The sequence below is a fragment of the Plantibacter sp. AC185 genome, from assembly GCF_979258065.1.
Genome location: NZ_OZ409831.1, coordinates 2,480,377 through 2,536,214, shown reverse-complemented (window position 1 = coordinate 2,536,214; position 55,838 = coordinate 2,480,377). Strand labels below are relative to the sequence as shown.

The 55,838-nt window shown below is 67.3% G+C and carries 56 protein-coding genes and 1 riboswitch (2 of these 57 only partly in view); of the genes, 29 read left to right on the top strand and 27 right to left on the bottom strand.

Going from position 1 to position 55,838, the window contains the following annotated elements:
• Together ACZZZB_RS12090 and ACZZZB_RS12085 are read right to left on the bottom strand one after the other, a co-directional pair.
• On the bottom strand, positions 1-265 hold the start of the coding sequence (locus ACZZZB_RS12090) for a heparan-alpha-glucosaminide N-acetyltransferase domain-containing protein (protein WP_463529784.1). It extends 1,085 nt beyond the left edge of the window; the window shows 265 of its 1,350 coding nt (coding positions 1-265); it begins with the start codon at positions 263-265; its stop codon lies off the left edge, out of view.
• Between the two features lie 197 nt (positions 266-462).
• A complete protein-coding gene (locus ACZZZB_RS12085; protein WP_463529783.1) occupies positions 463-1,236 on the bottom strand; it encodes a DUF998 domain-containing protein in 774 nt (257 codons plus the stop codon).
• A gap of 535 nt (positions 1,237-1,771) precedes the next feature.
• Here ACZZZB_RS12085 and ACZZZB_RS12080 point away from each other — a divergent pair.
• Positions 1,772-2,461 carry a GntR family transcriptional regulator gene (locus tag ACZZZB_RS12080; protein ID WP_463529782.1) on the top strand — a complete coding sequence of 230 codons (690 nt, stop codon included), beginning with the start codon at positions 1,772-1,774 and terminating at the stop codon, positions 2,459-2,461.
• Positions 2,462-3,188: 727 nt separating this feature from the next.
• Positions 3,189-3,506, top strand: coding sequence for a DUF7882 family protein (locus tag ACZZZB_RS12075; RefSeq protein ID WP_463529781.1), 318 nt, complete (start codon positions 3,189-3,191; stop codon positions 3,504-3,506).
• A gap of 156 nt (positions 3,507-3,662) precedes the next feature.
• Here ACZZZB_RS12075 and ACZZZB_RS12070 read toward each other — a convergent pair whose 3' ends face one another.
• The 5 genes from ACZZZB_RS12070 to ACZZZB_RS12050 all read right to left on the bottom strand — a co-directional run bounded on the left by ACZZZB_RS12070 (position 3,663) and on the right by ACZZZB_RS12050 (position 13,043).
• Positions 3,663-4,301, bottom strand: a complete 639-nt coding sequence (locus tag ACZZZB_RS12070) for a GntR family transcriptional regulator (RefSeq protein ID WP_463529780.1) — start codon at positions 4,299-4,301, stop codon at positions 3,663-3,665.
• A gap of 103 nt (positions 4,302-4,404) precedes the next feature.
• The gene (locus tag ACZZZB_RS12065; protein WP_463529779.1) at positions 4,405-5,106 is read right to left on the bottom strand and encodes an MgtC/SapB family protein; all 702 of its coding nucleotides are present in this window, start codon (positions 5,104-5,106) and stop codon (positions 4,405-4,407) included.
• A 98-nt stretch (positions 5,107-5,204) separates the two neighbouring features.
• Positions 5,205-8,006 carry a magnesium-translocating P-type ATPase gene (mgtA, locus tag ACZZZB_RS12060; RefSeq protein ID WP_463529778.1) on the bottom strand — a complete coding sequence of 934 codons (2,802 nt, stop codon included), beginning with the start codon at positions 8,004-8,006 and terminating at the stop codon, positions 5,205-5,207.
• 328 nt (positions 8,007-8,334) lie between these two features.
• Positions 8,335-8,511, bottom strand: a riboswitch (M-box (ykoK) riboswitch).
• Between the two features lie 306 nt (positions 8,512-8,817).
• Positions 8,818-10,551: an RCC1 domain-containing protein gene (locus tag ACZZZB_RS12055; RefSeq protein ID WP_463529777.1), complete on the bottom strand. Its 1,734-nt coding sequence runs from the start codon at positions 10,549-10,551 to the stop codon at positions 8,818-8,820.
• A 185-nt stretch (positions 10,552-10,736) separates the two neighbouring features.
• Positions 10,737-13,043, bottom strand: coding sequence for an RCC1 domain-containing protein (locus ACZZZB_RS12050; RefSeq protein ID WP_463529776.1), 2,307 nt, complete (start codon positions 13,041-13,043; stop codon positions 10,737-10,739).
• 546 nt (positions 13,044-13,589) lie between these two features.
• Between ACZZZB_RS12050 and ACZZZB_RS12045 the strand changes: the two genes are divergently transcribed.
• The 4 genes from ACZZZB_RS12045 to ACZZZB_RS12030 all read left to right on the top strand — a co-directional run bounded on the left by ACZZZB_RS12045 (position 13,590) and on the right by ACZZZB_RS12030 (position 16,631).
• Complete coding sequence (locus ACZZZB_RS12045) at positions 13,590-13,856, top strand: hypothetical protein (RefSeq protein WP_463529775.1); 267 nt, start codon at positions 13,590-13,592, stop codon at positions 13,854-13,856.
• Between the two features lie 159 nt (positions 13,857-14,015).
• Positions 14,016-14,633 (top strand): LysE family translocator, encoded by a 618-nt coding sequence (locus tag ACZZZB_RS12040; protein ID WP_463529774.1) that lies wholly within the window; start codon positions 14,016-14,018, stop codon positions 14,631-14,633.
• Positions 14,634-14,680: 47 nt separating this feature from the next.
• Entirely contained in the window at positions 14,681-15,715 is a 1,035-nt protein-coding gene (locus ACZZZB_RS12035) for an agmatine deiminase family protein (RefSeq protein ID WP_463529773.1), read from the top strand.
• A 685-nt stretch (positions 15,716-16,400) separates the two neighbouring features.
• The gene (locus ACZZZB_RS12030) at positions 16,401-16,631 is read left to right on the top strand and encodes a hypothetical protein (protein ID WP_463529772.1); all 231 of its coding nucleotides are present in this window, start codon (positions 16,401-16,403) and stop codon (positions 16,629-16,631) included.
• A gap of 672 nt (positions 16,632-17,303) precedes the next feature.
• Here the strand turns inward: ACZZZB_RS12030 and ACZZZB_RS12025 are convergent.
• The 3 genes from ACZZZB_RS12025 to ACZZZB_RS12015 form a co-directional block, all read right to left on the bottom strand.
• Complete coding sequence (locus ACZZZB_RS12025) at positions 17,304-17,759, bottom strand: hypothetical protein (protein WP_463529771.1); 456 nt, start codon at positions 17,757-17,759, stop codon at positions 17,304-17,306.
• A complete protein-coding gene (locus tag ACZZZB_RS12020; protein WP_463529770.1) occupies positions 17,756-18,208 on the bottom strand; it encodes a hypothetical protein in 453 nt (150 codons plus the stop codon). Before ACZZZB_RS12020 ends, ACZZZB_RS12025 begins: the two co-directional genes overlap by 4 nt.
• A gap of 188 nt (positions 18,209-18,396) precedes the next feature.
• On the bottom strand, positions 18,397-18,648 hold the full coding sequence (locus tag ACZZZB_RS12015; protein ID WP_463529769.1) for a HEPN domain-containing protein: 252 nt from the start codon (positions 18,646-18,648) through the stop codon (positions 18,397-18,399).
• Positions 18,649-19,047: 399 nt separating this feature from the next.
• Between ACZZZB_RS12015 and ACZZZB_RS12010 the strand changes: the two genes are divergently transcribed.
• The 5 genes from ACZZZB_RS12010 (at position 19,048) to ACZZZB_RS11990 (ending at position 23,311) form a co-directional block, all read left to right on the top strand.
• Complete coding sequence (locus ACZZZB_RS12010; protein WP_463529768.1) at positions 19,048-19,245, top strand: hypothetical protein; 198 nt, start codon at positions 19,048-19,050, stop codon at positions 19,243-19,245.
• Between the two features lie 413 nt (positions 19,246-19,658).
• Complete coding sequence (locus tag ACZZZB_RS12005) at positions 19,659-20,573, top strand: hypothetical protein (protein WP_463529767.1); 915 nt, start codon at positions 19,659-19,661, stop codon at positions 20,571-20,573.
• A 54-nt stretch (positions 20,574-20,627) separates the two neighbouring features.
• The gene (locus ACZZZB_RS12000; RefSeq protein ID WP_463529766.1) at positions 20,628-20,999 is read left to right on the top strand and encodes a hypothetical protein; all 372 of its coding nucleotides are present in this window, start codon (positions 20,628-20,630) and stop codon (positions 20,997-20,999) included.
• Positions 21,000-21,269: 270 nt separating this feature from the next.
• Positions 21,270-21,977, top strand: a complete 708-nt coding sequence (locus tag ACZZZB_RS11995; protein WP_463529765.1) for a helix-turn-helix transcriptional regulator — start codon at positions 21,270-21,272, stop codon at positions 21,975-21,977.
• 38 nt (positions 21,978-22,015) lie between these two features.
• The gene (locus tag ACZZZB_RS11990) at positions 22,016-23,311 is read left to right on the top strand and encodes an HNH endonuclease signature motif containing protein (RefSeq protein ID WP_229939453.1); all 1,296 of its coding nucleotides are present in this window, start codon (positions 22,016-22,018) and stop codon (positions 23,309-23,311) included.
• A 22-nt stretch (positions 23,312-23,333) separates the two neighbouring features.
• On the opposite strand, the gene ACZZZB_RS11985 is transcribed toward ACZZZB_RS11990, so the two are convergent.
• The 6 genes from ACZZZB_RS11985 to ACZZZB_RS11960 form a co-directional block, all read right to left on the bottom strand.
• Positions 23,334-23,849: a hypothetical protein gene (locus ACZZZB_RS11985; protein ID WP_213014223.1), complete on the bottom strand. Its 516-nt coding sequence runs from the start codon at positions 23,847-23,849 to the stop codon at positions 23,334-23,336.
• A 135-nt stretch (positions 23,850-23,984) separates the two neighbouring features.
• On the bottom strand, positions 23,985-24,848 hold the full coding sequence (locus ACZZZB_RS11980; protein ID WP_463529764.1) for an NAD-dependent epimerase/dehydratase family protein: 864 nt from the start codon (positions 24,846-24,848) through the stop codon (positions 23,985-23,987).
• A gap of 10 nt (positions 24,849-24,858) precedes the next feature.
• Positions 24,859-25,254, bottom strand: coding sequence for an AraC family ligand binding domain-containing protein (locus ACZZZB_RS11975; protein ID WP_137244167.1), 396 nt, complete (start codon positions 25,252-25,254; stop codon positions 24,859-24,861).
• Positions 25,254-25,694, bottom strand: a complete 441-nt coding sequence (locus ACZZZB_RS11970) for a cupin domain-containing protein (protein WP_138945501.1) — start codon at positions 25,692-25,694, stop codon at positions 25,254-25,256. The genes ACZZZB_RS11975 and ACZZZB_RS11970 overlap by 1 nt, the downstream gene beginning before the upstream one ends.
• 54 nt (positions 25,695-25,748) lie before the next feature.
• Positions 25,749-26,573: a phosphoenolpyruvate hydrolase family protein gene (locus tag ACZZZB_RS11965; protein WP_463529763.1), complete on the bottom strand. Its 825-nt coding sequence runs from the start codon at positions 26,571-26,573 to the stop codon at positions 25,749-25,751.
• 2 nt (positions 26,574-26,575) lie between these two features.
• Positions 26,576-27,871: a Tm-1-like ATP-binding domain-containing protein gene (locus tag ACZZZB_RS11960; RefSeq protein WP_463529762.1), complete on the bottom strand. Its 1,296-nt coding sequence runs from the start codon at positions 27,869-27,871 to the stop codon at positions 26,576-26,578.
• Between the two features lie 247 nt (positions 27,872-28,118).
• Here ACZZZB_RS11960 and ACZZZB_RS11955 point away from each other — a divergent pair, with 247 nt between their 5' ends.
• From ACZZZB_RS11955 to ACZZZB_RS11940, 4 genes are all read left to right on the top strand, one after another.
• Positions 28,119-30,773: a family 78 glycoside hydrolase catalytic domain gene (locus ACZZZB_RS11955; protein WP_463529761.1), complete on the top strand. Its 2,655-nt coding sequence runs from the start codon at positions 28,119-28,121 to the stop codon at positions 30,771-30,773.
• Positions 30,774-30,830: 57 nt separating this feature from the next.
• On the top strand, positions 30,831-31,844 hold the full coding sequence (locus ACZZZB_RS11950; protein WP_137244175.1) for an LLM class flavin-dependent oxidoreductase: 1,014 nt from the start codon (positions 30,831-30,833) through the stop codon (positions 31,842-31,844).
• A gap of 63 nt (positions 31,845-31,907) precedes the next feature.
• Positions 31,908-32,159 (top strand): type II toxin-antitoxin system Phd/YefM family antitoxin, encoded by a 252-nt coding sequence (locus ACZZZB_RS11945; RefSeq protein WP_086475247.1) that lies wholly within the window; start codon positions 31,908-31,910, stop codon positions 32,157-32,159.
• On the top strand, positions 32,156-32,416 hold the full coding sequence (locus tag ACZZZB_RS11940; protein ID WP_463529760.1) for a Txe/YoeB family addiction module toxin: 261 nt from the start codon (positions 32,156-32,158) through the stop codon (positions 32,414-32,416). Before ACZZZB_RS11945 ends, ACZZZB_RS11940 begins: the two co-directional genes overlap by 4 nt.
• Here the strand turns inward: ACZZZB_RS11940 and ACZZZB_RS11935 are convergent.
• Both ACZZZB_RS11935 and ACZZZB_RS11930 read right to left on the bottom strand, forming a co-directional pair.
• Positions 32,410-32,646 carry a hypothetical protein gene (locus tag ACZZZB_RS11935; RefSeq protein WP_463529759.1) on the bottom strand — a complete coding sequence of 79 codons (237 nt, stop codon included), beginning with the start codon at positions 32,644-32,646 and terminating at the stop codon, positions 32,410-32,412. The genes ACZZZB_RS11940 and ACZZZB_RS11935 overlap by 7 nt on opposite strands.
• Positions 32,643-33,536: an SDR family oxidoreductase gene (locus ACZZZB_RS11930; RefSeq protein WP_463529758.1), complete on the bottom strand. Its 894-nt coding sequence runs from the start codon at positions 33,534-33,536 to the stop codon at positions 32,643-32,645. The genes ACZZZB_RS11935 and ACZZZB_RS11930 overlap by 4 nt, the downstream gene beginning before the upstream one ends.
• A gap of 77 nt (positions 33,537-33,613) precedes the next feature.
• Between ACZZZB_RS11930 and ACZZZB_RS11925 the strand changes: the two genes are divergently transcribed.
• A complete protein-coding gene (locus ACZZZB_RS11925) occupies positions 33,614-34,174 on the top strand; it encodes a TetR family transcriptional regulator (protein ID WP_463529757.1) in 561 nt (186 codons plus the stop codon).
• Positions 34,175-34,194: 20 nt separating this feature from the next.
• On the opposite strand, the gene ACZZZB_RS11920 is transcribed toward ACZZZB_RS11925, so the two are convergent.
• Entirely contained in the window at positions 34,195-34,548 is a 354-nt protein-coding gene (locus ACZZZB_RS11920; protein WP_463529756.1) for a DUF952 domain-containing protein, read from the bottom strand.
• Between the two features lie 44 nt (positions 34,549-34,592).
• Between ACZZZB_RS11920 and ACZZZB_RS11915 the strand changes: the two genes are divergently transcribed.
• Positions 34,593-35,153, top strand: coding sequence for a TetR/AcrR family transcriptional regulator (locus ACZZZB_RS11915; protein ID WP_463529755.1), 561 nt, complete (start codon positions 34,593-34,595; stop codon positions 35,151-35,153).
• 20 nt (positions 35,154-35,173) lie between these two features.
• Here ACZZZB_RS11915 and ACZZZB_RS11910 read toward each other — a convergent pair whose 3' ends face one another.
• Both ACZZZB_RS11910 and ACZZZB_RS11905 read right to left on the bottom strand, forming a co-directional pair.
• Positions 35,174-36,586 carry a carboxylesterase family protein gene (locus tag ACZZZB_RS11910; protein WP_463529754.1) on the bottom strand — a complete coding sequence of 471 codons (1,413 nt, stop codon included), beginning with the start codon at positions 36,584-36,586 and terminating at the stop codon, positions 35,174-35,176.
• Between the two features lie 134 nt (positions 36,587-36,720).
• Positions 36,721-37,641 carry a C40 family peptidase gene (locus ACZZZB_RS11905; protein WP_463529753.1) on the bottom strand — a complete coding sequence of 307 codons (921 nt, stop codon included), beginning with the start codon at positions 37,639-37,641 and terminating at the stop codon, positions 36,721-36,723.
• Between the two features lie 262 nt (positions 37,642-37,903).
• Here ACZZZB_RS11905 and ACZZZB_RS11900 point away from each other — a divergent pair, with 262 nt between their 5' ends.
• The gene (locus ACZZZB_RS11900) at positions 37,904-38,230 is read left to right on the top strand and encodes a FitA-like ribbon-helix-helix domain-containing protein (RefSeq protein ID WP_191942003.1); all 327 of its coding nucleotides are present in this window, start codon (positions 37,904-37,906) and stop codon (positions 38,228-38,230) included.
• Positions 38,227-38,658, top strand: coding sequence for a PIN domain-containing protein (locus tag ACZZZB_RS11895; RefSeq protein WP_463529752.1), 432 nt, complete (start codon positions 38,227-38,229; stop codon positions 38,656-38,658). Before ACZZZB_RS11900 ends, ACZZZB_RS11895 begins: the two co-directional genes overlap by 4 nt.
• 18 nt (positions 38,659-38,676) lie before the next feature.
• Here ACZZZB_RS11895 and ACZZZB_RS11890 read toward each other — a convergent pair whose 3' ends face one another.
• The 3 genes from ACZZZB_RS11890 to ACZZZB_RS11880 form a co-directional block, all read right to left on the bottom strand.
• Positions 38,677-39,708, bottom strand: a complete 1,032-nt coding sequence (locus tag ACZZZB_RS11890; protein ID WP_463529751.1) for a LacI family DNA-binding transcriptional regulator — start codon at positions 39,706-39,708, stop codon at positions 38,677-38,679.
• A 278-nt stretch (positions 39,709-39,986) separates the two neighbouring features.
• The gene (locus ACZZZB_RS11885; protein WP_463529750.1) at positions 39,987-41,420 is read right to left on the bottom strand and encodes a sensor histidine kinase; all 1,434 of its coding nucleotides are present in this window, start codon (positions 41,418-41,420) and stop codon (positions 39,987-39,989) included.
• Between the two features lie 4 nt (positions 41,421-41,424).
• Positions 41,425-42,129 (bottom strand): response regulator transcription factor, encoded by a 705-nt coding sequence (locus ACZZZB_RS11880; protein ID WP_079706411.1) that lies wholly within the window; start codon positions 42,127-42,129, stop codon positions 41,425-41,427.
• 197 nt (positions 42,130-42,326) lie between these two features.
• Here ACZZZB_RS11880 and ACZZZB_RS11875 point away from each other — a divergent pair, with 197 nt between their 5' ends.
• From ACZZZB_RS11875 to rhaS, 4 genes are all read left to right on the top strand, one after another.
• A complete protein-coding gene (locus ACZZZB_RS11875; protein ID WP_079706410.1) occupies positions 42,327-43,880 on the top strand; it encodes a sugar ABC transporter ATP-binding protein in 1,554 nt (517 codons plus the stop codon).
• The gene (locus ACZZZB_RS11870) at positions 43,877-44,929 is read left to right on the top strand and encodes an ABC transporter permease (RefSeq protein ID WP_463529749.1); all 1,053 of its coding nucleotides are present in this window, start codon (positions 43,877-43,879) and stop codon (positions 44,927-44,929) included. Before ACZZZB_RS11875 ends, ACZZZB_RS11870 begins: the two co-directional genes overlap by 4 nt.
• Complete coding sequence (locus tag ACZZZB_RS11865) at positions 44,922-46,022, top strand: ABC transporter permease (RefSeq protein ID WP_124767613.1); 1,101 nt, start codon at positions 44,922-44,924, stop codon at positions 46,020-46,022. The genes ACZZZB_RS11870 and ACZZZB_RS11865 overlap by 8 nt, the downstream gene beginning before the upstream one ends.
• A 70-nt stretch (positions 46,023-46,092) precedes the next feature.
• On the top strand, positions 46,093-47,154 hold the full coding sequence (gene rhaS / locus ACZZZB_RS11860) for a rhamnose ABC transporter substrate-binding protein (protein ID WP_085514253.1): 1,062 nt from the start codon (positions 46,093-46,095) through the stop codon (positions 47,152-47,154).
• Positions 47,155-47,244: 90 nt separating this feature from the next.
• Here the strand turns inward: rhaS and ACZZZB_RS11855 are convergent, their stop codons facing one another.
• The gene (locus ACZZZB_RS11855) at positions 47,245-47,673 is read right to left on the bottom strand and encodes a PLD nuclease N-terminal domain-containing protein (RefSeq protein WP_191942006.1); all 429 of its coding nucleotides are present in this window, start codon (positions 47,671-47,673) and stop codon (positions 47,245-47,247) included.
• A gap of 48 nt (positions 47,674-47,721) precedes the next feature.
• Between ACZZZB_RS11855 and ACZZZB_RS11850 the strand changes: the two genes are divergently transcribed.
• From ACZZZB_RS11850 to ACZZZB_RS11840, 3 genes are all read left to right on the top strand, one after another.
• Positions 47,722-48,651 carry an aldo/keto reductase gene (locus tag ACZZZB_RS11850; protein ID WP_430893499.1) on the top strand — a complete coding sequence of 310 codons (930 nt, stop codon included), beginning with the start codon at positions 47,722-47,724 and terminating at the stop codon, positions 48,649-48,651.
• Positions 48,652-48,780: 129 nt separating this feature from the next.
• The gene (locus ACZZZB_RS11845; protein WP_463529748.1) at positions 48,781-49,815 is read left to right on the top strand and encodes a LacI family DNA-binding transcriptional regulator; all 1,035 of its coding nucleotides are present in this window, start codon (positions 48,781-48,783) and stop codon (positions 49,813-49,815) included.
• 101 nt (positions 49,816-49,916) lie between these two features.
• A complete protein-coding gene (locus ACZZZB_RS11840; RefSeq protein WP_194644907.1) occupies positions 49,917-51,359 on the top strand; it encodes an L-fucose/L-arabinose isomerase family protein in 1,443 nt (480 codons plus the stop codon).
• A 253-nt stretch (positions 51,360-51,612) separates the two neighbouring features.
• Here ACZZZB_RS11840 and ACZZZB_RS11835 read toward each other — a convergent pair whose 3' ends face one another.
• Positions 51,613-52,221, bottom strand: coding sequence for a DNA alkylation repair protein (locus tag ACZZZB_RS11835; RefSeq protein WP_202938749.1), 609 nt, complete (start codon positions 52,219-52,221; stop codon positions 51,613-51,615).
• A 39-nt stretch (positions 52,222-52,260) separates the two neighbouring features.
• On the opposite strand from ACZZZB_RS11835, the gene ACZZZB_RS11830 reads away from it, so the two are divergent.
• A complete protein-coding gene (locus ACZZZB_RS11830; protein WP_463529747.1) occupies positions 52,261-53,130 on the top strand; it encodes an NAD-dependent epimerase/dehydratase family protein in 870 nt (289 codons plus the stop codon).
• Positions 53,131-53,148: 18 nt separating this feature from the next.
• On the opposite strand, the gene ACZZZB_RS11825 is transcribed toward ACZZZB_RS11830, so the two are convergent.
• Complete coding sequence (locus tag ACZZZB_RS11825; protein WP_463529746.1) at positions 53,149-54,441, bottom strand: MFS transporter; 1,293 nt, start codon at positions 54,439-54,441, stop codon at positions 53,149-53,151.
• Positions 54,442-54,658: 217 nt separating this feature from the next.
• Between ACZZZB_RS11825 and ACZZZB_RS11820 the strand changes: the two genes are divergently transcribed.
• Positions 54,659-55,018 (top strand): L-rhamnose mutarotase, encoded by a 360-nt coding sequence (locus ACZZZB_RS11820; RefSeq protein WP_164486874.1) that lies wholly within the window; start codon positions 54,659-54,661, stop codon positions 55,016-55,018.
• An 82-nt stretch (positions 55,019-55,100) separates the two neighbouring features.
• Positions 55,101-55,838, top strand: partial view of an L-rhamnose isomerase gene (gene rhaI / locus ACZZZB_RS11815; protein WP_208612358.1) — the 5' portion only. It continues 429 nt past the right edge of the window; the window shows 738 of its 1,167 coding nt (coding positions 1-738); it begins with the start codon at positions 55,101-55,103; its stop codon lies beyond the right edge, outside the window.

Genomic DNA, 55,838 nt, shown 5'->3' with positions numbered 1-55,838 from the left:
CCACGGCCTCTGAATTGGCGCCGGCCCGGGTGTAGCGCCGCGATGCCAGGATGATTCCGACACCGCCCAGCACTGCGAACAGCGTCGACGAGTTTCCGGCGGCTACTGCGCCGACAATCTCGGCCCACAGAGGTGTCTGCTCGCCGGAGATGAGGTAATTACCCCCCGCCAAGTGCACGTAGATCATCCCCACGATCGCCAGCAGGCGGGCAAGGTCGAACGTCAAGATCCGCGTCGATGATGCCGATTGGGTTTGGAGAGTCATACCGGGGTCCGTTCGTGTGAGTCGTTCAGTTCGCGCCCATTACGGGTATTCGTGCGAGGTGATGATGGGAGGCTGCAAGCGCTTCGCTGTTGGGCATGCCTTCAAGGGGTCGGAGGTGTCTTGCTGTGCGGTCTCGCGCTGTCACCCACCGTGCTGATGTGATGGCGAGACTTGGGCGAGTATCTAGCTGGATTTGCTCACCTACTCCGGCGTCGAGGTGTCGGCCAGGGGGCCTCGGCCACGCAGTAGCCGACGAGCCACAGCAAGGCGATGGTCGTTGCAACGAACTCCATCCAGCTCCCAATGTCTCCGTGACGTCCGGACAGCGACAGCAGCCCGCCCAGCCCGGCGCTCAACGCCACCACTGCCATGGCGATCGCTGAGCCCAGGCGCGTGACACGGAATTCGGCCTGGCAGACCGCGCTGATCATCGCCAGACAAGCCCAAACGAATCCTGCGACCGCTGCTGTGATGTGCAGTGCATCCTGCGGCAAAAAGGCGTCACTGCCTGGGACCGGGCAGCCGTGTGAACACGGCACCCGCGATGCGAACACGAAGCACACGCTCGATACCACGATCAACACCGGCGGGGTGATCAACGGCCGACGAGTCGTGACTACCTGCTTCAATCCAGCTCGTGGGCGGCTCGCAACGATCTCGCTCAGAATCGCGAGCGCCAAGCCGCCCAGCGCTACCGCGAGCAGTGCGGCATTGAACGCTGCCGCCGTCGGCTCGCCGTCGGCGCCCAGACCCGACACGTAGAGGTTCTTTCGAACTCCCAGGCGGAGCGCCCAGATCTGCGCGAGCGCTGCCAGCACCACCCCGCCGGCGACAAGGATGGCGGTCGCCAAAAAGGCGGTCGTGCTGCCCCCAGATTGGTTGGGGCTCGGAGTGCTCGTAGTGCTGCGCATCATCCGACGATAGAAAAACCAGAGCCCATCAACATCAGCAACAAGAATGATCGTGAGCACAGCGTCTCATACTTCAGCATGATATTTAGGCTGGTAAGATCGATGTGGCATCGTGGAATGCAGTCACTCGGAACGCCCCAGTGCCGCGGCGTCGTCCGGGACCTCGCCGGGCGGGGCGGGCGCTTCAGGCAATGGTGACTGGGTCGGTTGAGTGGACCGCATCACTGGTCACCGTGAGCCCTGCGCTTACATCCGCGCCACGCATGGAGTGTGCAGATGGTGATCTGTACGGCGAAGAGTGATAGCGCCAGTCCCGCAGCCATTCGCACGTTGCTGGCGCTGAAGGTAGCGAATGGCTCTGAGACGAACGCGAGGATGAAGAACGGCAATGCGTCAAATCCAAGGGTGCCCACCACGATCACAGCCGCGATGGTGATCCCTCCGAAGGTCCAAGTCTTCCGAGGTGCACCTGACTCAGGCCCTGGTTTCATTCCCCTGCTCATGTCAGATACGTTATTGCAGACTAGCGTTACACTCAAGTATATTAGACGCGCGTTCGTTGATAGAACGTGCACGAATGGACCAGGAGCCGACCATGCCAATTCCCGAACAAGTTGTTTCACCACGCGAGCGGCCGTTGCTGCGTGACGTCTGCTACGACCAGATCGCCCGCCTGATCGAAGACGGCTCGCTGATGCCAGGTGAGGTGCTCGTCGATACGGCCCTCGAGACGTGGCTTGGCGCCTCTCGCACGCCGGTCAGAGAAGCACTCAACATCCTGTCAGCTGAAGGTCTCGTCCAGACCCGCCCACAGCGATACACAAAGGTGAGCGAGCACACCTTTGAAGAGGTGCTCACGGAGATGCGAATCCTTGCCGGCCTGTACGAGCTCGCTTCCCGCTGGGTCAGCCTCGACGCGGCCTCAGTCCAAGAGCTCCGGGAGCTGATCGCGGGGCTGCAGGCTGAGATCGATGCCGAAGGCACTCGTCGTGTTGCAGCTCTCGACGAGGTGCACGACTTCTTCCTGCAGCGAAACCACGAGGCGTTGCAGCTGACGGCACATCAGGTTCGGCGGCGCCTGTCGTACACGAACCGGTTCCGTGTTGATCTGCATCCGTGGGCGGACATTCGGGTCTTTGCCACGCAGCTCGAGACCGCACTCGCTCAGCACCCCGCCATCCTCTCCGACGCCTACACCTGGTTCGGCGCAGCCCTCCATAACCACCTCCGCCGCCTCGCCGAAGAACGCGCCTGGCAGCAAGCCTTCGTGAAAGCCGCGGCCTGAGGATGACCGACGCTGACCCTCAACGACCGCGGAGTCGAGGATCGACCCCTGATCGCCGTCAACTCGATGTGCTCATGCACATCTGGCGAGCTCATGATCCAGCATTCCCTCGGGAAGATCGGCGCCTCCACCGAGGGCCGTCTGCTTCGAACGCGCCCCGCTCGTCGCCCGAACACGGCGGCATGCTGATGGGAGAGTTGCGCTCTCGAGACGCTCCAAGCACCGTCCCACCCGGCCAATGTGACCGCAACAACATCCTCCACGCCCTCGCCGCGCTCATCGCCGGCGTAATCAGGGTGACCACCCCAGCCGTCTTTGGTCCCGACCAAGCGCGCTTGGCAGAGGCAGCTTGCGCCGCCCTCGCGGCGACCCGTGATCGCGACATGCTGCGCGAAAACGCATGCGCCTGGGCACTCGTCGAGCTGCTGCTAAAGCTGTGCCCCAACGCGTTTCTCGCAGCCACAACTTGGAGCGCCATCGCCGCCCTCGAACTCGTCGACAATCGAACCTGCCACGTCGACGTGCCCTGTTGGGGAAGCTCGAAGACGGATACCTTCGCCTCCTCGATACGGTACGCACGACCGACGCCGTCGCCGCAGAGCGTGCACTCAAGACAGTCTTCGGTCTCTGACGCGCCAAGCACCAAGCAACGCCGGGATCAGCACCGTTGCCACCGGGACTTCTGAACACACCTTGCACTCATCGATAGCGAAGAAAGCAGGCGCACGTGGGAACCTTGAGGTACGGGCCGGATCAACTCCCCTTCGACGACCGCACACTGGCGCATTTACAGCTCGTCATCGTCGCGAAACTCCGCAAGAACGAGAGCTTCCTCCTCACCGGGATGACCGACCCCTCCAGAGGGTGCGGACGATACGCCGCGTGGATCGACTGCGGTGTGCCGATCTTCTTCCGATACGACGGTTCCAGACCAGTCAGCATCAATCGATGCTGGCTCGATGCGATGATCGAACACTCCTATAAGGTCACCGGCCTTGAAGTGATGCCAGAAAGCGACTGCGGCGAGACTCGCCCTCGCCCATGAGGCCAGGAGCCGAGCACTCATGGGTTCAGCCCGGAGGAGGTTTGCTGCGGGTAGGCATGCGACTCACAGCAGCGACGGCCGATCTCCAACGCTGCAAGCGACGACCATCGCCTACTGCTCCCGATGCTGCCCCGGGTCAGGTCGAGCACAGTGGGATCAGAGGCGGAAGATGGTTTCGATGGCCAACTCTGCGGCGACCGCGTCCGCGTCCGTGAGGGCGGCCAGCAGACGTGGGTAGCCATCGTCCAGGTCAGCCCATTGGGTGCTCTCCTCGGTGCGGGTGACCGACAGCTGGAATGCCAACGAGTCGATGGTGTCCCGTGCGGCTCGCACCAGATACTGGTTCGGGCAGATATCCAGGATGAGATCCACCATCGCCCATGCGCGCGCCCCGTGCCCGAAGGTGTCTCGGGCCTCCACGGACTTGATTACACCCCGCACCGAACCGACGACCGACTCTCGTTGCGCCGGCGTCATCTGCGGCACCGTGACGCGCATGAGCCCACCGATGAGTGCACCAAGAGTCTGCAGGATGTCGGTGCGGTCCTCCGGCGTTGGCAGCGCCACCCGGGTATACCGCTGCGCTGCCATCTCCACCAAGCCCACCCGGGCAAGATCATTCAGCGCCTCACGAATCGGCGTGCGCGAGATCCCCAACCAGCTCTGCAACTGACCATCATTCAGATGCTCGCCAGGCAGCAGGGTGCCGTCGAAAATGGCCTGACGAATCCGCTCCGCTGCTACCTCGCGAAGCGACTTCCTATCGACACTCGGCTCTGCGGATGGGATTGGCATGAAAAACTCCTTGCACTAGCGCATTGGCCCATCATGGGCTGAGTTCTCAGCTTAATGAAGATTCACCTTCAGTTCTCGGATGTTGGAGCGTCGACGGCAGGTCTCAGTCGATGTCGGTGAGGTCGCTCGCGGACCAGTGGACCGCGGTGACGGCGGGTTCATGGACGACTCGCTCGATCGCGCGCTCGAGGGCGCGATCGTCTCGGCATCGTGCCGTCAAGGTGGCGACGATGGAGACACCATCCGCGACGTCCTTTGAGGCGATCGATTGCACTGTGAATTCGTCTCGGTGTACGGCATCGAAGACGAGGGCACGGACAAGAGCCTCCGCATCATCAGGGCAGTGGACGGTGAATTCGTACTGCACTGGGGGGATCTCTCGACCCAGGCTCAATGATCCGCGATCGAGGAGGCGTGCTGCGGGACGGAAACAGGTGTTGGCGACGATGATTGCGGCCGCACCGGTTAGAGCCAGGAGATAGGAACCGGCGCCGGCAAGACACCCAACCGCGGCCGACGCCCAGAGTGTTGCGGCGGTGTTCAAGCCGGAGATCGTCTGTCCGCGCTTCATGATGACACCAGCACCGAGGAACCCGATGCCGGATACCACCTGAGCTGCCACCCGAGTGGGGTCGCCGTCGCCGAAGCTGTGCGCGCCGAGCAACACGAACAGCGTTGCCCCCAAGCTCACCAACGCGTTAGTGCGCAACCCTGCGGTTCGGGCTCGCCATTGCCGTTCGAAGCCGACTGCCGCCCCCAGGAGAAGGCCGAGTCCGATGCGGAGTGTGATGTCGATCATGTCCATTGAACTGTCTTCTTCCGATCGTGCGAATGGATCAGGCGGGACGGCTGGCGTCCCGCCTGATCCTTGGAGTGTCGGAACGTCCGACCTGTCGCTGCGGCCTACAGCCAGCTGCCGAACTTTCTGATGAACCTCGTCTTGATGAACTGCGTGAGCGCGCAGTATGCGGCCAAGGTCAGAACGAGGAACGGGAAGTACTCCCAGGGCAGCGGGATCAGCCCAAGAGACTGCCCGAAGCCCGTGAACGGCAGCAGGAGCCCGAACACACAAACCGCGCCCGTGGCGAGGAGGACCGGCAGGCTCGCGCGAGACTGCAAGAAGGGAACCTTTTCGGTGCGGAGCATGTGCACGATGAGCGTCTGGGAGATGATCGACTCCACGAACCATCCTGACTGGAACAGAGCTGCGTGTGCGGGCGAGTTTGCGGCGAACACGAACCACATCAGCGCATAGGTCGTGATGTCGAAGATCGAGGAAATGGGACCAATGCACAACATGAACCGAGCGAGCGACTTCGCCTCCCACTTCCGAGGCTTCGCCAGGTACTCCTTGTCGACCCTGTCCCAGGGAAGGGTGAGCATCGACAGGTCGTAGGTCAGGTTCTGCACGAGGAGGACGAGCGAGATCATCGGCAGGAACGGCAGCATTGCGCTTGCGACGAGTACGGAGAACATGTTCCCGAAGTTCGACGATGCCGTCATCTTGATGTACTTCATCGTGTTGGCGAAGGTCTTGCGCCCCTCGATCACCCCGCTCTCCAGCACCGTGAGGTCCTTGTCCAGCAGGATGATGTCGGCTGTCTCCTTGGCAATGTCGACCGCCGAGTCGACGGAGATTCCCACATCGGCAGATCGCAGAGCTGCTGCATCGTTGATGCCATCTCCGAGGAAACCCACCGTGTTTCCAGAGCTGCGGAGCGCTTCGACGATCCTGGCCTTCTGCAGCGGATTCATCTTCGCGAACACGTTTCTCTGCCGCGCGATTTCCGCGAGCTCCGCGTCTGACAGGTCGTCGATCTGTGAGCCGAGGACGATGTCGCCGACATCAATTCCGACGTTGACGCACACGGCGGAGGTCACGCTGGCATTGTCGCCGGTGATGACCTTCACGCGGGTCCCGTGCCGCTCGAGCGACTCGATCGCGGCTCGCGCCGATGCCTTCGGCGGATCAAGGAAGGACATGAACCCCATGAGCGTCATCTGCTGCTCGTCGCCGATGGTGTAGTCGTGGTCGCCGTGTACGTCGGCGGACGCAACTGCAGCGGCTGGCATCGCGCGGGCAGCGACAGCCAACACCCGACGGCCTCTCCGGTTTTCCCGAGCAACAAGCTCTGCGATCTGTTCGCCTCGAGCGGGGGTGAGCGGCACGCTGCGCGCCGAGGAGCCGAACCGTTCCTGCTGCTGCGTGCACAACGCAAGCACCTCCTCGGCCGCCCCCTTCGTGATGATGAGGTGCGAGAGGCCGTCATCGATGACGATCGACATGCGGCGACGCTCGAAGTCGAACGGCATCTCTTGGATGAGGGAGCAACCCGCTGCGAGGCGTTCGACTTCGGTGCGTCCCGATGCGGCGAGGATGGCCTCATCGAGCGGATTGCGTAGCCCAGTCTGGAGGTGAGCATTCATCGCCGCCAGCTCGAGGACGCTCTCGCATGGACGTCCGAAGACGTCGACGTAATCAGCCAGCGCAATACGATCCTCCGTCAGCGTTCCGGTCTTGTCCGTGCAGAGCACGTCCATTGCGCCGAAGTTCTGGATCGAGTTCAAACGCTTGACGACCACCTTCTGCCTCGCCATGAGGCGGGCGCCCTTGGCGAGGTTCGCGGTGACGACCAGCGGCAGCATCTCAGGCGTGAGTCCGACTGCAACCGACACAGCGAACAGAAACGCGGATCCCCAATCCTTCGTCAACCCGTTCACGATGAACACGATCGATACCATCACGACCATGAACTGGATCAGCACGACGCTCACCTTGCGAATGCCGGTGTCGAAGCTCGTCTCCGGCCGCTTGCCTGCGATCGATGAGGACATCGACCCGAAGTAGGTGCGTTGCCCTGTGGCGATCGCGATGGCCGTGCCGGAGCCGCTAGCGACGAAGGTTCCCATGAAACCCAAGTTGGTGGCGTCGAGGATTGCGTGGTCGGTGATCGCGGATACTTGCTCGGCCGACTTGTCTGCCGGCAGTGACTCGCCAGTCAGCATGGACTGGTTAATCTGGAGGTTCTGCGCGCGAACGATCACCACATCCGCGGGGATCATGTCGCCAGCAGCGAGCTGGATGACGTCGCCTGGAACGATATCCTCGACGGCGATTTCACGGGTGACTGGGACGCCGTGGTGGGACCGGGTGACCAAGGCGGTTGAGCGCACCAGATCAAGCAGCGCTCCGACGGCCCGCCCGGTGCTGAACTCTTGCCAGAAGCGCAGCAGGACGCTCACCACCACCATCGTGCCGATCGTGATGACGCCGGCGTAAGACGGGCCGTCAACTGGGTCCGCGAACACGACGTCAGTGAGCGCCATGATGATCAGCAAGAACAGCAGGATGAGGATGAAGGGGTTGGCGAAGGCTCCCGCGAGCTGTAGAACGGCGGGCGCAGGCTGTCGGTGCCTGATCACGTTCGACCCGACCTCGTTCAGGCGCCCCTCGGCAACCTCGAGCGGAAGTCCGTCGAATTGAGCACCGTTGTGCCTGACGCCGAGCCGCATGGCGGTCGCAGCGATCGGGGTGGTGGCGGCCGTGCGCAGCTCGTCGGTCGCAGCTGCGGACGATGTTTGGCTGCGGGATGTCGTGGGAGTGAGCGATTCATTCTTCACGGATGGTCGGCCGGTTCGGGGGTTTTTGGTGGCGGATGCCGGGATCTGTGTGTCCGGGTGCTGCTGACGAGGCGTTGAGTTCATGGGTGATCTCCAAGATCAGTTGTCAGGCACGTCGACACCTCGCAGGTTCAGGCGTAGAGAACACGGAAAGGACCTGCGCGGAGAGCGCGCCAGTTCGCAGGAGAGATGCTCGCCGTGCACCACACCCCGAGTGCACACCCGCCGTGTGAAGCCGTGGATCAAACGGCGATGGAGCGGATGGGAAGCGCAGGGTCGTGGAGGCACGGCAATCGTGAGTGACCGTCTGTCACGATGCTCACCTCCTCGAGCCAGTGCCGTCGATGCGGCACGCTACGCAGCACGGCGAATGCGCCGCCTGCCCCGCCACTGCGCTCCTGCAGTAGCGATCGCGATGCCTCCAAGTAAGGGCTTTGGCACTGCACGACGTAATCCCCAGCGAATGCCGGGGAAGCCACTTGGGGTGGCCCCTTAATCCGGGGGCACCTGTCCTGATCTTGGGCGTCTCTCGACGTCGTCAGATCAGTGGCCTGTGTTCGTGCAGACGCTTCACCTAACAAAGCACCGCACTAACCATGTTAGCTGAACATTGGTTTAGATGGTTAATTGGCGCGATGATGGTCCCGGAGGTCGCGACGTGACCGAGCGCAAGAACGACCGGTAGTGGCCCCACCGTTCCCCGCTGCGGGGGCACCGCGCCCGGGATTCAGGCTTCACCTCGCCACGTGGCGAGACGCAGAGACGGCCAGCAGGTGTGCACCTACCGGCCGTCTCGATCACCCTCGAAGGTGAATGCTCATGAGTATCGGATCCGTTGGAGGAAGCTCTCGCGGGAGATGCCTCTTGTCACCATTGGCGACGACACGCCACCACCTCAGAGCTCACCCATGGCGCATGATCGCCGCATCCGTCGGCCTCGCAGCGGAGCCGTCGTCAGGGCTAGGCCCAGCATCAGCAACCCACCCCCTAGCGCCAGAGCAGGAAACGGACTCGCACCCGTGGCGACGAGTCTTGCTGACTGTGCACCTGCCGGGGGGCCTCCCAGCGTGATATCGGTCGGCGTATCCACTCCTGGGAGGGCTGGACCTGGGACGACTGGTTCCGGGGCGACGGGTTCAGGTTGGACGGGGCCAGGTGTGCCGGTGTAGGTGTACGCGGCGGGCAGCACGACGCTGCCGGACGCGCGCACGATTTCGACATCCACAGGCCCTGCTGGGTGGGGTGGTGTGATTGCTGCGATGGAACGGCCGTCGAGCGTGGGCCGCAGTTCCTGCGATGGAGAGGCAGCATCAGCGAACCTCACCTCAGTAACGGGGTCGGAGCGCACAGGTACCAGGTGCGATCCGTCTTTCTCGCCTGTGCCGAGTTCGCCGGCACGATTGGCACCCCAGGCCCACGCGCTACCGTCTGACGCTACGGCTGCTGAGTGAGTATCCTCGGCATCGATTGCGGTGAAGGTGACGCCGGGTGGAACCTGGACTTGCACCGGTGTCGAGCGCTCGGTTTGCGTCCCGTCTCCGAGGTTCCCGCTGTGGTTGCTTCCCCACGCCCAGGCGCTGCCGTCTGATGCGAGCGCCATGTTCGATGACCAGCCGGCGCTGATTGCGGCAAATGTTCTGCCCGCTGGTGTCATGACCGGAGAAAGATCACTCCGACTGGCGTGGGTCCCATCGCCAAGCTCTCCATTCTCGTTGCTCCCCCACGCCCAGACGCTGCCATCCGACGCCACGGCAATGGAGTGGGCCGCTCCTACGTCCAGTGCAACGAAAGTGACTCCTGGCGGGGTTTGGAGGAGTGTCGGGATCGGCATCTCGTTGCCATCACCGAACTCGCCGAAGAAGTTGTTCCCCCATGCCCAGAGGCCTCCGTCTGAGGCCAGGGCGAGCGTGCGCAAAGGACCGGCCGCAACTCGCGAGATGGTCACCCCACCCGGCAGCTGCGCTCGAGTCGGAGCCGACCGGCTGATCATCGTCCCATCTCCGATCTGGCCGACGTTGTTGGCGCCCCAGGCCCACACACTGCCGTCCGAGGCGAGCGCAACGGACCTGTCTAGGCTCGCATCGACGGCGACAAAGGCAACCCCACCCGGCATTGGCACCCGCGAGGGAATCGTCTGCACGTTGTTGTCGGGGTCACTTGCGCCGCTGTTGATGTTCCCCCAATTCCAAGCGCTGCCGTCGGTGTCGAGGGCGATGACGTGGTCTAGCCCAGCGGCCAACGACGTGAATGATACTCCCGGGGGCATGTCCAGGCGAGCCGGGGCGAATGAACCAGGCCCGTCGCCGAGTGCCCCTCCGCGATTGGTTCCCCAGCCCCACGCGTCGCCGTTCGAGTCCAATGCCACCGTAAATTCCGGTGCCGCAACAATCGACGAGAATCGCAGTGATGCTGGAGTCTGAATCGTGACGGATGTTCCACCGCTGGTGTCGCCCTGCGCGGGTTCGACTGGACCTGAACGCGGCGCCGCCGCGGCTGCGGTAGCGCTCAGAGTCACCGGCAGAGTGATGACCAGGGCGACGAGGAGCGACGGCCATCTCCTCGCCGATGGTGCTGTTCGTCGAGTGGGAGGAGCCTGTTCCGGCTCGCGAACGGTTGCGCTGTGTCGCATGATGGTTCTCCTTTCGGTGCTGGCACCGAACACGGGGCGCCAGAGGGCGGGTCCTGGCGGACATCGCGTCCAGGGCGCGGGTGGCGAGAGAGGTCGGTGAGTGGAACGGAGTTCGATTGGAGCCGGTGTCGAAGTGCTCGCGGCCGACGATGATCGTTCGACGTCGGCGACGACACGCCGCCGTCTCAGACCGGATCGTTGTCGCACGATCGCTGCATCCATCGGCCTCTCAGTGAAGTCGCCGTCAGCGCCAGGCCCAATATCAGCAGCCCACTTGCAACAGCCAGAGCGGGCGAGGGACTCGCGCCCGCGGCGACAAGCCTTGATGACGGTGCGCTCACTGGGTCACCTCCCGGCGTGATCCGGGTCGGTGTGGCCGTCCCTGGAGTGACTGATTCGGGGATGACCGGCTCTGGAGCGATGGGCTCTGGAACGACGGGTTCGGGTTGGACGGGATCTGGTGTGGCGGTGAAGGTGTACGCATCGGGCATTGTGGCGGTGCCGTGTGGGGTGGTGATGGTCACGTCGACCGGGCCTGCCGGGTGGGTAGGGGTGCGGACGGTGAGGGATGTTCCGTCGGTGGTGGGAGTGATGTCGTTGCCTGCTGCGTCGCCGAAGGACACGCTGCTGGCGTTGGCGAGGTTGGTTCCCGTGATCGTGACGGTCGTGCCACCGAGCTCTGGTCCTGTTGGCGGGGTGATGCCGGTTGCTGACGGTTCGGGTTGGACGGGATCTGGTGTGGCGGTGAACGTGTATGCACCGGGCATTGTGGCGGTGCCGTGTGGGGTGGTGATGGTCACGTCGACCGGGCCTGCCGGGTGGGTAGGGGTGCGGACGGTGAGGGATGTTCCGTCGGTGGTGGGAGTGATGTCGTTGCCTGCTGCGTCGCCGAAGGACACGCTGTCGGCGTTGGCGAGGTCGGTCCCGGTGATCGTGACTGTCGTTCCTCCGAGCTCGGGCCCGGTGTTGGGAGTGAGGTCGATGGCAGTCGGTTCCGGTCGGACGGGGTCCGTTGTCGCGGTGTACGTATACGCGACGGGCAACGTGGCGGTCCCAGACCCACGCACGACTTCAACATCCACAGGCCCTGCGACGTTGGGTGGAGTGACTGCGGTGAGGGACCGGCCATCGATAGCGGGCCGGAGTTCCTGCGAGGGGGCCGCCTCGTCGCCGAACCTCACCTCGATGACTGGGTCCGTCCGCACGGGCACGGTGCGGAAGCCGCCGGACTCACCAATGCCGAGTCTGCCTTCGCCGTTCGCGCCCCACCCCCAGCCGCTGCCGTCTGATGCGACGGCTACTGAGTGAGCACCTTCGACATCGACTGCGGTGAAGGTGACGCCGGATGGAACCTGGACCTGCACCGGTGTCAATCGATCAGTTTCGGTACCGTCTCCGAGGCTTCCCCAGCGGTTTTCCCCCCAGGCCCAGGCGCTGCCATCTGAGGAGAGCGCCATGCTCGCTCCCGAGCCAGCGCTGATTGCGGTGAATGTCCGGCCCGGCGGCATTGTCACAGCAGTTGGAGCGCTCCGGCTATTGGTTGTTCCGTCACCGAGCTGTCCGTCGGAGTTGATTCCCCAAGTCCAGACGCTGCCATCCGCAGTCAACGCAACCGAGTGGGCCGCGCCGCGGTCCACTGCGGTGAATGTCACCCCTGCCGGAGTCTGAAGTCGCGTCGGGGTGGACACACTGTAGATGTGTTCCCCGAACATGTTGTCGACGTTGTACCCCCAGGCCCAGAGGCTGCCGTCTGAGGCCAGGGCGACCGTGCCAGACGCCCCAACTGCGACCTCCGTGAAGGTCACTCCGTCGGGCATCTGTGCCCGAGTCGGAACCGACCGATCCGCTGTCGTGCCATCTCCGATCTGGCCGGCATTGTTGTCACCCCAAGCCCACACGCTGCCATCCGAGGCGAGCGCTGCGGACTTCGCATACGCCGCATCTACGGCGATGAACGTCACTCCGCTCGGCATCTGCACCCGTGTTGGAGTCGGTCGGTTGTTGTTGTCAGGGTCGCTTGCCCCGCGGTATGCGTGCCCCCAAGTCCACGCGTCGCCATCGGTGTCGAGAGCGATGACGTGACTTGGTCCAGCGGCCACCGACGTGAACGACACGCCCGAGGGCATGGGTACGCGAGCAGGGGCACGGTGGGTTTTGTAGGTTCCGTCGCCGAAGACTTCACCGGGGTGATTACCCCAGGCCCACGCATCTCCTTCTGAATCCAAGGCCACCGAGAAATTTTCCGCAGCGACGATCGATGAAAACTCTAGAGACGGCGGAGTCTGTACGACGACGGCAGTACCGCCTTCGGTGCCGCCCTGCGCGGGCTCAACTGGACCTGATGTCGATTCGGCGGCAGCGGCGGCTGTTCCGCTCGCCACCGGCAGGGCGATGATCAGCGCGAAGAGCAGCGATGGCCACGTCTTCGCGGATGGAGCGTTGCGCGAGGCAGGAGCCTGGTCGGCGCCCTGAACTGCAGCGTCTGTTCGCATGGGGTTGTCCTTCTGGTGATGGCGCCAACGAACTTGACGCCAGAAAGCGAATCCTCTGCTGCACACTGCGACGAAAACGACGCGTACGGCAAGGGAGATGGAGATGCGGCGCCCCGCAGAGCGGGAATGAGCCACGTGGGTACACGCCTATGGCAAACGAGGAGTCAGTGGGGGCCTCGGGAAGGCCCGCCACCAGCGGGTTTTGCGCAGCTCGCGCCGTATCGGGTCGGGTCCGACGGGCTCACAGGCGTGCAGCTGATGTGCCCAGGACGACCCGAACCCGCCCTGGGCACATCAGCCAGTTGAGTGCTCCTTCTGATGAGGACGCGCCGATTGCAGAGCGGCTCACTCGCGCGCCACAATCGGCCCAAGCAACGAAATCAATCTAGCATACAAGACCTAATGGTGGTACCTTGAACACTCAGCTTCTAATATTAAAGTCGTGTGATCGACGAGCCGCCGTACGGCTCGTCGGCGAAATCGCTTCCCAAGTACACCGACCGAGGCTCCTCACCGAGTCTCGCGATCACCGGATAGGTAGGAACCATGACTCAGTCCCTCTCCAGCAGAACATCACAGGATGACGGCGCCACCGACAAGACGGTTGGCATCGCTTGCATCGTCCTGGCGGTTCTCGTGCCGATCGCCGGACTGATTGTGAGCTTGCTCGTCAAGAGTCGCTCGGAAGCAGCGGGTCGGCCCAACGCGCTCGCTCGCGCGGGAGTGTTCATTGGAGCCGCCCTCACGCTCCTCGTTCTCATCTCGCTACTCGGCTGGGGTGCCCTGGCCCTTATGTTCGTCGCCCCTGCCTGATATTGGGGCGATAGCCGCTCTCGCCGCTTCGTCCGCCAACCAGTGAACTGACGGCACGGCCCTCACGGACTGTTCCTGTCGACACCGATCGGCCTCATGCCCGTTTGGTGTATCCCGAACGCGAAACCAATCCGTATATGACGCGAGGAAAGGAGGACGGTGGCGGTAGATCTTCTGGCCTTCGTTCCGGCTTGTTTGGCGTTGAACTTGGCGCTCGGACCGAGCAACCTCCTCTCAATCACCTATGGTGCCCAGCGAAGCATCGGCTTCGCTTTCTGCGCTGGTCTTGCGAGGATCGCGGCTTTCATTCCGATGATCGCCGCCAGTGCGCTTGGCCTCGGGTTGCTCCTGCAAACGTCCGCGTTCGCGTTCAACGTGCTCAAGGTGTTGGGGGCGGGCTATCTGATCTATCTCGGCGTCCGCTTGCTGTTCAGCCGCCGGACCAGCGCCCCCGTCGCCACTCTCGGGACGGTGACGCTCCCACAGGCGCTCCGCGTCGAGTGCCTCGCAGCGCTCAGCAATCCCAAAGCCATCCTCGTCTTCGCAGCGTTCTTCCCGCACTTCATTGACCAACGTCACTATGTCACCAGCTACCTCGTCATCGGGGCAGTGTTCCTCGCCTTGGAGATGGTCGCAATCATCTTCTACGCGACGCTCGGCCGCCTCACTTTGACGCTGGCCGGCGGACGAGTGCACTGGCTCCAAAGGGCATCAGGGGTCGCGATGATCACTTTCGGTGTCATCCTCGCCTTCATCCAGCATCCGGCACGATCATGACCCTCATCCTGACCAGAAACCCACATCCCTATCGGAGGACGTGAACCATGTCAGTCACTCAACCGCACCATTCGCTCCTGATGCCGGAAGAAGGCGCCGAGCATGAACGGACGTGGATGGCGTTCGGCCCGTCGGCGACCATTTGGCCGGGGGTAGCGCTCGAGGCCGTCCGCAGCGAGCTCGCGACGATCGCCAACACCATCGCTCAGTTCGAGCCCGTGACAGTGCTCCTACGACCATGCGACGAAGCTGCGGCCAAGCGATTGCTCGACCCATCAGTAGACCTTCTCATTACCGATATCGATGACGTCTGGGCCCGCGACACCGGCGCAACCTTCGTTCGGCAGCACAGTGGCTCCCTCGCCGCGGTGGATTTCAACTTCAACGGCTGGGGGAACAAGCAACAACACGCTCACGATGCCCACCTGGCGAAGACGATGTCGAACCACTCGAGCATCGAACACGTCCGCTCGCAGCTCGTAATGGAAGGTGGCGGTATCGAAGTCGATGGACAGGGCACGGCGCTCATCACCGAGAGCTGCGTGCTGAACGACAACCGCAATCCTGGTTGGAGCAAAGGCGACGTCGAAGACGAACTGCGCGTGATCCTCGGCGTGCAGAAAGTGATCTGGCTCCCTGGTATCGCCGGCTACGACATCACCGACGGGCACGTGGACTTCTACGCGCGCTTTGCTCAGCCCGGGGTCGTGTTGGCGCACTCGACCGAAGACCCCGCGTCCTTCGACGCGGCCGTCACCGAACAGCATGTCGAGATCCTTCACACCGCCACCGATGCTGCCGGACGCGACCTTCGACTGGAGATCCTCCCCGAGCCTTCGTTGAACGCTGACCTCCCCGCAGACTACGCAGCCAGCTACATCAATTACTACACCTGCAATGGCGCCATCATCGCACCACGATTCGGCGACGCCGCTGCAGACGAATACGCGCAGTCGGTGTTGTCCTCGCTGCACCCCGATCGGGTCGTGCTGATGCTGCCCATCGATGCGCTCGCGAGCGGAGGCGGGGGCATCCACTGCGTCACGCAGCAGCAGCCGTTGACAGGCCGAGGTCGTAACTAGCGCGCCACAGGCAGTCCCCTGAGGAATCATCCGCTCGCGACATCGAGCATGGACACTGCAGCGCTTCGAACCAATCAGACTCAGAAATCAGGGCAGCGTTGCGGGTTCGTCCGTTGTGCTTGGAGCAGCACGGCAGCTTCACGCGCCCCGATACACTCGCCCAGCGGCACGCACTCTATGGCTCGGGATGAGAACACGGCAACTGCCTCGATCCGAGCTCATCAGCTGAGCGCTCGATGCTTCGGCGCACATCGCGATGCTCGACGCCGCGGAGCGAAACAGTCCCAGATTGAGTCCGCGCAGGGCCCTGGAGACGAACTCCGTGAAGCCGGTCGGTCCTGCAAACATAGGAATTAGCTGGGAACGCGAGCAGTAGTTGCCTGTGGATAACTTACGTGTTGAGGCAATATCGGGCGCCGGCGCGAGATGGGCGCGGCCCCACGAACAGCCCATTAAGCGCGCAAATTACCCGATCAGCGGTCATATATCTCCGTGCGCGATTGGCGTGGAAGGGAATTGACTCTGATGTCATTTCCTCTTCCCGAGTGGCGTCGGGTCGGGCCGGTAAGCTGGAGGCACGGCAAAGCCCCCGGACGGATTTTTTCGATTCGACCGAGGGCCTGGCCTACTTCATCAAACGATCACTCGACTGGCTCCTACACCAGTCACGAAGAGAATGGAAACTATGTCCACGTCAGATTCGAGAAACAAGCGTCGCTTCATCGTCAATGTTACGACACCCGGTACGCGAGCGCACAATCTTGTGCGTAATCTCAGCGTTGTTGGGCGCGTTGTTCGCAGCGCTATGAGCGGCGTTTCGCTCAGCAGCGTTCGTACGATCATCTCGATCTCGCTCGATCTTGGACGGCTCATCGATCGCGGGAACCCGTTCGATGTCGCTCCATCGCTCGGCTGAGATTGTCCACACCCTGAACGCCCCGGTTTCCGAACCGGGGCGTTCAGGTTGTGGACGCGTGCGCGAATCCGCAGGGCGGGGGGGGGGGTGAAACGCACGCAGCGAGGGTCTACCGAGGATCGGTGTAGCCCAGTAACCGCTGATGTTCGAGGGCGGACCTATCAGGGATGCTGCGCACAAGGTCTCCTATGGGGGCGGGCGCGGATCGGTCGATAACGCGTTTGGAGAGCTCAGCCGCATCAGCTGAGGCGCTCATGGCGGTCGGAATGCGCTACGCACCCAGAGAGGCCCCGCACGCCCGGATCAGGTCTCGTCCTCTTGAGCCGCACTCATGCGGAACGAGCGCCTGCTACGCCTCACCGCGATCCGGCAGCGAAGGGCCACCACGAGCAGAATGACCCCAAAGACCACCGGCCCCGAAATCGATCGGACCTGTTGGAAAGCCCAGAACGATCCCGCGACCACAAGGAGGCAGCCCGCCACGACGCTCCAGTACAGGCAGGCGAAGGGCCCACGACGGACGGCGAGCTTGAACTCTGTTTGCCAGGACGCCATGGCGCTCTCCACTAAACGGTCGGAATCGAGCTGAGAGGAGCGTTGCTTCGCCCCTGCTGACAAGTACGGCGGCTTGCCCGACTTGCGGTCGAGTGGATCGGTGACGCCTTGAAGCAATCAGTTGAGCCTCGGTGTCTCAATGGGGGCGACGTCTCCGGAGAACTTGATGTCAGCATCGACCTCGGAGCATCGCAGTGCGACGTAGTCACGCTCGTTCTGCAGCGAGCGTTCGTAGGGTCCTCGCTCGGCAGATGACACTGCATTCCACGCGGAGGTGAAGGTGCTGATCGAAATACCCAGCATGCCGGTTACGTCCTCCGGCGCGTCAGACGTGGTGATGAGTTCGTCCCAGCGATCGCGGAGGTCCTGCCCGGCCTCGAGTAGCTCGTGTGGCGTAGCAGTGCCACTGTCTCGCACGTTGGTGAAGTCGTCCCACGACCGCTGGTAGTCGGTACAGAACGACGAGCGCAGCGGAGCTGTGCAGGCGGACAGGAGGACCACTGAACTCACCGCGGCGATGAGGGGGCCCACTCGCGCCGCGAGTGAGCTGCTACGCGAGCGGGCTCTCATCATGGCCAGACCGTAACGATGCCGTGCGTGACGAACAAGGTGCACGCGGCGCGCAGTCGAACGTCCTTGGTGATCAGGAAGATGTTCTTGCAGCTGTAGTAGTCGGTCACCCAGGAGACGCATCGCGAGCCGTGCATGTAATGACATGGTCCCATGAGTAGTGACGTTGGATCCGCCTCGTTGCCCTCGGCGGTTACGTGACCGGCCGCGAGCTCCCCCGCCCGCATCTGCGCGCTCATGCTCCCGACCGTGCCCGCATTCAGAGACGCGCTCTCCGTCGTGGACGCCATTGCCGGCGACGCAAGGAACACCGACAGCGCTACCGCCGCGCAGGCGATACCAGCACCGATTGAAGTGGGCCTCATGCTTCCCCTGATCACGCTCTCACCCACCCCTTTTGCAGCTGCAAAAATCCTCATTCGCTTCCACTCGACAAACATGTATTCTTCCATCTCAGCACAGTTCATGTGCCAGGACAGGAGGCTACTCGTTGGTGCCTACCGGTGTCGATATTTCAGACAGCCTCGGGGGCTCCGAGCGACTCATCGGACATTGACCTGAACGCATGAGCTGCGCTCGGAGCAGGTGGTCAGCTGATGGGTGGTAGATGGAAGCCCCGCGTCATGGCTCGGTCAACGACCTAGGCCGGCACCCCGAGCTCGGCCAGAAAGACGGTGTCAAGGATCGCCGTCGTGACGAGCATCAACGCGAATAGGTTGCGTTCACCTCGCGCGTTCCCAGCATGCGCCAGCCCATTGCGGACTTTCACCAACCGTCGTGCCCAGTCCTCGCGGTCTTCGGTGAATGCCGTCACGGTCCCGGATGCAGGGATGGAGGCGAGGGCGAGGAGGCGTTCGCGGAAGCTTGGCGCGTTGCGTAGCTTCGCCTTCACTCAAGCGCAATGTCGCTCACCTGTAGTGGCCGCGAGCAATGCTCCCTTGAGTGCTTTGAATTCTGAGTCAGGGACCTCGATGACTGAACCTCGAAGACCCTCATAGAGGGTTTCTGTGGCGATAGCGAGCTGCAGCACGCGCATGTCCAGGAATGCGGGTGGGTGATACTCGAGGCCGAAGAACACGTTGCACGCCGCTCGACTCTTCGTGCGCAGGGGGGCAGGTCTCGATGGCGGCCGTGAACGAAGGATCCTGGCTAGTGAAACGAAAGTCTGCCGCGGGAACAGCCGGCTCTTACGGCCGCGCCTCGTGGAACCTTGGGTATGAAACGAGACCCATACGTCTCGGTTGACGTGCTCGTCGGAGTGCGGGAGATGGACTCGGCGTGCAGATGCTTCATGCTGATCGGACCCGATGGCTTTGCTGAGGCCAAGGTCATCAGGTCCGACATCGACTTGATGATCGTGGTGAGATCACTGTGCGAAGCCGACGCTGCAGAGGTGGTGGCGACGGCCGCGGTAACGCCCCGATCAGGGATGTCGAATCGCGCCTGCGAAGTCGTGGAAGTGGCCGCCATGCACATCAACGCGCCTTGAAGCGTTACTGCCGCGCCGACACGGCAGGCCGACCAGATGACCGACCCCAGCGCCGAATAGACGCACAACACCAGCCCACGGCAAACGTCGCACACGCATGGCGACAGTAGAACCTGCTGCTAGGACGGCGACGAAAACGCCGAGTCGCGAGTGGTGACCATTAAGCATGTCCTCCTTAAGGAGGCTTTGCAGCTAAAGTACCAGATGATATTGTCAGTGTGTTGCGGCGCTGCCGCTTCACGAAAAGCGAAGCAGCACGTCGACAAATTGATTGGTCGTCAGATGGCTGGCTTACACGCCGTCGTACGGCCTTGCACGCCGTGCGGCCAGGACTCACATGGGAGCAGATGATGGAAAATACGGTTGGCGTGGGCCAATGAGAGCTCAGCTCATCACTCATCGTTGGAGCAATCGTGTCGATGCTGATCTTCGGTGCGCCCGCCAGTTCGGCACGTGCGGCGGGAGGTCCCGCCAATGAAGCGATTGAGGCAATAGCTCAGCAGATCGCGGAAGCCGCTCCGGATGGCGCTACCCCAGTTCAGGGAAACGAAACTTCCGACGCGTTCGAAACTACCTCAGGCGTTACGTCAGCATCCATCCCGCTAGATGCGAGCGAACCCGTCGTTGTGAACATCTCCATCGGCGAGGCAACCGTCGCAGCAGAGATCCGCCTTCCAAGCGAGCCGTCCGTCTCGACCGCATCGGTATCAGACAACGGCACTGTCGTCTTTTTAAGTTCAATTTTCAACGGAGTTGACGAGGATGGAACATCGCTCGCCGTGCAAACGCTCGAGGGGGGCGACACTCGCGTGCAGACAATCATCCCGAATGCGGGTGCCGCCCACGAGTACACATATGCCATGAATGGCTTTCAGGCAGTCGTTGACACAGAAGGCAATGCAGCATTCCTCGGCACTGGGCAGGACGGCCTGCTGGTTCCAGTGGAGGCGGCTTGGGCAGTGGACGGAATAGGTCTCGCAGTCCCTACTCACTATGAGGAACGCGATGGCGCGTTGGTGCAGATTGTTGAACCGAAAGCTGGAGCGGTTTATCCGATCGTCGCTGACCCAACATGGGGGTGGCGTAACGCAGCGTATGGAGTCACGTTATCTCGCTCGGAGGTCTCTACCGCAACAAGTTACTCCGGAGCACTCAGTATGTGTGCTGCACTTATGAAGTTCGCGAAGGGCCGGATCTCCATCGCATGCGGCGCATGGGCAGGCTACCTCAACGTCCAGGCGTCAACCGCGAATCGGCAAAACCCGAAGGGATGCCTGCACCTTGTGGTTGCACCGCTGCCCGGGGCCCTGCTGCACGTGCGATGCTAATCGCCCGCGCATCACGCGGCGTAGAGTCACTTCCTTACAACGATTGGCAACAATGTGAACGACTTTCTCAGTAGTGATGCTGCAATCTATCTCGGCACTGCCGCACTTGCACTTGGGTTAGGGGTCATGGTCGATGTCGATGACCGCATCTCGACGTATGGGTTCATCATCATCAACCTTGCATTTGGGTTCCTATACTTTGCCGCAAGGATCGATGCACCGTTTACTATCCCGATTCTTCTCATCATTAGCGCCTCATTGGGCGTGGCTAGATCCATGTACCGCTGTAGAGACAGCCCGCTACTCGTGGGGGAAACTCCATTGCGGAAGATTCTGATCTCGATCGCGCACCCCTCTAGGGTTCGAGCCGCGGCGCTCAATCAAAGAGAACTCGATAGGGAATGGTTTTACCGCGCGGGCATGTAGGCGGACCCGCAGTCTCACCGAGCTACGCGCTTGGCGCTTAGCGACCGAGGTTGCTGTCACCGCTTCTCCGGCCGTTTCCCGTGTGAATGGCCAACGGTCAAGATGGACAGCCGCGGTCGCGCGATGCTTCTGAAGTGCGCGAGGCCTTCACCGTCTACGCGCAACAGATCTGCAGCGGGCCTCTGCCCGAAACGGATGTGGACAGCCCCCAGGGTCCGGGGGCCAAGCCCCGTCGACTTCCTCCACAATTCGCTCTTTACGTGACACCTAGTGTCATCTGTTCGTGATTCCGACAACGCCCTGTCCGAGACACTGCGTCGGGGTGGATCGCGAGGAACCTCCGCCGAGCGGTTGGCGAGGGACTTCGGCGTCTCGGTGCGCACCGTCAAGCGAGACCTGCAGGCGCTCGAGCGGAGCGGGGCGCCCATCTGGTCACGCCCCGGACCAGGTGGCGGATACGGCTTGGCCGTCGGGGCGACGCTACCCCCGGTCAGCCTGTCCCCGGTGCAGGCGGTGGCGCTCATGTCGGCGGTGTCCGCGGCACCCGACGCCCCCTACGCGGACCTGGCGGCCGCCGGAGTGCAGAAGATCCTGGACGTCCTCGACCCCAGGACCCGGGCACGAGCCGACGCACTGGCCGGTCGGATCTGGGTCGATGCGCCCCCGACCGCTTCGCGCGTCGTCCGATCGGCGCTCGAAGCGGCGATGGCCGAGCAACGGGTCGTCCGCATCCGGTACACCTCGCGGGCCGGGAGCACGACCACGCGCGACGTCGAGCCCGTGCTGTTCGCCTCGACGAACGGTCAGTGGTACCTCGTCGGATGGTGCCGAATGCGCGATGCGATGCGGTGGTTCACCGTGGCGCGTATCGAGCGAGCCAGCGTGACGTCGGCGGGCTGCAGCGGCCACACGGTGAAGGAGGTCGGCGACCCTCCCGCGGACGCGGCCCCGGTCCACGGTCGCGGAAACTCGTACTGACCATCTCGAATGTCAGTGGTCCATGATGGACTGGAGGCATGATCACCACCGAGCTCGCCCGGCGACGAGCCGCGCTCGACGCCGAGGAAGCCCGACTCCTCGCGGAGGCAGTGGCGTACGCTGACGCGACCACCTCCGCAGTGATGTCGTCGCGCATGTCCGAGTCGGAGGGACGCGACCTCGCACGGCGTTCGATCTGCGCATCGCTCGCCATGGCGACGCGTATGTCCGAGCCGACGCTGCAATACCGCATGGGTGAGGCGGAGACCCTCGTCCACCAGGCGCCGTCGGTGCTCGAAGCGCTGGAACGCGGCACGATCAGCGCCGGACATGCCAGGGCCGTGACCGACCAGCTGCGCGACGTCCCGGCCGGCGGGCGCGAGAGGTTCCTCCAGCAGGTGCTCCCGGTCGCCGAGCGGACCACGCCGGCGCTCCTCAAGCGACGCGCCCGGGTGCTGCGCGAACGGTTGCACCCCGAGTCGATCACGGTGCGAGCGCGCCGTTCCCGAGCCGACCGCCGAGTGACGATCGAGCCCGCCGCAGACGGCATGGCCTGGCTGAACCTCATGACGACCGCACCCATCGCGTACGCGATCATGTCGCGGCTCGACGGTGTTGCCGTGCCGGCTCGCGCCGCGGGCGACGACCGCACGCTCGCGCAGCTTCGCGCCGACGCGTTGGCCTCGCTCGCCGTGGCAGGCACCGTCAGCACCGACGGTGAGCCGATCCCCGCAGACCCGGAGTCGGGCGGGGAAGTGGTCTGGCTCGGGGGTGCGGGTGCCCCGAGCGACTGGGCCGCCAGGTCGGCTCAGCAGTCCGCGCTCATCGAGTGCCCCGTCGACGTCGAGGCGCACATCCGCCCTTCCGTCCAGCTCGGCGTGCCCGTCCTCTCGCTACTCGGCGTCACCGATGAACCGAGCACCCTCGACGGCTACGGGCCGATCGACCCCGAAACCGCCGCCCGGCTCGCGGTCGCAGCCCCGTCCATGACGAGAGTGCTCACCCAACCAGAGAGCGGCGCCGTCCTCTCCGTCGGCCGCGAGCAGTACCGGGTGCCGGCCGATCTCCAGCGCGCGGTGCGCCTGCGCGACGTCACGTGTCGGGCACCGGGACGCGGCCGGCAGGCGCGCAACTGCGACCTCGACCACACCACGGCGTGGGAGCACGGTGGCACCACGAGTATCGACAATCTGGCCACCCTCTGCCGTCATCACCATCGACTCAAACACCTACCCGGGTGGGAGGTCGAGCATCGCCCTGGCGGCACACTCCATTGGACGACACCTGACGGACGTCAACACGAAACAAGACCGGCCTTCGCCGAGACCGGATGATCGAACGAACGCCGTGCGGTGTTCAGACGATTGTCCTGAGGTAGACGACAACGGTACCGTCCGCCATGTCGCCACGCGCAGCCTGTCCCTTCCCGAAGCGGATCGGGTTCACAGCGATCGCTCCATCCTGCTCGAGCTTGCCCATCAAGCCCGCGGAGGCCGTCACGGCGGTCGCGGCCGTCGGCACCTCGGCGGAGGAGGTGAACTCGAGCCTGGCGGTATAGGTGATGGACAGGATGCCTGATCTCCGCAACTCACTGACGAGTACGTCGTCATCGAGGTCGACGCCGAACACCGTCTCGACCGACGATCGCAACTCGACCTGGCATTCGGACTCGACGGAGGCGTAACCGCACGTCTTGACCTGCCCGTCGAGAGTCGGGTAGGTGCCCTGGAATGATCCGATACCGAACCCGATCACCGCGATCACCGCGGCGACACCGGCCACGAGCATCGCGAGCGTGGTTGCGAACCGGCGAGCAGCCTGCCTGAACGGAGTCCTCGGATACTCCCGCTCGTGGAAGAACCCATCAGCCAAGGGCACGACCGCACCCGGCGCGGTTTCTTCCGTCGGCGGCTCGGTCGATGACCCGGTCATACTTCCCCCAACGCGGCGGTCCACCCCCGGACCGCCGCTCGCTCACCCTACCCGCACCGAATTCGAGGCGGCCGGTCAGCCCCGCGTCGACCGCTCGCGCTCGAACTCGTCCCGCCAGGAGTGCTCGGGCTCGAAACCGAGGCGCGCGCGGGCCTTGTCGATGGACATGAGCGTCTCGAACTCGCCGAGCCCCGCCCGCAGCGGGACGCCGGGGAAGTGCGTCAATGCGAGCTCAGCCGACGGCACGGTCGTCCCGTTGTCGGAGGCGCACACGTCGTAGACCTCGAAGCCGGGCTCCGCCCGCGCCAGCGCCAGCGCGACCGCCTGCGCACCGTCACGTACGTCGACGTAGCTGAACAGGAGGTCGCGCCGGTACCCGGGCTCCGACGCCCGCGCGAACGTGCCGTACTCCCCCGGCGCCACGACGTTCGTGAACCGCAACGCGGTGATCGACGTCCCGTCGGCCCACCGCACCAACTGTGCGGCCATCGCCTCCTCGGCGACCTTCCCGAGCGCATAGGTGTTGTTCGCGCGACTGACGGTCTCGTCGATCGGCAGGAACTCGGGCGCCTCCTCGAACGGGAATCCCATGGCCGTGATGCTCGACGCCGTCACGATCGTCCGGATCCCAGCCCGCAGCGCCGCGTGCAGCACGTTGAACGACACGGTCAGGTTGTTGTGGAACGTCGCCGCATCCGGCACGAGCCCGTTCACCGGGATCGCGGCCAGGTGCACCACCGCGTCGAGACCTGCGAACCTCGCCGTCACCCCGAGCATGCTGTCGATCGTCTGCCCGTAATCGGCCAGGTCCACGCGGGTGAACCCCGGCCCGGCCGTGCCCGCGACATCGAGCCCGTGCACGTCGTGGCCGTCCCGCCGCAGTCGTTCGACGGTGGCGGAACCGAGCTTGCCCGAACTCCCGGTGACGGCGATGCGCATACCGACGATCCTAGGCTCGGGCCGGGAAGTCAGCAGGCAGCGGGAGCGCGGTCACCACGTGCCCGGCGGCGTCGTCGTCGTTCGCATGCAGATGACCGACGCGCCCACCGGCCGGGAGTCCCGTCTCCGTGAAGAAGCCGCGGATCGTCTCGTACACCTCGACGATGTCGTGGGTGTCGCCGGCCTGCGTCAGCACGATGTCGCCCGACTGCACGTAGCGCTCACCACCGTCGACGAGCACCTTCCCCTTGCCCTCCGTGATGAACCAGATCTCGTGGTCGTCGTGGTGGTGCCGGTCGAACCGTCCACCGTCGACCGACACCGCGAAGCGCCCGATCGTGCCGATCTCGCTCCAGTCCGGCTTCGAACCCGGATGCACCCAGGAGCCCGGTTCGATCACCGGCATCAGCGGTCCTGCTTCCAGCTCGGGGCCGTTCCGGCGTCGAGGATGCGCGCGTCGGGCAGGCCGTCGAGCCCCGTCTCCGCGCCACCCGGCGTGTACACGACCGACAGCCGCAGCGGGCGCCACGTCGTGTTGTAGGTGGAGTGCACGGTGTCCTTCGGGATGTACACGGCGTCGCCCTCGCGGATCGGGAACGCCGGACCGTCGCCGACCGTCTGGACCCCCTCACCGGAGATCACCGTGATGACCTCCTCCTCGCCCGGGTGCTGGTGGGGTGCGTGGCCCTGCCCGGGGTAGACGATGACCTCGCCGACCGTGAGCCCGGCGCCCTCGTCGAGATGCGGGGTGACGAGCCACTTGATGGTGCCCCAGTCGAAAACCCGGGTGGGGACCTCGTCGGGGCGACGGCCGGCGGTGGCAGGGGTGATGGCGTGTTCGGTCATGTGAGGCTCCTCATCGAGTGGTCGTGCGGTGGGCGGTGCGGGCGGTGCGGGCGATCAGCGGGTCTGGATCGCCTTGAAGTCCTCGATCTGGCGCTTGATGGCGCGCTCGGTCGGGAGACGCTCGACGGATGATGCGCCGAAGAACCCGGAGACACCCGTCGTGTTGGCGAGGATGTAGGCGGCGTCATCGGGCTCGGCGATCGGACCGCCGTGGCACAGCACAATGACGTCAGGGTTGATCGCGACGGCCGCGTCCCGCATCTCCTGCACCCGGTGCGCCGACTCCTCCAGCGAGAGCGCCGTGGTCGCGCCGATCGTGCCGGCGGTCGTGAGGCCCATGTGCGGGACGAGGACGTCGGCACCCGCCTCGGTCATCGCGACCGTCGACTGGACGTCGAAGACGTACGGCGCCGTGAGGAGGTCGCGCTCGGCGGCGAGGCGGATCATGTCGACCTCGAGGTCGTAGCCCATGCCCGTCTCCTCGAGGTTCTGGCGGAAGACACCGTCGAAGAGCCCGACGGTCGGGAAGTTCTGCACGCCGGTGAACCCCATCGTCTTGAGTTCATCGAGGAAGCGCTCCATGATCCGGAACGGGTCCGTCCCGTTCACGCCGGCGAGCACCGGGGTGTCGCGGACGATCGGCAGCACCTCCCGGCTCATCTCCACGACGACCTGGTTGGCGTCCCCGTAGGCGAGCAGCCCCGACAGTGAGCCGCGACCGGCCATCCGATACCGGCCGGAGTTGTAGATGATGATGAGGTCGACACCGCCCGCCTCCGCGGACTTCGCCGAGATGCCGGTGCCCGCCCCGGCGCCGATGACGGCCTCACCGCGCGCGACGGTGGCACGGAGACGTTCAAGTGCGATGGTCCTGTCCATGGTCAGTCCTCTTCCGTTGTGCTGTGCTGGCCGCTGCTGTTCCGCTCGATCAGGGCGTGCAGGGTGTCGGCTGCGATCCTCGCGAACACCGGATCGTTGAGGTGTTCCGGACGGTCGACGACGGTGACCGCACTGCCCGCCACACCCGCGAGCACCGCATCGACGAGCGCCGCGTCGGCCGCCGGGTCGCGGAAGGGCAAGCCCTCGGCGTCGAGCGCCGAGACACCGCCGCGCGGGATCAGCAGGACGGTGGGGGCCTCGGCTCCTGCGAGCTTCGCCCCGATCCGCTCGCCCAGTTCGCGGTTCTCGTCGACCGTGGTGCGCATGAGCGTCACCGTCGCGTTGTGGACGAAGAAGTCGCGATCGGAGAACCGCTCCGGCACGGTGTCGCGAGGGCCGAAGTTCACCATGTCGAGCGCACCGAGGCTGACGAGCTGCGGGACGCCTGCCGCGCCGGCCGCGGTGAGTCGGTCGGGGCCCGCCGTCAGCACGCCGCCGACGAGGTCGTCGGCGAGTTCGGTGGTGGTGAGGTCGAGGACCCCCGCGAGCATGCCGCTGCGGGCGAGTGACTCCAGCGCCTGCCCACCCGAGCCGGTGGCGTGGAAGACGAGGACCTCGTAGCCGAGTTCGTCGAGGCGCTCGCGAGCCACGTCGACCGCGGGCGTCGTGACCCCGAACATCGACGCCCCGACGAGCGGGCGGTCCGTCCGTTCGGCGGACGAGGCCGGACCGCGCGCCTGCGCAGCCGCCGCCATGCCGGCGATGGCCGCCACCGCGTTCCCGAGGACGGCACGGGAGATCTGGTTGATCCCGGCGATGTCGACCACGCTGTACATGAGCGTCACGTCGTTCGCGCCGACGTACGGCGCGACGTCCCCGGACGCCATCGTCGACACGAGGAGCTTCGGGGCCCCGATCGGCAGTTGGCGGAAGACCCGGGCGGCGATGGCCGACCCGCCGCTGCCGCCGAGGGCGAGGACGGCGTCGACCCGCCCGGAGGCGTGCAGCCGGCCGATCACGGTCGCGGCACCCTCGGCCATCGCACTCGCGGCGGCGCCACGGTCCTCCGCGGCGAGGAGCGTCTCGAGATCGGTCCCGGCAGTGGCCGCCACCTCGTGGTTCGGGTGGTCCACGGCAGCGTCGTACTCGTGGGGCTCACGCGTTCCGGCGTCGACGACCACGACGTCCGCGCCCAGTTCGCCGAGACGCTCAGCGACCCACCGGTACTCGGCACCCTTCGTATCGAGGGTGCCGACGAGGGCGACGGTCGGTCGGACCCCTGCTTCGGGTGCTGTCATCGTCGCTCTCCATCGTCGTCGTCGTGAGCGCAGGACGGCCGCGTATCGGCGCGCCCCACCTGGCGGATCCGCTTCGACCCCGCCAGCGCCTCCATCCTGGTCCAGGTTTTGAAACGTGTCAAGAAGTGTCGCACCATCCTCGCTTTCTTGCATACCAACGCTGTAGCATCGGGTTTTGAAACGTGTCAGAGTTGATCGCCGAGCGAGCTGCGACGCGCCCTGCCTGACGAAAGGACCAGCAGCCACGATGGTGACCACGAGCGCCCCCAGATTCGAGCACCTCCGCGAGGCCCGAGGGATCGGCGACGCCACCCCGAGGCTGAGCTGGACGAATCTGGCGCCCGCCGGCTGGGAGCAGCACGCCGCCGAGATCGAGATCACCCGCGACGGACGGATCACGACCACGGGCCGGGTCGCCACCGGTGAATCCGTCCTCGTCGCCTGGCCCGCCGCTCCGCTCCGCTCGCGTGAGGTGGCATCGGTGCGCGTGCGGGTGTGGGGCACCGACAGCGGCCCTGGCCGGGCGGTCGAGGCGGCCGACTGGAGCCCAGTGGCGACGGTCGAGGCCGGCCTGCTCGCACCGGGCGACTGGGTCGCGGTGCCGGTCGCAGCCGACTGGGATGAGGAGCCGGAGAGCGACACGCGTCGGCCACCGCTGCTGCGGCGGGACTTCACCGTCGGTGCCGACCTCGTGTCGGCGCGGTTGTACCTCACGGCGCACGGCGTCTACGAGGCGGAGATCAACGGTCGTCGCGTCGGGGACGAGGCGCTCGCGCCGGGCTGGACCAGCTACGCGAGCCGGCTGCGCACGGCGACGCACGATGTCACCGAGCTCCTGCACCCCGGCGACAACGCGATCGGCTCCTGGATGGGCGACGGCTGGTACCGGGGCCGCTTGGGGTGGCGCGGTGGCTTCCGCAACCTGTTCGGCTCGGACCTGTCGCTCATCGCCCAGCTCGAACTCCGCTATGAGGACGGTCGCGTCGAGACCATCGTGACCGACGAGCACTGGCGCGCCTCGTTCGGCCCCATCATCAGCTCCGGCAACTACGACGGTGAGCACTACGACGCCCGCGAGGAGCTCCCCGGATGGTCGGAGCCCGGCTTCGACGACAGTGGGTGGGCCGGCGTACGGATCGGCACACGCGACCCCGCCACCTTCGTCGCGCCGCAGGGACCCCCGGTGCGCGCGACGCAAGAGGTCGCGCCGATCGCGGTCCTCACGAGCCCGAGCGGCAGGCGCATCCTCGACCTCGGCCAGAACCTCGTCGGTCGACTGCGGATCCGGGTCACCGGTCCGGCGGGCGAGACGGTCGTGATCCGGACCGCGGAGGTCATGCAGGAGGGCGAGATCTACACCCGTCCACTCCGCGAGGCGAAGGCGACCGACAGCTACACCCTTGCCGGCCGCCCGGCCCCGGCCGACGGAGGTCCCGCGGAGGAATGGGAGCCGCGGTTCACGATCCACGGCTTCCGGTACGCGGAGATCACCGGATGGCCGGGCGATCTCGACGTGGCGGTCGCGAACGGCGACGTCGTGGCGCGGGTCTACCACTCCGACCTCGAGCGGACGGGCTGGTTCGAGAGCTCCGACGAGCGGGTGGACCGCCTGCACGAGAACGTGCTGTGGAGCATGCGTGGGAACTTCGTCGATCTCCCCACCGACTGCCCGCAGCGGGACGAGCGCGTGGGCTGGACCGGCGACCTGCAGGTCTTCGCACGCACCGCCTCGTTCCTGTACGACGTGTCGGGCATGCTCGGCTCCTGGTTGCGCGACGTCGCGGTCGAGCAGCACGAGGACGGCACCGTGCCCTGGTACGTCCCGTTCATCCCCGACGACGGCCAGTGGACGCCGAACCGACCCGGCGCCGTGTGGGGCGACGTCGCCGTCCTCACCCCGTGGGTGCTCTACGAGCGCTTCGGCGACATCGGCGTCCTGGCGGCCCAGTACGACAGCGCGAAGCGGTGGGTCGACCTCGTCCACCGGCTCTCCGGCCCTGACCACCTGTGGAACGAGGGGTTCCAGCTGGGCGACTGGCTCGACCCGGCCGCACCACCGGATCGCCCGGCGGAGTCGCTCACCGACCGCCACCTCGTCGCCACCGCCTACTCGGCCTGGTCCACGGCGCACCTCGCGAAGACCGCCGCCGTGCTCGGCCGAGTGGACGACGCTGAGCACTACGCCGAGCTCGCTGAGGCGACCCGCCGGGCGTTCCTCGCGGAGTACGTCGGCGAGGACGGGCTGATGACGAGTGACGCCCAGACCGCGTACTCGCTCGCGATCGCGTTCGAGCTCCTACCGGACCCGGCGGCTGTGGACCGCGCCGGCGAGCGGCTGAGCGCCCTCGTCGCCGCCGCCGGCAACCGCATCGCGACGGGCTTCGTCGGGACGCCGATCGTGAGCGACGCACTGACCACGTCCGGCCATCTCAACCGCGCCTACGACCTCCTGCTCGAGGAGGAGTGCCCGTCCTGGCTGTACGCGGTGGGACAGGGGGCGACCACGATCTGGGAGCGCTGGGACAGCATGCTGCCCGACGGGACCGTGAACCCGGGGCAGATGACCTCGTTCAACCACTACGCGCTCGGAGCGGTGGCCGACTGGCTCCACCGGGTCGTCGCCGGCATCGCTCCAGCCGCGCCCGGCTACCGCTCGATCCTGTTCCGACCGCGACCCGGCGGCGGGCTCACCCACGCCTCGGCCGTGCACCTGACGCCCTACGGTCGGGCCTCGATCGCCTGGCGGATCGAGGCGGGCGTGCTGCACGTCGACATCGAGGTCCCCACCGGCACGACGGCGATGATCGACCTCCCCGGCCACCCACCGTTCCCCGTCCGCTCCGGCCTCCACACCGTTGCTCGCGAACTGTCACTTCCGGCTAGTGTGCAGGCCTCGCACTAGCCGCAGGCGACAGTTCGCGGGCGGAATAGGGGGGAACTGGGGCCGGTTGAATCAACCGTGAAGAAGATCGGGTTCCTGTCCTTCGGACACTGGCAAGACGTTCCGGGCTCCAGCGTGCGCACCGGGCGTGACGCACTGCTGCAGAGCATCGACCTCGCGGTCGCGGCGGAGGAGGTCGGCGTCGACGGCGCGTACGTGCGCGTGCACCACTTCGCCCGGCAGCTCGCGTCGCCGTTCCCGCTCCTGGCGGCGATGGCGGCGAAGACCTCGACGATCGAACTCGGCACCGGTGTCATCGACATGCGGTACGAGAACCCGCTCTACATGGCCGAGGAGGCGGCGGCCACCGACCTCATCAGCGACGGCCGACTGCAGCTCGGCGTGAGCCGGGGATCACCCGAGACAGCCCTCCGCGGGTCGGAGTCGTTCGGTTACGTTCCGGGCGACGATGAGACCGATGCGGACATCGCCCGCTCGCACACCGAGGTGTTCCGCGCGGCCATCGCCGGTGCGGGCGTGGCGCGTGCCAACCCGCAGATGACGGGGACCAACGGCCTGCTCGCGATCCAGCCGCAGTCGCCGGAGCTCGGCGAGCGCATCTGGTGGGGCGCCGGCTCGCGGTCCACGGCGGTGTGGACTGCGGAGCAGGGCATGAACCTCATGTCGTCGACGCTCCTCACCGAGGACACCGGGGTGCCGTTCGACGAACTGCAGGCGGAGCAGATCCAGATGTTCCGTGACGCCTGGTCAGAGGCCGGTCACGAGTGGCAGCCGCGGGTCTCCGTGAGCCGCAGCATCCTGCCGCTCATCGATGATGAGACGCGCCGCTACTTCGGACTGCGCGCCCAGGCAGACTCGAAGGACCAGGTCGGACACCTCGACGGCGGACTCGCGCGCTTCGGCCGCAGCTTCATCGGCGAGCCCGACGTCATCGCCGCAGAGCTCGCGGCCGACGCCGCCGTGCAGGCCGCCGACACCGTCCTCGTCACCGTCCCGAACCAGCTCGGCGTCGAGTTCAACGCGCGCATCCTGGAGTCGATCGTCAAGGACATCAAGCCGGCGCTGGGGTAGCCCAAGGAGGCTAACGGCGAACTGGAGTGGTACGCTTTTCTGTACCACTCCAGGAGGCCCTTCATGTCAGCGATCACCGCGACCGACGCACGCAAGAATCTGTTCGGTCTCATCCAGCAGGTGAACGACGACCACGTCCCGGTCGAGGTCGTCTCGAAGCGCGGAAACGCGGTCCTCGTCTCGAAGGACGACTACGACGCCATGGTCGAGACGGCCTACCTGCTCCGCAACGCCAAAGGTGCCGAACGCCTCCTCGCCTCGATCGAACGCGCTCGGAACGGCGAGTTCGAGACCCACAAGCTGCTCGACGCGTGACCCGGCAGCTGGCCTTCGACCGCAGCGGCTGGGAGGATTACACCTCCTGGCAGACCCAAGACCGCAAGACGCTCAAGCGGATCAATCTGCTCATCCAGGACGTCCTCCGGGATCCGTTCGTGGGCATCGGGAAGCCCGAGCTGTTGAAGCACATCCTCTCGGGAGCCTGGTCCCGACGGATCGACGACGCGAACCGACTCGTGTACCTGGTGACCGACACCCACATCGTCATCCTGCAGGCGCGCGACCACTACTGACGATCGGCGCCGGTCCCGCCCGCGCGCAGCCACGGCCCGAAGGCGCGCACGAGGAGCGGCATCACGACGAAGGTGAGCAGCGAGACGAGCGTCACCGACAGGATGAGCGTCACCACCGGGATCGGCAGGCCGAGGACGAGTGGCCCGAGCGCCAACAGCAGCAACGTGATGAGCGGGTACACACCGAGCCAGGTGACGACCGCCATCTTCCAACGGGGAGGCGGCGTCATGCCGTGTACGCCCCGGCGGCGATGTCCTCGACCAGCGTCGGGCCGGTGGGATCCCATCCGTACGCGGCGCGGGTCGCCGCGCTGGACGCCGTCATCTCGGCTCCGAAGAAGCGCCCGATGAACCCGAAGTGACCCGCCGCGTCATCCGGGTCGATCGACGTCGTCGGGAGGCCGAGCACCTCACCGATCGCCTCGGCGATCCGGCGCGCCTGCACGCCTTCCTCTCCGACGGCGTGCACTCGGGCTACCGCAGGAGCCTGCTCGAGCGCGAGTCGCACGAGCCGGGCCGCATCGCTGCGGTGCACGGCGGCCCAAGAGTTCGAGCCGTCGCCGATGTATCCGGAGACACCCGTGCGCTGCGCGGCCGCGACGATCTGTGCGATGAACCCGTGGTCGTGGTGGCCGTGCACGGTCGGTGCGAAGCGGAGAGCGATGCTCCGGACCCCGCGATCCTGGTAGTCGAACGCGAGGTTCTCACTTCCACCGCGCATCGACTCCGGCCCGACGGCCGGGTGCGGATCGGTCTCGAGCACCGGCCGGTCCGCGTCGGGTCGGAACAGCCCTGAAGCGAGGCCGAGTGTCTTCCCGGACCCGACCAGCGCTTCGGCAAGCGTCTCGACCGCCATGCGCTCAGCGCGGTTCGACTCCGCAGGGTTCGACCAGTCGTGCTTGTTCGCGAGATGGAGCGTCGCCTCGGACTCCACGGCTCCGCGACGGAGCGACGCGAGGTCGTCGAGATCACCGCGGAGGACGACCGCGCCCTTCGCTTCGAGGGAAGCCGCGGAGGCGTTGCTGCGGGCGAGGCCGAGCACCTCGTGACCCGCCGCGAGCAACTCATCGACGGCGGCACTCCCGATCCAGCCACTTGCTCCGGTAACGAAAACACGCATGGCGTGCTCCTTTCATGTCAGTGAATGACATCACTCTAGCACCTGATGTCAGCCACTGTCATCGCTAAGATGGATCCATGGCTCGTTGGCAAGCGGATACCGAGGGGCGGCTCAAGCTGGCCGCCATCGAACTCTTCGGGACGCATGGATTCGAGGCCGTCACGGTGAGCGACATCGCCGCAGCCGTCGGTGTCACCGAGCGCACCTTCTTCCGCTACTTCACCGACAAGCGCGAGGTGCTGTTCACGAACCAGGACGACTATCAGGCGCGGTTCCTGGACGCCCTCCTCGCATCCGAAGCCGCGGCGCCGATGACACTCGTCGAGGCCGCACTCCACGGGGGCGCGGCGTTCTTCGCGGATGAACGGCGCCCGTGGTCCCGCGCACGCCAGCGGATCGTCGACTCCAGCGCAGCATTGATGGAACGCGAGTCGCTCAAGCGCAGCTCGCTCACCGACGCCCTTACGACCGCACTCATCGCAAAGGGCGTCACTCCCGTACCCGCAGCACTCGCAGCGCAGAGCGGTTCCGCTGCCTTCCACCTGGCCTTCGCCGCCTGGATCGCCGACGACGAGACGAGATCGTTCACCGAACTGCTCGACGACGTCCTCGCCGACCTCCGCGCCCTCCTCGGCTGACCACGCGCGGCGCCCGAAGGTTAGGGCAACGTCTGCGGCGACTGCCAGGCACCCGAGCCGTCTCGCTCCAGCGGCAGCTCGGTGACGACGGCCGGCCCGGCGGTCGGGAGGGGTGCGAGCACGCGCGGTTCCGGTTCCAGAACCACCTCGATGCCCGCCGCCTGCAGCTCTTCCACGTCGAGCACGATGAGCACGAGCGGCAGCTGGAGCGACCCATAGACCCGCTCGAGCACCTCGGGCAGTCGGTTAGCGGTCGTCGCGTGGACGAAGCCGGCGTCGACGAACGGCACGGCTCTCGTCGACACCTCGTACTCGCCGAACGGCCGGCTGGCCTCCCAATCGTCGACGATCGCGACATGCAGGATCTTCGTCATCTCCACCCTCTCCGTTTAATGAGACGTTACCGTATCATTAGAGCATGGAACCGAGACGTGGTCGCCCGACGGCAGCCGAACGCGACCGCCGGCGCGACGCGATCCTCGACGCCGCCATCCGCCGGTTCACCGAGCACGGGTACGGCGGGACGACGATCGAGGCGGTCGCCACCGACGCGGGCGTGACGAAGCGGACGATCTACACCTGGTTCGGTGATCTCGCCAGCGTGCTGACCGCGGCGGTCGAGCGGCAGCACGCGTACCTCCTCGCGGCCGACGAGCCAGGCTCCGAGGCCGAACCCCTCGAGGACGCGGCGACACGACTCGTGATCGCGCTGCACTCGGACGTCTCGGTCGCCCTGCACCGACTCGTGATCGCGGAGTCTCCGCGCTTCCCCGAGGTCGCCGCCGGTTTCTACGCCGCCGGCCCGGCCCGCTCGATCGCGTTCCTTGCCGGCCACGTCGGCGAGCGGGCGGAACAGCTCTACACCCTGCTCCTCGGCGAACCGCATCGACGCAGGCTGCTCGGCTTGTCCGCTGCGCCGACGCCGGATGCAGCACGGGCGCACGCCCGCGCGTGCTTGGCGCTTGTCGTCGACGAGTAGTCAGGTGGCCAGCGCCACGCTCAGCGGTCGAGCGTGACCACGTCGCTCAGGCCCGCGGTCGCGTCGGCGGCCAGGACCCCATCACGCGCGAAGTCGGCCCACATCTGACGCAGGAAGCGGCCACGACGGTCGACCTCCTCCCAGGTCGCCGAGCCGATGAGCGCCGTCCGGCTCCACGATCGTTCGGTCCCGAGGAGGAGCGGCAGATCGGTAACGTGGGAGGCTCCGTAGGGACTACCGGGCGGCGCCCAGCTGAGCTCGTACCGCGTGGCCCGACCGCCCGACGCCCGATGCCGCTCGACGAACTTCCGGGCGTCGCGCGTGTAGGTCACGTGCGTGGTCGCGCCGACGAGCGCCCGCCGGATCGGATCACCGACGATGGGCATCGAGGTCATACGGGCGAAGGCCGGGATGAGCGGCACGTACAGCCGGGTCTCCTCCGTCGTCGATCCGATGAGGACGTCGATGCGCGAGGCCGCTTCCCGCCAGGCAGCGTCGCGGTCGGCCTCCGCCGGGAGCGGCGCGTGACCGTACTGAGTGCCGAACGCCATGCCACCACGCAGTCCGAACCGTCGCGCCGCCCGCTCCACCTGCTCCTCGAGCGCGAGCAACTCAACCACCGGGGCATCTCGCGTCGGGCTGCCTGCGGCCCGCATCATCGCACTCGCCATCTTCGCCCGCCCGCTGCTGATCCCGAGAGGCGCGCTCTGGACGATGGTGCGCTGGAAGAGCCCCGCGGTGCCGTCGCTGATCATGAGGTGCGCGATCGCATCGCCGCCCGCCGACTGCCCGAAGAGCGTGACCGACCCCGGGTCGCCGCCGAACGCAGCGATGTGCTCGTGGACCCACCGGAGCGCGAGGACGAGGTCCAGCAGGCCGAGGTTCGCCGGCAGCGTCTCACCGTCACCGAGGAAGCCGAGGATCCCGAGCCGGTACGTGACCGACACCACGATGACCCGCTGCTCGACGACCAGGCTGATCGGATCGTAGACGTCGAGGTCGCCGGCGCCCGTGACGTAGGCGCCGCCATGGATCCACACCATCACCGGCAACGACTCGTCCGGGCGCACGTCCGCAGGGAGCGTGATCGAGAGCGCCTGGCAGTCCTCGGAGTCGACCATCCCCTCGCCAGCGCCCTCGAGGACGGCCTCGAGCACCCGGGAGGAACGCTGCGGTGAGGCCGGCGCCCGCTCGAAGGCCCGGAACGGCACCGGATCGCCGCCGGCGCCGACGGGAAGACCGGTCGGCACCGGCACCTCGAAGCGCCCCGCGCGGGCGTACGGGATGCCGCGAGCCCGAACCACCGCGCCGTCGACCAGACCGAGGATCGTGCCGAGGGAGGTCTCGAAGCCGCGTGCGTCCGCCGTCGGCGGGGTCGCAGAGGACTCCGTACCTGGCGCGTCGGAGGTCGGGCTCGCGTGCAACTCGGTCATCTGTCCACGCTATCCCCGACCGGCCCGTGCACAACTCCTGCCCGACAGGCTCACACCGAAGACACGGCAGCCCGAACCGGGCCGAGCTGCCGACCGACGGCCGGTCGAGCAAGAGTTGTGGACGACGGGCCTGTCTACGGGATGCGGATGTAGACCGGGTCGCCCCAGATCGACAGACGGTGCTGCACGTAGCGACCCCAGTCGGGAGAGTCGTACATGCCGCCCGCGCCGTCGTAGATCGCGATGTGACCTTCCGGCCAGTAGAGCAGGTCGCCGGCGACGGCCTCCGACGCCGAGATCTGCACGCCCGACGCGGCCTGCGCACCGGCGCCGCGAGGCAGGGACACACCGAACGCCGCGAAGACGTACTGCACGTAGCCGTCGCAGGCGAAGCTGTCGGACGGGTCGTTGCCGTTGCCGTAGGGGACGACGCCGACGAACTGCGCCGCGTAGGCGAGGATCGCCTCGCCGGATCGGGCGACGGCAGGAGCCGCATACGTGCGTCCAGCCGAAGCCGACGCGGACGACGAGGAGGCGGCGGATGCACTCGCGGCCGCCTCGGCTGCGGCAGCTGCAGCGGCGGCCGAGGCGGCGTCGACCTCCTCCTGGCTGGTCGCGCCGTAACCGTCGCGCACGAAGGGCACATCGGCTGCGGTCGACGGCACGGAGTACGACACCGACTGCATCGTCGCCGCAGACGGGATCGCGCCACCGGTCGCCGCATCGACGTCGACGCCGGCAGCGGCCGCCGGCAGTGACACCGACACGAAGAGCCCGGTGGCGAGCGTCATGACGCCGAACGTGGCGAACGGCTTGGCGCGCTTCGCGAAGGAGCTCTTGGCGCGCGGGGCCGAGGGCCGCCTGGTGGGCACGAGGTCGACGTGGCGTCGCTCCTCCTCGGCGGAGGCGGTCCAGCTGGCGTCTTCGAGTCGAGCCGCGCGACGGGCGGCTCGCGGGCTGAGGGCCACGTGGCGGCCGCCGGTCCGGGCGGGGGTCACGGCCGGAGTGTTCGGGTCGCGGCGCTCGAGGGCGCGCGCAGGGGTGGTGCTGGTCATGTGCGGGGTACCGTCCTGGGTCTCGGTCGCGTCGGGGGCGCGCTCGGTTCATGCTCGGTGGGTGCAGCATCGCCTCGGCAGAGCCGCCCCTCGATGACCGCGGTCGACCGGTTGCCCGATCCGAGGGAGGCGAAACGGCCACCCTACGTGGACGTCCCTGAGAGGATCCTCCGCTTGGCGCGGCCTGTGGAGGACCGATGAAGCCCGAATCGCCGATTTGCTAGCATCGTGCTAGCACTCCATTCCCACGAGAGGTGACGACATGCCCACGGTGACCGTCCGGAATCTCGATGAGGACACGAAACGCGGTCTGCAACAGCTCGGCGCCTTGCACGGACGATCGATGGAGGCGGAGATCCGGGCGATCCTCGCCGCGGCCGTCAGGACGACGACGGCTGAGGATCTCCGCGCCGCCTCGGCCGCCGACAGCGACCGACCGGGGCTGGCGGAGCGTATCCATCAGCGCTTCGTCGACCTCCACCTCGACGGTGAACTCGTCATCGAACTGCCCGACCGCGCCACGACCACCCGACCGAATCCGTTCGACGATGCCGCGAGCGCCGACGCGGACGACCCGGCCCCGAGGTGATCATCCTCGATACGAACGTCGTCTCCGAACTGTTCAAGCCACGGCCCGACCCCACGGTTGCCCGGTGGCTCGACCGGCAGGACGAGGCCGACCTCCACCTCACCGCGATGACCGCTGCCGAGCTCCTCGAAGGAGCCCTGCGCCTCCCTGCAGGCGCTCGCCGATCGGCGCTCGTCGGGGCCGTGGCGACCGTGCTCGACGCCGACTTCGCAGGACGCGTCCTCCCCTTCTCTGCGGAAGCCGCGCTCGACTACGCGGAGCTCATGACGACGCGACGCCGCTCCGGCAACCCCATCGGACCTCAGGATGCGATCATCGCGGCCATCGCGAGATCCTCCGGCGCCGCTCTCGCGACGCGGAACACGCGCGAGTTCGCCGGTGTCGGCCTCCACCTCGTCGACCCGTGGGTCCCCGACCACCGGGCGTGACGCAGGGCGGCGCCCGCCTCAGGACGGGTCGACACCGACCGTCGACTGCCGGACGACGAGTTCCGGCTGGAAGACGATCTGCTCGGGCACGCGTCGATCGCCCGCGTCCGCCTCACGGAGCAGGAGCTCGACGGCGGTGTGGCCGATGAGTGCGCTCGGCTGACGGATCGACGACAGCGGGACGACGGCCGCCGACGCGAAGTCGATGTCGTCGTACCCGATCAGCGCGATGTCGTCCGGCACGCGCACCGAACCGAGCATGCTGAACGCCTGCAGGACCCCCATCGCGAGGAGGTCGTTGGCCGCGAACACCCCGTCGGGCCACTCGTCACGAGGACGGTTCCGGATGGCCTCACCCGCGGAACGCCCCTGCAGCACCGTCAGCGCGGTGGTCTCCACGACCTCGAGAATGACGTCGGCACCACCGGCCGCGGCTGCGTCGACCGCCTGACGCGCACCGGCGACCCGGTCGACGACCTGCCGGAGCGATGACGGACCACCCACGACCGCGATGCGACGCCGGCCGAGTCCGATGAGGTGCTCGACTGCGAGTCGCCCGCCCGCGACGTCGTCGACGGCGACCGACGAGAAGCTCGTGTCATCGGTCTGCCGATCGACGAGGACCGTCGGCGTCCCGCGGTCGCGCAGTCGACTGAGCCGGGTGAGATCGTCGCCGAGCGGGGTGATCAGGACGCCGGCGACCCGCTGCTCCTCGAAGAGGTCGAGGTAGGCGCGCTCGCGGTCGACGCTCTCGTCGCTGTTGCCGAGCAGGACCGACCACCCCTCCGCATCGGCTCGATCCTCGGCGCCGCGGGCGACGTCGGTGAAGAACGGGTTGCCGACGTCGAGCACGACGAGGCCGACACTGCGGCTGCGACCGGCCCGGAGCTGGCGGGCCGCGTCGTTCCGCACGAAGCCGAGCTCGTCGATCGCCGCGTGAACGCGGTCGACCGTGACGGGCGAGACCTTCTCGGGGCGGTTCAGCACGTTGGAGACGGTCCCGACCGAGACGCCGGCTCTCGCCGCGACGTCCTTCACGCTCGCGCTCACGGCTCCCCTTCGCCTGTCTGGCCCGCCGGGTGACGCCGGACGGGCTGGCTCATTGTTGCACGCAGGGCCTCCTCGCGCCCGCGCAGTCGGCTGCCCCGGTCGTCTGCGTCCCCAACTCAGGAGTTCCCGGGCGCGGCGCCCCCGCCCGCCCCCGACACACCGGGCGACTCCTGAGAACGGGCCACCCACCCATCGCCGCCCCCAACTCAGGAGTTCCCCGGCGCGCCACACCCGCCCGCCCCCGACACACCGGGCGACTCCTGAGAACGGCGCGACGATCAGGCGGGATCGACCGGCAGGGCCGAAGCGGCGGGCAGGGTGACGACGACCTCGAGACCGTGGCCGGGACGGTTGTGCAGCACGATCGCCCCACCCGCGTTGCGCGCGATGGCGGCGACGATCGCGAGCCCGAGACCGGAACCGTGCCCGGAGGACCGCGTCGCGTCCGACCGACTGAACCGCTCGAGCGCCCGCGGTTCGAAGGCCGGGTCGAGCCCTCCGGCGTTGTCCGACACTCGCAGCGTGAGCTGACGGCCGTCGTCGTCGAGCATGACCGACACGCGGCGCGGAGCACCCCCGCGCTCGGTGAACGCCTGCAGCGCGTTCCCCGCGAGGTTGTCGACGACCCGACCGACATCGTCGGCGCGCACGGCGTACACCGCCGCGCCGTCCCCCGGCCCGCTCTCGGCGATCGCGCTCACGTACTCGACCTCGATCCCGGCCAACGCGTCGTCCGAGGCGACCCGGAACCGCGCGCGCTCGACCGCCTCGAGCACGTCGGCCTCCAACCTGGCCGCGCTCGTCCGCTCCTCCGGCGTCGCCGCCTCGATGCGGGACAGCTCGAGCAGCGAGGTGACGAGCGCCGACAGCCGCGTCGCACTGCGCTCCGCCCCCTCGATGTCGGCGAGCAGTTGCTCACGCGACGAGTCCTCGAGGCGCGCGAGTTCGAGCTGGGTGCGGAGGATCGCGAGCGGCGTGCGGAGCTCGTGACTCGCGTCGGACACGAGTTGCCGTTCGCGGTCCGCCGAGGCCCGCAGCCGCTCGATCAGGTCGTTGAGGGTGATCGCGAGCTGCGCGATCTCGTCGTCCGCGCGGCCGACCGGCAGCACCTCGTCCGTCGACCGTTCGCTGAGGCTCTGCGCGCTCACCCGGAGCCGCGTGACGGGCCGGAGCGACACCGTCGTCAGGATCCACCCGCCGGCCGCGACACCGAGGACGAGGAGCGCGAAGGACCCGACGAGCAGGAGGCGCATCTGGACGAGGACGGTCGTCTCCTCGGCCTCGTCGCGTCCGGCGATGACGTACCAGGTGTCGCCACCGACGGTCACGGGCTGTGACAACAGGATGTAGGTGGCTGAACCGGCGTCGACGGTGGTGACCTCCCGCATCGCGGCGAGCGCCGGGAGTTGCGCGGCGAGGGTCGTCGGCAGGCTGAAGACCGGGATGGAGCCGTCAGGGGCGATCACCGCGATGCGGGTGCCGAGGCCGGGTCCCTGGAGCGGGTCGTCGGGTCTCGCCTGCAGCGCGAACACGTATTGTGCGCCGTCACTGCGGAGCGCTTGGACGGTGCCGTCGCGGACGATGCGCTCCAGCTGGGCGTTGATCGCGAGCCCGGCGAAGAGCGACACGACGACGGCGATGAGCAGACTGCCCCCGGCGATCCGCGTGCGGATGCCGTGGTGCCGCGTCGACCGGCGACGGTCCGACGACACGCCCTCAGCTCCCTGCGGCGACGAGCGAGAACCCCACGCCGCGGCTCGTCACGATGCGGACGCCCGCCTCCGCCAGGTCGAGTTTGCGACGGAGGCGGCTGATGTACTGGTCGACGACGTTCGGGTCGATGTTGTCGAAGGTCTCCCAGACCTCCCGCAGCATGGCCGCCCGGGAGACGACGACGCCCGGATCGGTCGCGAGCACCCGGAGGACGTCGAACTCGGTCCCGCTCAGCGGCACGTCGTGGTCGCCGACGCGTGCCCGGTGCCGGTGCAGGTCGAGCGTCAGGCCACCGACGTCCAAGCGGGGCTGCACGGTGAGCGCGTCCCGACGCCGGACCGCGCGGATCCGGGCAGCGAGCTCGGCGAAGGCGAACGGCTTGATCATGTAGTCGTCGGCTCCGGCGTCGAGCCCACGGACCCGGTCGTCCACGGCGTCGCGCGCCGTGAGCAGGATCACCGCGAGCGTCGGGTCGAGGCCTTTGAGCTCGCGGCAGACGGCGAATCCGGAGAGCCCGGGGAGCATGACGTCGACCACCGCGACCTGGAAGCCCGCGTCGCCACCGGACACCGGCGCGATCGCCTGCCGCGCGAGGTCCAGCGCGGTCGGGCCGTCGAACGCCGTCGTCACGTCGTGGCCGTCCGACCCGAGACCGCGGGACAGGAGGCCAGCCATCTCGCGTTCGTCATCGACGACGAGGATCCGCACGGTCGTCCTCCTTCGCCATCGAGCATCCACAGCCTAGGCGAGCCGACCGGGGCGCCGTTTCTGAAGGTCCTGTCAGGAACGACCGCTTCGCCTTGCCGCCCGCGATCCGACGGCCATACAGTGCAGGTGCTCCCGACCCTGAATCGATTCACATCCCGCCGGGAGCGAGCCCCTCACCGTGGAGGAACGGACCCTCAATGACGATCGACCATCCAGCGCAACCGGCGCGCACCGAACCTGCCGGGCGCAGCGCCCAGCCGGCGCTCTCCCTCATCGGAGCCGCCAAGACCTTCGGCCCCGTCGTCGCCCTGGCCGACGGCACCATCCAGATCGAGGCCGGCGAGATCCACGCGCTCGTCGGCGAGAACGGTGCCGGGAAGTCCACGCTCGTGAAGATCCTCGCCGGGCTCTACACCCCAGATGCCGGCGACTTCACCCTCGCCGGGAAGCCCGTCGCCTTCCGCGGCGTCGCCGACAGCAAGGCCGCGGGCATCTCCGTGATCTACCAGGAGCCGACCCTGTTCCCCGACCTCACCGTCGCCGAGAACATCTTCATCGGCCGCCAGCCGAAGAACGGCCTCGGACTCATCAGCACTGGCGCCATGCGGAAGGCCGCCCGCGCCCTGTTCGACCGCCTCGGCGTCCAGATCGACCCCGACCGCGTCGCCGAGGGCCTGTCGATCGCCGACCAGCAGATCATCGAGATCGCGAAGGCCATCTCGCTCGACGCCAAGGTCCTCATCATGGACGAACCGACCGCCGCGCTCTCCGGCGTCGAGGTCGACCGCCTCTTCCAGGTCGCCCGCTCCCTGCGCGACGCGGGCGCCGGCATCATGTTCATCTCCCACCGCTTCGAGGAGGTCTTCGCGCTGTGCGACCGCATCACGGTCATGCGCGACGGCCGCTACATCGCCACGCACGTCACGAACGAGACCTCCGTCGACGCGATCGTCCGGCAGATGGTCGGTCGCGACATCGCCGCCCTCTTCCCCAAGCAGGACGCGGAGATCGGCGACGCGGTCCTCACCGTCGACGGGCTGTCGCGCGCCGGCGTCTTCTCCGACATCTCGTTCACGGTGCGCTCGGGTGAGATCGTCGCCCTCGCGGGACTCGTCGGCGCCGGGCGCACCGAGGTCGCCCGCGCCGTCTTCGGCATCGACCCCTACGACACCGGACGCGTCACGCTCGACGGCAAGCCGGTGAAGGCCGGCGACCCGCAGGCCGCGATCGACGCCGGCATGGGCTTCGTCCCGGAGGACCGTCGCAAGCAGGGTCTCGTGATGGACCTGTCGGTCGCCCGCAACGCGACCCTCACCCTCCGCCACCGGCTCGCGCGGTTCGGGATCATCTCCGGCCGCCGCGAACGCGAGGCGGCCGAGGAGTGGTCGGCCCGCCTCCAGGTGAAGACCGGCTCGCAGGAGTACGCGGTCTCCACCCTCTCCGGCGGCAACCAGCAGAAGGTCGTCCTCGCGAAGTGGCTCGCCACCGAGCCGACCTTCCTCATCGTCGACGAGCCCACCCGCGGCATCGACGTCGGCACGAAGAGCGAGGTGCACCGCCTCATCTCCGAACTCGCCGGCCGCGGCATCGCGATCCTCATGATCTCCTCCGAACTGCCCGAGGTCCTCGGCATGGCCGACCGCGTCCTCGTCATGCACGAGGGCCGGATCACCGCCGAGCTCACCCGCGAAGAAGCGACCCCGGAGACCGTGATGCACGCGGCCACCGGTTCCCTGGAAGGCGCACGATGACCGACACCACCACCAAGCCGGGAGGCGGCCGCCCCGTCACCGTCGCGACCGAGCGCACGACGAACCCGATCGCATCGATCGTGCGACTCCGGGAGCTCCCGGTCACCGTCGCCCTCGTCGTCCTCGTGCTCGTGACCTACCTCGCGAACCCGCTGTTCCTGTCGGCGCAGGGGGTGAAGGACCTCCTCCTCAACGCGACGATCATGATCATCCTCGCCGTCGGTCAGGCGCTCGTCATCATCACCCGCAACGTCGACCTGTCCGTCGGCTCGATCCTGGGGCTCGTCGCCTTCGCGACCGGCACGATGTTCGCGACGATGCCGCAGCTGCCGATCATCGCGGTGTTCGCCATCGCGATGCTGCTCGGTGCGGTGCTCGGCGCGATCAACGGTGCGCTCGTCACGATCGCGAAGGTCCCCGCCCTCGTCATCACCCTGGGCACGCTCTACATCTACCGAGGCCTGAACAACGCGTGGGCCGGTGGCACGCAGTACTTCGCGGACGACCGCCCCGACGCGTTCGGGAACCTGTCCGTCGACACCGTCCTCGGCTTCCCGGTCATCACCCTCATCGCGATCCTCGTCGTGGTCGTCGTCGCCGTCTCCATGGCCGGCGCCCGCTCCGGCCGCGACCTCTACGCGATCGGGTCGGACCCCGACGCCGCGAAGCTGTTCGGCATCCCGGTCGGCCGCCGCGTCTTCCTCGCCTTCCTGGCGAACGGGCTGCTCGCCGGACTCGCCGGCGTGCTCTACGCCTCGCGCTTCAACTCGGTCGGCGCGACCACCGGGTCGGGCATGGAGCTGGACGTCGTCGCGGCGGCCGTGGTCGGTGGTGTCGCGATCTTCGGCGGCAGCGGCTCCGTCGCCGGGGCCGCGATCGGCGCGATCCTCCTCACCACCATCACGAGCGCCCTCACCGCCCTGCGCGTCGACAAGTTCTGGCAGCAGGCGATCGTGGGCATCCTCATCCTGGCCGCGATCATCATCGACCGCGTCGCCAGCCTCCGTACGGCCAAGAAACTGCGAATGAGCGAGGCACGCGATGTCTGATCTGAAGACCCCGGCAGCCCCGAAGGCTCCGTTCACCAAGGGCTCCGGCCCGCTCGGCACCGACACCACCGGCGTGCTCGTGGCCGAACCGAAGGGCCGCACCGGTGCCTCGCGCATCCTCCTCGGTCGCGACGCGATCATGATCTACGCGCTGCTCGTCGTCGTCATCGGCGCCTGCCTGCTCATCCCGCGGTTCGCCTCCCCCGTCACCGTCGGCTTTCTTCTCCTCGACGTCATCCCGATCCTCCTCATCGCGATGCCGATGACGCTCGTCATCATCACCGGCGAGATCGACCTGTCCGTCGCAAGCACCGCGGGCCTCACGAGCGCCGTCATCGGTGTGCTGTGGGCCGGCGGCGGGATGGACATCGGGGTCGTCCTCCTCATCGGGCTGCTCGTCGGAGTCGTCGCCGGCGCGTTCAACGGCTTCCTCATCGCGGTGGTCGGACTCCCGTCGCTCGCGGTGACGATCGGCACGCTCGCGCTGTTCCGCGGCCTCGCGCTCGTCGTCATCGGCGACAACGCGGTCGCCAACTTCCCGCCCGAGCTCACCGCGTTCTTCACGTCGAAGATCGGCTCGACCGGCATCCCCGTGGTCATGGTCGGGGTCCTCGTCGTCGTGCTCGCCTTCGGGGTCATCCTGCACCTGACCCCCTTCGGCCGCGGGCTGTACGCGCTCGGGTACAGCACGGAGGCCGCGAGCTTCGTCGGCATCAAGGTCGCCCGCTCGAAGTTCTGGCTCTACGTCGCGACCGGCGGTGTCTCCGCCCTCGCGGGGGTGTTCTGGACGCTCCGCTACTCGAGCGCCCGCAGCGACAACGCCTCCGGGCTCGAACTCGCCGTCATCGCGGCCGTGCTCCTCGGCGGCGTCTCGATCTTCGGCGGCAAGGGGTCCATCCCGGGTGTCGTCGCGGGTGTGCTGCTCATCGGCACCATCAACTACGCGCTCCGACTCGGCCGCGTCTCCGACGTCGTCCTCATCATCGTGACCGGGACCCTGCTGATCGCCTCGGTGGTCGGCCCCAGTATCTTCGAATCCGTCAAGCAGTGGAACCACCACCGACGGATCCGACGCAGCCTGCCCCAGCACTGATCTCCCGATCGGCGCAGCCCTCGGGGCACCCCACGCCACAGCACCAGGCGTATCCAGAAAGGAACAGACAATGCAGTCGATTCGAAACCGCGCAGCAGGCCGTTCGGCCCGTCGCGCAGCGGCCCTCATCGCCGCAGCAGCCTCCCTCGCCCTCATCGCGACGGGGTGCGCCACCGGCGACTCCGCGGGATCAGGTGGTGGCGGCGGTGCCGCGGAGAGCATCACCTTCATCCCCAAGCAGCTCAACAACCCGTACACGGACGTCGTGCTCGGCGGCGGCAAGGACGGCGCGAAGGCGGCCGGCTTCAGCGCCACCGAGGTCGTCGGCCCGCTCGAGGCGAGCGCGTCCAGCCAGGTGTCGTTCATCAACGCCGAGACCCAGGCCGGCACGAACGTCATCGTCATCGCGGCGAACGACCCCGACGCCGTCTGCCCCGCCCTCAAGGAGGCCCGTGACGGCGGCGCGAAGATCGTCGCGTTCGACTCCGACACCAGCAAGGACTGCCGCGACGTCTTCATCTCCCAGGTCGTCGCCAAGGACGTCGCCCTGATCCAGACGAAGCTCATCTCGGAGCAGATCGGCGGCTCGGGCGAGATCGCGATCCTCTCGGCCACGGCCAACGCGACGAACCAGAACGAGTGGATCAAGTACATGGAGGAGGAGCTCGCCTCCAACCCGGACTACAAGGACATCAAGCTCGTCGCCAAGGTCTACGGTGACGACGACGACACGAAGTCGTTCCAGGAGGCCCAGGGTCTGCTCCAGGCGCACCCGAACCTCAAGGGCATCATCTCGCCCACGACGGTCGGCATCGCCGCGACCGCCCGCTACCTCTCCACCTCGGAGTACAAGGGCAAGGTCGCACTGACCGGCCTCGGCCTCCCGAACGAGATGCGTCCGTTCGTGAAGGACGGCACCGTCACCGCGTTCGCGCTGTGGGACCCGGCTCAGCTCGGCTACGTCGCCGCGTTCGCCGGCAAGGCACTCGCCGAGGGCACGATCACCGGCAAGGAGGGCGACACCTTCGAGGCCGGCGACCTCGGTGAGCGCGAGGTCGGCGCCGACGGCACCGTCATCGTCGGCCCGCCGACCACCTTCGACGCGTCGAACATCGACAAGTACGACTTCTAGGAGTCACCCGGTCACACCCGACTGCCCTGTCTCAGGAACTCCTCGGCATGCCGCGACCACACCCGGTCGACGCGCCGACGGACTCCTGAGTCAGGGCAGTTTGTCGGCGGCGTCGGGATCGTCGCGCTTCATCTCCAGCTCGAGCTTGCGGATGCGCTCGGCGTCCTCGGCGGCCTGGATCTCGCGCTCGAGGGCGGCGAGCTGCTCCTCCGTGCTGCTGACGGCGCGGTCGGGCTGCGACGGCGAGGGCGTCGCGGTCGTCGAGGGACCGCGACCCGGGCCCCACGAGCCGGACGTCCGCGACTGCTTCCGGCCCCGACGTTCGGGGAGCTTGATCCGGCTCGTCGACCAGTCCTTGCCGAGCAGGAACCACAGGGCGACGCCGATGAGCGGGATGAAGACGATGAGCAGCACCCACACGATCTTGGGCAGGTTGCGCACGACGGGCTCGGGCTGACCCACCACGTCGATGAGCGCGATGATCGTGAGGACGATGAGCAGCAACGACAACACGAACATGTCGTCAATCCTAGGCAGACCACCGGTGGGTTCGGCCAGGATGGTCGGATGAAGACCATCCCCCTGCCCCAGACCGACCTGACCGCGTCCAGCATCGTCCTCGGCCTCATGCGGATCGAGGCCCTCGACGACGAGGCCATCCGCACCCTCTTCCACACCGCACGAGACGCCGGCGTCACCGTGTTCGACCACGCCGACATCTACGGCTCGGAGCGTCACGGGTGCGAGCGTCGCTTCGGCGACGCCGTCACCCTCACCGCCGCCGAGCGCGAGCAGGTGCTCATCCAGTCGAAGGTCGGCATCCGCAAGGGCTTCTTCGACTTCTCGGAGGAGCACATCCTCCGCACCGTCGACGAGTCGCTCGCCGCCCTCAAGACGGACTACCTCGACCTCCTGCTCCTGCACCGCCCCGACAGCCTCGTCGAGCCGGAAGAGGTCGCGTCGGCGTTCGACACCCTGCAGGCCTCGGGCAAGGTCCGGAACTTCGGCGTCTCGAACCACACTCCGGCGCAGGTCGAGCTGCTGAAGGGCTCCGTCGAGCAGCCGCTCATCGTCAACCAGGTGCAGCTGAGCATCACCCACGCCCCGATCATCGCGTCGGGCGTCGCCGCGAACATGGCCGGCCTCGACCAGTCGATCGACCGCGACAACGGGATGCTCGACTACAGCCGCCTGACCGGCATGACCCTGCAGGCGTGGTCGCCGTTCCAGGCCGGCTTCTTCACGGGCGTCTTCATCGGCGACCGCGAGCACTACGCGGAACTGAACGACGTGCTCGACGAGCTCGCAGCCGCACACGGCGTGACGCCGTCCGGCATCGCGACCGCGTGGATCACCCGGCACCCCGCGAACATCCAGGTCGTGCTCGGCACCACCAAGCCGTCGCGCGTCCAGGAAGCGGCCGCAGGTTCCGACGTGACGCTGTCACGCGAGGAGTGGTACCGCCTCTTCACCGCCGCGGGCCACACCCTCCCGTAGCGGTCGCCTCCGGACCGTTCTCAGGACTTCCGCGGCGTGTCGGGTGGAGATCGCCCCACCACACCGAAGGAGTCCTGAGAACGGGACGAAGGTCGCGCCGGTACGCTCGGAGAGGAAGCGGAGGGCAGCATGGCGAAGCACGACATCGGGTTCGCCGCCGTCGCCAGACTCGCCGGCGTCTCGAACGCGACCGTCTCCAACACGCTCAACCGCCCCGAGATCGTCGCCCCCGCCACCCGCGAGCGCGTCCTCGCCGCGATCGAGGAACTCGACTTCGTCCCCAACCGTGCCGCCGCCACCCTGCGGCAGGGCACGAACCGGCTCATCGGCCTCGTCATCCCCGACATCGCGAACCCGTTCTACTCGGCGATCGCCCGCGGGGTCACCGAGGCCGCGGCCGAACTCGGCTACACGGTCGCGCTCTGCGTGAGCCATGACGATCCGGACCTCGAACTCCGGCATTTCGAGATGCTCGCCGAGCACCGGGCGGCGGGTGCGCTCGTCGCTCCGCTGACCGCCGACGCCTCCCGACTGGCCCAGCTGCGGCGGGTCGGCAGCCGCCTCGTCCTCATGGACCGCACCGCCCCCGAGGGCACGGGCTGCTCCGTCGCGATCGACGACGTGCACGGCGGGGAGCTGGCGGTCGCCCACCTGCTCGGCAGGCCTGCCCAGGCATCCGACGGGTCGATCGTGCTCGTGAACGGCGACCTGGCGATCCCGCAGTGCGCCGATCGACGCGAGGGTGCCCGGAACGCGTTCATCGCGGCCGGTCTCGACCCCAACGACCTCCGCGAGGTCACCGTGGACGAGATGACCGTCGACGCGGGGCGCATCGCGGGTCGTCGGATCGCGGCGCGGACACCGCGTCCGACCGGCGTGTTCTGCACGAACGACCAGCTCGCGCTCGGCGTCATCCGGGGGTTGGACGACGGCGGCCTCACGGTGCCCGACGAGGTGTCGGTGGTCGGCTACGGCGATCTCGCGCTCGCGGCCGACGGGCGGGTGCCGCTCACCACGGTCGAGCAGCCGAAGGACGAACTCGGGCGCGTGGCCGTCGAGATCCTCCTGGCCGAGCTGGGCGCCGACCGCGCGGCACACGAGCACGTCACGCGGACGCTCGAGCCGCATCTCGTCGTCCGCGAGTCCGCTCCCCTACCTGCCTGAGCAGCGGCGAGGCTGGACGCGGCGATGATGCCCGGGTACAGTCGTCACCAGTATTTAATCGATTAAATACTCCCGGACCCGCACCCACCCAAGGATCGACGATGACCCACACCGCAGCAGCCGTCCACCCGCTCCTCACCCCGAAGGCACGGCGGAAGCCCCGCATCGGCCTCGTCGCCGGCGGCCTCGGCACCTACTGGCCGCAGTTCCCGGAGCTACTCCCCCAGCTCCAGGAATCGGCCCGGTACGTCTCGGAACGCTTCCAGCAGATGGACGCCGAGGTCGTCGACGTCGGCTTCATCTCGGACGCGCAGGAGGGCGACGCCGCGGCGGAACAACTCCGACAGGGCGACTGCGACCTCATCGTCCTGTTCCTCACCACCTACCTCACCTCCTCGATGGTCCTGCCGATCGCCCAGCGCGCGAACACCCCGGTCCTCGTCATCGACCTGCAGCCCACCGAGCGGATGGACCACGCGAGCTTCGACACCGGCGCGTGGCTCGCCTACTGCGGGCAGTGCCCGGTGCCCGAGGTCGGCAACGTCTTCCGTCGCGCGGGCATCCCGTTCCGCTCGGTGTCGGGGTGGCTGCGTCAGGAGTCGGCGTGGGACCGCATCTCGCAGTGGATCCGGGCGGCGCACGTCCGCGCAGCCCTCCGCCACGCCCGCCACGGCCTCATGGGCCACGTCTACCCCGGCATGCTCGACGTCTCCACCGACCTCACCCTCCTGCCGACCACCTTCGGTTCACACGTCGAGGTCGTGGAGTTCGACGACCTCCGCGTCCTCGTCGACGAGGTGACCGACGCCGAGGTCGCCGACCGCATGGCCCTAGCCAGGGAGATCTTCACCCTCGACGACACGGTGGTCGAGGACGACTTCGCGTGGGGAGCGAAGGTGTCGGTCGGGCTCGACCGGCTCGTCGACGAGTTCGCGCTCGACAGCCTCGCCTACTACCACCGCGGTCGCGACGGCGAACAGCACGAGCGGCTCGGTGCCGGGATGATCCTCGGCGCGTCCCTCCTCACTGCTCGCGGCATCCCCACGACCGGCGAGTACGAGCTACGGACGACGGTCGCTCAGCTCGCGACCCAGGTCGTCGGCGCCGGTGGGTCGTTCTGCGAGATCCAGGCGCTGGACTTCGAGGACGAGGTCGTCGAGATGGGACACGACGGACCGGCCCACCTCGCCGTCAGCTCTCGCGACCCGCTGCTGCGCGGCCTCGGGGTCTACCACGGCAAGCGCGGCTGGGGTGTGAGCGTCGAGTTCGACGTGCGGCACGGGCCGGTCACGCTGCTGGGTTTGGGGCAGGACCGCGACGGCTCGCTCGCCTTCGTCGCCTCGGAGGGCGAGGTCGTCCCCGGCCCGCTGCTCGCGATCGGCAACACGACGAGCCGCGTCGACTTCGGGCGTGACCCGGGTGTCTGGGTGGACGAGTGGAGCGCGACCGGTATCGGGCATCACTGGTCGCTCTCGCTCGGCCACCGGGCGGCGGACTACCGGGCTGCGGCGAGCCTCCTGGGGATCGACTTCCGCCAGGTGTGAGGCGCCGTCGGCCCCAGAGCCGACCCGGTCCCTGAGCCCGTCCCGGTCCCCGAGCCGAATCCGGTCCCTGAGCCGAATCCGGTCCCTGAGCCTGTCGAAGGGCAGCCCCGCCGCGGGCGCCCTCAGAACAAGAAACCCCTCGGGGGCACTTCGACAAGCTCAGTGACCGGACGAACCTGGCGCCCGGAACACACCGGCCCCTGAGCCGGTCCCGGTCCCTGAGCCTGTCGAAGGGCACTCGCGACAGGACGGGTCAGAGCACGGCGCGAAGACGCTCCACCGCGGGCTCGACCACGGCGATCGGCGCCGGCCGCTGCAACCCGTCCAGGGCGACCGCGAGCCGACGGGTGGCGCGATCGACGTCCCCACCGCCCGCACCCAGCTCACGGATCGGGGCAAGCAGTGCCGCCCGCCGCAACCAGGGCTCGTCCTGCATCCAGCGGTCGAGGACGGTCTCGGCCTTGGTCCGGGCCGTCCCGTCGAGGCGTTCCAGGAGCGGTCCGATGACGTCGGTGGCCAGCGGGTCGGCGAGCTCGGGCACCCGACCGGCGCGGACGAAGCCCTCGATCCGTGTCAGATCGGTGTGCCTGAGCACCGGGACGCTCGACTGCAGGAGGACGATCGCGGCGAGCCGACGCTCGAAGACCGGCACGGCCCACAGCTCCGAGGCGAGGGCTGCCAGCTCGTCGTGCTCGAGTCCGCGGAACTTCCGGAGGGCGTCGCGCACCGTCCCGCGCACGGCACCGACCGAGGAGCCGTAGGACCGGAGTCCGTCGCCGAGCCGCTCGGCGACGTCCGCTGCGCGGTAGCCGTCGCCCTCGTATTGGAGCGCCGCGTCGATGAACTCCCCCGCAGCACTCATCCCACCATTCTCACCCCTGGCGCCGGGTACGGTGGAGCGATGACCGTCGTGATCGTGGGACTCGGACAGCTCGGCTCGGACGTCGCCGGGAGGCTCCTGGCCCGTGGTGAGGACGTCGTCGGCGTGAAGCGCACGGCGCCCGAGTCGAACCCGATCCCTGAGCCGAACCCGGCGCCCGAGTCGGTCGAGGGGCGCTTCACCCTCCAGCTCCGCGACCTCACGACCTCCGCCCCCGATCTCCCTGCGGACACGACGGCGATCGTGGTGGCCCTTGCGCCCCGGGCACGCTCGGCCGAAGCCTATGACGCCCTCTACCGCGACGGTGTCGGGCACCTCCTCGCTGCCGTAGCCGCACTCCCCGGCACCCCGCCCCGCATCCTGTTCGTGTCGTCGACCGCGGTGTGGGGCGAGGACGGCGGGGAGACGATCGACGACACCACGCCGGCCGTCCCGACCACCGGCACCGCACGCGCGCTGCTCGCGGCTGAGGAGGCCGTCCTCGCCGCCGTGCCCGAGGCGAGCGCCATCCGCTTCGGCGGCCTCTACGGTCCGACGGCCACGATGTTCGTCGACCAGGTCCGCGACGGCCGTGTCACCCGGCCCTCCGGCTGGACCAATCGCATCCACCGTGACGACGCCGCCGCCGTGATCGTGCACCTGCTCGACCTGCCGGCGGCATCGCTCCCGCCGGTCGTGGCGGGCATCGACGAGGAGCCGGTCCTGCTGTCGACGGTCGCCGACTTCCTCGCCGATCGACTCGGCGTCGCTCCCCCGACGCTCGACGACGCCGGTCGCACCCCGGAAGAACCGCACCGCGGCAAGCGCATCACGGCGGCCGCCCTCCGCGACACCGGGTTCACCTACCGCTACCCCACGTACCGCGAGGGCTACTCGGCGCAGCTCCCCTGATCGGACGACCGGAGCGGGTCACGACTGCTTCGTCACCTCGGCCATCGCCCGTCGACCGGACGGCACGAGCACGGCGACGGCGAGCACCACGAAGGTGAGCACGCCGGCGACGACGAGGAGCAGCTCGACGGAGACGACGTCGGCGAGCGGCCCGAACACGATCATGCCGAGCGGCATCGACACCGCCATGACGATGCCGACGAACCCGAACACGCGACCCTGCCGCTCCGGTTGGACGCGCTCCTGCAGGAGGGTCATGGACGTCGTCGAGAAGAACGGCACCGCGATCCCGAGCAGGAACATGAAGCCGAAGAAGACCCAGAGGTTGGTCGAGAGTCCGAGCCCGATGGACAGCGCCCCGAACACCACCGAGGACCCGACGATGAGGAGCACGCGGTTCCTGGTGCCGCCCCAGATCGCGATGATCGCTCCGCCGCCGACCATGCCGACGCTGAAGGCGAGCTCGTTCACGGTGAGCATCCAGACCTCGTCGCCGAAGGTACGGGCGATCATGAGCGGCGTGAGGTAGGACGGCGCGACGACCAGCAGGAACACGATCGCGAAGAGGATGAGCAGCCAGCGCACGAAGCCGTGGTGCCAGACGTAGCGCACGCCCTCGGTGAGGTCGGCGAAGTAGCCGGGGCGCTCGCCCGACCGCACGAGCGTCCGCACCGGCACGAGCAGCAGCAGTCCGATCCCGATGGCGGCCGTGACGACGTCGACGAAGAAGATCGCGACGAGCGACGCACTCGCGTACAGTGCGCCGGCCGCGGCCGGGGCGACGAGCATCATGGCCGACTGGATGGAGCCGTTGATGCCGTTGACCCGCATGAGCTTGTCGGTCGGCGTGATCTGCGGGATGAGCGCCGACACCGCCGGCATCTGGATGCCCGCGCCGACCGAGCGGATCGCGAGCGTGAGGAAGATGAGCCAGAGGTCGGCGGCGCCGTTGATGAGGAAGATCGCGAGCGCGAGGGTCGTGATGACGATCGAGCCGTCGGCCGCGATGATGAGCAGTTTGCGGTTCATGCGGTCGGCCCACACCCCGCCGAAGATCGACACGATCGCCTGCGGCAGGAACCCCGCGACGGCTGCGAACGCGAGCACGACACCGGACTTCGTCTCGAGCGTGAGGTGCCACATGATCGCGTACTGCACGAGCATCGAGCCGAACAGCGAGACCGTCTGGCCGGACAGGAACACCGCGACGTCGCGACGCCAGCGCGGGCTCTCCGAGGCGACGGTCGTCTCCTCCGAACCGTCGGAACCGTCGATCGTGGGTGCATCGGTTGGCGCGTCATCGGCAGCCATGCGATCCACGCTAGGGACTTCGCTCCGAGGTGTCCAGGGGTGATCGGCGCGAACGACGGGCGCGCCCTGACCGTCGAACGGTCGATGCACCCTGTCCAGACGTTCAGACATCCGGGCAGTTGGTCCGTTGACCCGCGGCCGATCGCCCGGATACGCTGCTTGCGATCCTCTGAATCGATTCAGAGTATCCGTGAACCGAACCGAAAGGTGCGCCTCGATGACGAGTGCCCGACCCCTGCACCGCGTGTGCTTCCAGCTCCAGGTCAAACCCGAGCGCCTCGCGGAGTACCGCGAACGCCATGCCGCCGTCTGGCCGGACATGCTGCAGGCCCTCGCCGACACCGGCTGGCACAACTACTCCCTCTTCGTCCGCGACGACGGCCTCCTCATCGGGTACTTCGAGACGGCATCCCTCGAAGCCGCCCAGGCCGGCATGGCCGAGACCGAGGTCAACGCGCGCTGGCAGGCCGAGATGGGCGAGTTCTTCGTCGACCTCGACCTCCCGCCGGACCAGGGCTTCCTCCAGCTCACCGAGGTGTTCCACCTCGAGGACCAGCTCGCCACCCTGCACGAGTAGCGTCATTGAAACGATTCACGTATGCTGCAACCAGCGCCGTGAACGCGCCCCAGACCACCGGAACACGCACAGAGAAGTGACCATGACCAGTTTCGACACCATCACCCCGCTGCTCGAGAAGCAGGCCATCGAACTCCCCTCCTGGGCGTTCGGCAACTCCGGCACCCGCTTCAAGGTGTTCACGACGCCCGGCACCCCTCGGACGCCCGAGGAGAAGATCGCCGACGCCGCCAAGGTGCACGAGTTCACGGCCCTCGCGCCGAAGGTCGCGCTCCACATCCCGTGGGACCTCGTGGACGACTTCAGCGCGCTCCGTCGCTACGCCGAGGACCACGGCGTCGCGCTCGGCACGATCAACTCGAACACCTTCCAGGATGAGGACTACAAGTTCGGCAGCCTGACGCACAGCAACCCGGTGATCCGTCAGAAGGCGATCGACCACCACTTCGCCTGTATCGACGTCATGCACGCGACCGGCTCGCAGGACCTCAAGATCTGGCTCGCCGACGGCAGCAACTACCCGGGCCAGCAGGACATCCGCGGCCGGCAGGACCGCTTGGCCGACTCGCTCCAGCAGATCTACGCCCGCCTCGGCGAGGAGCAGCGACTCGTGCTCGAGTACAAGTTCTTCGAGCCGGCGTTCTATCACACCGATGTCCCCGACTGGGGAACGTCCTACGCCCAGGTGGCCCAGCTCGGCGACCAGGCCCTCGTCTGCCTCGACACCGGCCACCACGCGCCGGGCACGAACATCGAGTTCATCGTCGCCCAGCTCCTGCGCCTCGGGAAGCTCGGCTCGTTCGACTTCAACTCGCGCTTC

What these genes read in the sequence shown, in the direction of transcription:
- ACZZZB_RS12080 (WP_463529782.1), top strand. Translation starts at nt 1,772, where the DNA reads ATGCCAATTCCCGAACAAGTTGTTTCACCACGCGAGCGGCCGTTGCTG.
- ACZZZB_RS12070 (WP_463529780.1), bottom strand. Translation starts at nt 4,301, where the DNA reads ATGCCAATCCCATCCGCAGAGCCGAGTGTCGATAGGAAGTCGCTTCGC.
- ACZZZB_RS12065 (WP_463529779.1), bottom strand. Translation starts at nt 5,106, where the DNA reads ATGGACATGATCGACATCACACTCCGCATCGGACTCGGCCTTCTCCTG.
- mgtA (WP_463529778.1), bottom strand. Translation starts at nt 8,006, where the DNA reads ATGAACTCAACGCCTCGTCAGCAGCACCCGGACACACAGATCCCGGCA.
- ACZZZB_RS12055 (WP_463529777.1), bottom strand. Translation starts at nt 10,551, where the DNA reads ATGCGACACAGCGCAACCGTTCGCGAGCCGGAACAGGCTCCTCCCACT.
- ACZZZB_RS12050 (WP_463529776.1), bottom strand. Translation starts at nt 13,043, where the DNA reads ATGCGAACAGACGCTGCAGTTCAGGGCGCCGACCAGGCTCCTGCCTCG.
- ACZZZB_RS12045 (WP_463529775.1), top strand. Translation starts at nt 13,590, where the DNA reads ATGACTCAGTCCCTCTCCAGCAGAACATCACAGGATGACGGCGCCACC.
- ACZZZB_RS12035 (WP_463529773.1), top strand. Translation starts at nt 14,681, where the DNA reads ATGTCAGTCACTCAACCGCACCATTCGCTCCTGATGCCGGAAGAAGGC.
- ACZZZB_RS12030 (WP_463529772.1), top strand. Translation starts at nt 16,401, where the DNA reads ATGTCCACGTCAGATTCGAGAAACAAGCGTCGCTTCATCGTCAATGTT.
- ACZZZB_RS12025 (WP_463529771.1), bottom strand. Translation starts at nt 17,759, where the DNA reads ATGATGAGAGCCCGCTCGCGTAGCAGCTCACTCGCGGCGCGAGTGGGC.
- ACZZZB_RS12020 (WP_463529770.1), bottom strand. Translation starts at nt 18,208, where the DNA reads ATGGAAGAATACATGTTTGTCGAGTGGAAGCGAATGAGGATTTTTGCA.
- ACZZZB_RS12010 (WP_463529768.1), top strand. Translation starts at nt 19,048, where the DNA reads ATGCTGATCGGACCCGATGGCTTTGCTGAGGCCAAGGTCATCAGGTCC.
- ACZZZB_RS11990 (WP_229939453.1), top strand. Translation starts at nt 22,016, where the DNA reads ATGATCACCACCGAGCTCGCCCGGCGACGAGCCGCGCTCGACGCCGAG.
- ACZZZB_RS11980 (WP_463529764.1), bottom strand. Translation starts at nt 24,848, where the DNA reads ATGCGCATCGCCGTCACCGGGAGTTCGGGCAAGCTCGGTTCCGCCACC.
- ACZZZB_RS11975 (WP_137244167.1), bottom strand. Translation starts at nt 25,254, where the DNA reads ATGCCGGTGATCGAACCGGGCTCCTGGGTGCATCCGGGTTCGAAGCCG.
- ACZZZB_RS11970 (WP_138945501.1), bottom strand. Translation starts at nt 25,694, where the DNA reads ATGACCGAACACGCCATCACCCCTGCCACCGCCGGCCGTCGCCCCGAC.
- ACZZZB_RS11965 (WP_463529763.1), bottom strand. Translation starts at nt 26,573, where the DNA reads ATGGACAGGACCATCGCACTTGAACGTCTCCGTGCCACCGTCGCGCGC.
- ACZZZB_RS11960 (WP_463529762.1), bottom strand. Translation starts at nt 27,871, where the DNA reads ATGACAGCACCCGAAGCAGGGGTCCGACCGACCGTCGCCCTCGTCGGC.
- ACZZZB_RS11955 (WP_463529761.1), top strand. Translation starts at nt 28,119, where the DNA reads ATGGTGACCACGAGCGCCCCCAGATTCGAGCACCTCCGCGAGGCCCGA.
- ACZZZB_RS11945 (WP_086475247.1), top strand. Translation starts at nt 31,908, where the DNA reads ATGTCAGCGATCACCGCGACCGACGCACGCAAGAATCTGTTCGGTCTC.
- ACZZZB_RS11935 (WP_463529759.1), bottom strand. Translation starts at nt 32,646, where the DNA reads ATGACGCCGCCTCCCCGTTGGAAGATGGCGGTCGTCACCTGGCTCGGT.
- ACZZZB_RS11930 (WP_463529758.1), bottom strand. Translation starts at nt 33,536, where the DNA reads ATGCGTGTTTTCGTTACCGGAGCAAGTGGCTGGATCGGGAGTGCCGCC.
- ACZZZB_RS11925 (WP_463529757.1), top strand. Translation starts at nt 33,614, where the DNA reads ATGGCTCGTTGGCAAGCGGATACCGAGGGGCGGCTCAAGCTGGCCGCC.
- ACZZZB_RS11920 (WP_463529756.1), bottom strand. Translation starts at nt 34,548, where the DNA reads ATGACGAAGATCCTGCATGTCGCGATCGTCGACGATTGGGAGGCCAGC.
- ACZZZB_RS11915 (WP_463529755.1), top strand. Translation starts at nt 34,593, where the DNA reads ATGGAACCGAGACGTGGTCGCCCGACGGCAGCCGAACGCGACCGCCGG.
- ACZZZB_RS11910 (WP_463529754.1), bottom strand. Translation starts at nt 36,586, where the DNA reads ATGACCGAGTTGCACGCGAGCCCGACCTCCGACGCGCCAGGTACGGAG.
- ACZZZB_RS11905 (WP_463529753.1), bottom strand. Translation starts at nt 37,641, where the DNA reads ATGACCAGCACCACCCCTGCGCGCGCCCTCGAGCGCCGCGACCCGAAC.
- ACZZZB_RS11900 (WP_191942003.1), top strand. Translation starts at nt 37,904, where the DNA reads ATGCCCACGGTGACCGTCCGGAATCTCGATGAGGACACGAAACGCGGT.
- ACZZZB_RS11875 (WP_079706410.1), top strand. Translation starts at nt 42,327, where the DNA reads ATGACGATCGACCATCCAGCGCAACCGGCGCGCACCGAACCTGCCGGG.
- ACZZZB_RS11870 (WP_463529749.1), top strand. Translation starts at nt 43,877, where the DNA reads ATGACCGACACCACCACCAAGCCGGGAGGCGGCCGCCCCGTCACCGTC.
- ACZZZB_RS11865 (WP_124767613.1), top strand. Translation starts at nt 44,922, where the DNA reads ATGTCTGATCTGAAGACCCCGGCAGCCCCGAAGGCTCCGTTCACCAAG.
- rhaS (WP_085514253.1), top strand. Translation starts at nt 46,093, where the DNA reads ATGCAGTCGATTCGAAACCGCGCAGCAGGCCGTTCGGCCCGTCGCGCA.
- ACZZZB_RS11855 (WP_191942006.1), bottom strand. Translation starts at nt 47,673, where the DNA reads ATGTTCGTGTTGTCGTTGCTGCTCATCGTCCTCACGATCATCGCGCTC.
- ACZZZB_RS11850 (WP_430893499.1), top strand. Translation starts at nt 47,722, where the DNA reads ATGAAGACCATCCCCCTGCCCCAGACCGACCTGACCGCGTCCAGCATC.
- ACZZZB_RS11845 (WP_463529748.1), top strand. Translation starts at nt 48,781, where the DNA reads ATGGCGAAGCACGACATCGGGTTCGCCGCCGTCGCCAGACTCGCCGGC.
- ACZZZB_RS11840 (WP_194644907.1), top strand. Translation starts at nt 49,917, where the DNA reads ATGACCCACACCGCAGCAGCCGTCCACCCGCTCCTCACCCCGAAGGCA.
- ACZZZB_RS11835 (WP_202938749.1), bottom strand. Translation starts at nt 52,221, where the DNA reads ATGAGTGCTGCGGGGGAGTTCATCGACGCGGCGCTCCAATACGAGGGC.
- ACZZZB_RS11830 (WP_463529747.1), top strand. Translation starts at nt 52,261, where the DNA reads ATGACCGTCGTGATCGTGGGACTCGGACAGCTCGGCTCGGACGTCGCC.
- ACZZZB_RS11825 (WP_463529746.1), bottom strand. Translation starts at nt 54,441, where the DNA reads ATGGCTGCCGATGACGCGCCAACCGATGCACCCACGATCGACGGTTCC.
- ACZZZB_RS11820 (WP_164486874.1), top strand. Translation starts at nt 54,659, where the DNA reads ATGACGAGTGCCCGACCCCTGCACCGCGTGTGCTTCCAGCTCCAGGTC.